Genomic DNA, 56279 nt, shown 5'->3' with positions numbered 1-56279 from the left:
AGTTTCGAACTCGTTCAGAATGCCGGAAGTGCCGACGAGGAAAAGGCGGCGGTGCTGATCCAGGCGCAGTTGGCGGAAGTCGGCATCACCGTCAACATTGCCAAGATCGATTCAACCCAGGCATGGACCCGCCTCGCCGATGGCGAGTACCAGGCGGAAATGAACTGGTGGTACAACGAGACGCGAGATCCCGACAACGCATTGCGCTGGTGCGTCTGGGGCGCGGGCGACAACAAGTCCTACTACACCCGCTACAACAACGAAACGATCAACAAGCTGATCGATGAAGCCTCGGGTGAGGCGGACAATGCCAAACGGGCCGAGCTCTATGCCCAGATCCAGAAGACCGTGGTGGACGAGGTGGCGCAGGTGGCGCTCTATCACCCGACGTGGCTCAACGCCTATGCTCCGAGCGTGAGAGGGTTGGTCCTGAACGTCGGCCTGCAATTCTCGTCCATCGGCGGGACCAGCCTGGATTGATCGGCACAGGATGCGAGACGGGGACGAGACCTTCGTCCCCGTCTCGCATCGATTTGACACCAGGATCCCGACCATGAATCGATTCTCCTTCGTGCTCAGGCGGCCGATACAGTTGATCCCCGTGCTGCTGGGTATCAGTGTGATCACCTTCCTGCTGCTGCAAATGACACCCGGCGATCCGGTTCGCCTCATGCTTGGCCCCAAGGCCAGTCAGGAGGCGATCGAATTCGTGCGGGCGCGATACGGTCTCGATCAGCCCATCCCCGTGCAGTATTTCTATTACGTGCTGAATTGCCTGCGCGGCGATTTCGGTCAGTCGATCGCCTTCCGGGGTCCCGTCAGCGGCGTCATCGCGGCACGGATCGCGCCAACGGTTTTCTTGATCCTCTATGGCCTCGTGATCTCGCTGCTGTTGACATTCGCGCTCGCGGTCACCGCAGCCCGGCAGCGCGGACGGTGGATCGATCACCTCATCCGTCTCGTCTGCGTCGCGGGCGTCGGCGTGCCGTCCTACTTTGTCGGCCTGCTGCTGATCATGGGCTTCTGCCTGCGGCTGAAGATCTTCCCCGTATCCGGTTACGGGCCGACCTTTTTCAACAATCTGTGGCATCTGTTCCTGCCGGCCCTGACGATCGGCATCGGGGTGACGCCGATCCTCGCGCGCAATCTGCGCGCGACCTTCATTCAGCAGATGGACAAGGATTACGCGATCGCCTGCCGCTCCAGGGGCCTGCCGGAAAGCTACATCTTTTCCCGGCATGTGTTCTGGAATTCCCTGTTGCCGACAGTCAATCTGCTGGGCGTCGTGGTCGCCTTCCTGATCGGCGGAACGGTCGTTGTCGAAAATGTCTTCAACATTCCAGGGCTCGGCAACCTGCTCATCCGCGGCGTTCTCACGCACGACCAGTTCGTCGTCCAGGCAGTGGCCCTGCTGCTTGCCGTAGGTGTCGTCATTTCGAATTTTGCCGTCGATGTCTTGACCGCCATTCTCGACCCAAGGGTGGAATTATGAGCGATGTGATGCAGGGCAGCGGCTCCTTGGCCATGGCGCGTATCCGGACGATGCCGGCAACCTTGATCATTGGCGGCGCCATCACCTTGGCCTGGATCGTCGTGGCCATTTTGGCGCCAGTGCTGACCAGTTTCGACCCGATCAAGGTCGATGTGATGCAGGCGTTGAAACCACCTGGCGCCGAGCATTGGTTTGGCACCGACGCCATCGGCCGCGATGTCCTGGCGCGAACACTGTTTGCCGCACGCTACGATCTCGCCATGGCCTTCTTCGGCGTCGTCGGTCCGATCATCCTGGGGACGATCATCGGCCTTATCGCCGGCTATCTGGGTGGCCGGATCGATGCGGCGCTGATGCGCATCCTCGAGGTCACCGTATCATTTCCCTATTTCGTCCTCGTGATCGCCATCGTGGCCGTGCTGGGGCCCGGCCTCAAGAGCTACTTCATCTCGCTCACCTTGGTGAACTGGGTCAGCTATGCGCGACTTGTGCGGAGCCAGGCGCTGGTGCTGCGCGGCGTCGATTTCGTGCTGGCGGCACGTGGCATGGGTTTTGGGCATTTGCGCATCATGCTGTTCCACATCCTGCCGAATGCCATCGTCCCATCGATCGTCTTCGTCATGACCGATGCCGTGCTGGCCATCGTGCTCGGATCATCATTGGGTTTTCTCGGCCTCGGCGTACAACCGCCAACGCCCGAATGGGGCGCCATGATCGCGGACGGGCAGACCTACCTGACGACCGCATGGTGGATTGCGATCTTCCCAGGCATCGCCATCTGCCTTCTGGCACTGGGCCTCTCGTTGACCGCTGATGGTCTCGCCCGCCTCCTGAACACGGAATCCTGAGATGAGCGACCTCGTCAGCGTCGAGAACCTCACCATCGACTTCGCCACCAATTTTGGCGACGTCCACGCCCTGCGCGGCGTCAGCTTTTCATTGAAGGCGGGAGAGGTCCTTGGGATCGTCGGTGAATCCGGATCGGGCAAGACGGTGGCCTGCAGAGCCATCCTCAAGCTGATTGCCGGCAACGCACTGGTGAAGTCGGGCCGGATCATGTTCGAGGGCAGCGATGTCCTCGCCATGAAGGATGCCGAACTGGGCCAGCTGCGTGGCGGGCAAGCGGCGATGATCTTCCAGAACCCGTCGACGCATCTTGATCCGATCATGACGGTCGGGCGTCAGGTGGGCGAAGCGATGGTGGTCCATCAGGGCATATCCTGGCGGCAGGCCAATGCGCGGGCGGTCGGACTGCTCGAAGACATGCACATCAAGGACGCGCCAAGGCGCGCGGGCGCCTATCCTCACGAGCTATCCGGTGGCATGCGTCAGCGGGTGATGATTGCGGCGGCCCTTGCCTGCGAACCGAAACTGCTGATTGCCGACGAACCCACGACGGCACTTGATGTGACGGTGCAAGCTCAGATACTCGACCTGCTCCGCGGCATCCGGCGTGAACGCAAGCTGTCGGTCATTCTGGTCTCTCACGACCTTGGCGTGATCGCGGAAATGTGCGACCGCGTCGTCGTCATGAAGGACGGCGCGGTGCTGGAAATCGGCTCGGTCGATCAGATCCTGCGTGACCCCGCCCATGAATACACGAAGCGCCTGATCGCTTCCCAACCCTCGCTGATGAAGCCGACCACGCATGCATGCCCCGTGGCGACGGAACCGCATCTCCTGGTGAAGAACCTGTGCGTGAACTTCTACCCAGGGCAGAGCCTTGCAGCCTGGGCGACACGCAAGCCGCCGCAGATCGTGCGCGCGGTCGACAATGTTTCGCTGGCATTGCGGCGCGGTGGGGCACTGGGGATCGTCGGCGAGTCCGGTTCCGGCAAGAGCACCATAGCCCGGGCCATTGCAGGCCTGGTGCAGCCGGAACAAGGAGAGATCGAGGTGGACGGCCAATCGCTCGATCGCGCGCTAAGGCAGCGCCGACCGGAGCAGGTTCGCAAACTGCAGATGGTGTTCCAGGACCCGTTCATGTCCCTCAACCCGGCGTTTACGGTTGCGCGAACTCTGGCCGAACCGCTGCGGCAACAGAACATCTGCCCGGAAAGAGACATCCCGGAGCGGATCCGCGAGCTGATGGAAAAAGTGGAATTGCCACGCCAGTTGCTGGACCGACGCACCACGCAGCTTTCCGGCGGCCAGCGGCAGCGCGTCGGCATCGCCAGAGCCCTGGCGCTGGAACCTGAGATATTGATCGCCGATGAAGTCACCTCCGCTCTGGACGTCACCATCCAGGCCCAGGTGCTCGGCCTCTTTGCGCGGCTGCGCCGCGAATTGTCGCTGACGCTGATCCTGATTTCCCATGATCTGGGCGTGGTGCGTTATCTCTGCGAGCACGTTGCGGTCATGCAGCACGGCAAGCTGGTTGAGTATGGCAATACGGAAGATGTCCTGGATCGTCCGCAGCAGGCCTATACTCAAGAGTTGATCGCCGCTATCCCGAAACTCTCGCGTCGAACGAGCAGCGGAATCCAACCAGGAGACACCCCGCTACTGGCCGCCGGAAGCAAATGCTGAGCCTTCGGGGCCGGGCTACTGTGCCGTCCAGCCGCCCTCCATCGGTAAGGTCGTGCCGGTGATCTGCCTGGCCGCGTCCGAACACAGGAACAGCGTCAACGCAGCAAGCTCATCGACGGTGACGAATTCCTTGGTCGGCTGGGCTGCGAGCAGCACATCGTGCTTGACCTGTTCCTCGGTCATGCCGCGCGCCTTCATGGTGTCGGGAATCTGCCTTTCGACCAGCGGGGTCCAGACATAGGGTGGGCGACGCCTATTTGGCGATCTCGAGCAGGGACGATACCAGAAGCTCTCGCTCGTCTTTCGACAGGACATCCGAATCGAAGAGGTTCATGCTGCGCAATCCCTCGATGGCGAGATAGCAGATCAACAGCGATTTGAGATCCGGCGTCTCGCCTTTCAGTCGCTCGAAAAGCTGCCGCTTGAAGGTCTTTATCGGCATCATGAAATCGGGATCCTCGGCGATGGCCGAGAAAATCCAGGACGCCGACGGCTGCTTTTCCTCGCAATCATTGGCTGACAGCCTGATGTAGACAGCCAGGGGATTTTCGTCCTTGTCATTTGTTCGGGCGGCTTCCAGCGCATGCTCGAACTCACGCAGATAGCCTTCGACCAAACCTTGCATCAATTTGGCCTTGGTCGGGAAATTGTAGAGGAGCCCTCCCTTCGACACGCCGGCACGGCTGGCGACGGCATCCAGCGACAGGCTGCCTGGTCCGGATTCCCGGGCAACATCAGCCGCCGCGGCGAGAATCTTCTCGCGCGAATTCGGTCTTTGGGCTCTCATGGCACCTCCCATCGCAAGCTTAGGCCCAATTGACAAGACCGTCCAGACGGTACAGTAAGACCGCCATTATTTGAAATCGGGACCCGCAGTCGATATGTGTCCCGATATCCGCGCTTTGCGCCGGATTTCGACTGAGGGGACTTCCTTGTTCAAGCGCATACTCCGTATCTTTATCATCGTTCTGGTTCTGGCCGTGCTCGTCGTCGTGGTCGGCGGCATCGTCGGCTTCAACTTCCTGCGCGACAACGGCATCAAGCAGTATTTCGCATCGATGAAGCCGCCGGCGGCAACCGTGTCGACCACCATCGCCAAGCCTTCGGCCTGGACGCCAGGCGTCGAGGCTATCGGTACGGTCAAGGCTGTGCGCGGTGTCGACCTGGCGGTCGAGACCACCGGTATCGTCAAGGACATCCTTTTCCATGCCAACCAGAAGGTGGCCGACAATGCGGTTCTGCTGCAACTTGATGACGCTGTCGAGCGCGCCGATCTCGACGCCCAGAAGGCGCAGGCCGCGCTCGATCAGGCATCGCTGGCCCGCGCCATCGAACTGACCAGGCGTGGCGTCGGCTCCGACTCGACGCTGGACACGGCGCGTGCGGCGGCCTCGGCCTCGGCGTCTCAGGTCACCAAGCTGCAGGCCGTGCTCGAGCAGAAGCAGTTGACGGCGCCTTTCGGCGGCACGGTGGGCATTCCGAAGATCGATATCGGCCAGTATCTGGCGCCCGGCACCGCCGTGGTGACGCTGCAGGATCTCGACACGATGCGGGTCGATTTCTCGGTTCCCGAACAGCAACTCGCCTTGCTGAAGATCGGCCAGACGATTCGATTGGGCTTCGGCGGTGAGGACAGGCCGTTTGCCGGCACCATTCGCGGCATCGACCCGAAGATCGACTCCTCCAGCCGGCTGGTGAATATCAGGGCGGAAGTCGCCAATCCCGACGGCAAGCTGACCCCCGGCCAGTTTGTACAGGTGCGTGTCGAACTGCCCGAAGAGCAGAACGTGCTGACGCTGCCGCAGACGGCGCTGACGACAAGCCTCTATGGCGACTACATCTTCGTGGTGCAGCCGGCCAAGCCAGCCGAGGCGGCGCCAACTGCCAAGCCGGAGGAAAAACCCGCCGCACCGGCAGCCGACAAATCGGCGGAAGCCAAGCCGGCTGACACCAAGCCGGCAGATGCCATGAAGCCGGCGGCTGATGCGGCCAAGCCTGCCGCCGATGCGGCAAAGCCCACTGACAAGGCTGCCGATCCGGCCAAGCCGGCGGCGGAAGGTGACAAGCCCGCGCTCGTGCTGTCGCAGGTGTTCGTCAAGCCCGGCCGCCGCAATCAAGGCATGGTCGAGATCGTCGAGGGGCTGAAGGCTGGGGACGAAGTCGTCACCGCCGGTCAGAACCGCCTCTTCAACGGCATGTCCGTCGTTGTGGACAACACCATCGACCCGACCAAATCGGCAAACAAGCAGGCCGACCAGCAATGAGCATTTCCGATCTCTTCATTCGCCGGCCTGTTCTTTCGACGGTCCTTGGCTGCATGATCCTGCTTCTGGGTTTCCAGGGCATCTTCAACCTGTCGATCCGGCAGTATCCGAAGGTCGACGAAACGGCGATCACCATCACCACGGCTTATCCGGGCGCCAGCGCCGATCTGATCCAGGGCTTCATTTCCGCCCCGATCGCGCGCGCCGTCGCCTCGACCGAAAACATCGACTACGTCACCTCGTCCAGCCGCCCGTCCTCCAGCACCGTGACGGTGCAGATGAAGCTCGGCTCGAACCCCGACGTCGCGCTGACTGAAGTTCTGTCCAAGGTCCAGGGCGTGCGCGGCACCTTGCCGGACGCATCGAAGGACCCTGTCATCGTCAAGGGCACCGGCCAGCAGTTCGCGATGATGTACATCTCGATGCAGAATCCGAACATGACGAAGGAGCAGCTGACGGAGTATATCGAGCGCGTCATCAGACCGCGCATGTCGACGGTCGAAGGCGTCGCCGACGTGCAGATCTTCGGCGCCCAGGAATACTCGATGCGCGTCTGGATCGATCCGGTCAAGCTTGCCGCGCGCGGCGTGACGGCCTCCGAACTGCTGACGGCGATCAACAATTCCAACTTCCTGTCGGCGCCCGGCAACACCCAGAACGAGTATGTCGTTTCCTCGATCACCGTGCGCTCGACATTGCAGACGCCGGAGGCCTTCGCCGAGCTGCCGCTGCGCTCGACTGACGGCAATGTGGTGCGGTTGCGCGACGTGGCCCGCGTCGAACTCGCCGCCGAGAACACCGACACCAGGGTCTCGTTCAACGGAAAGCCCGGCACCTTCCTCGCCATCTTCCCGACGCCGGCGGCCAATCCGCTGACCACGGCGGCTGCGCTCACCAAGCTGGTGCCACAGATTCAGGAGACACTGCCGAAGGGCATGACGATCGAGGTCGTCTACGATGCGACCGGGCAGATCAGCGCTTCGATCGAAGAGGTGTTCAAGACCATCGCCGAGGCGGTTGCCATCGTCATCGTCGTCATTCTTCTGTTCCTTGGCTCCTTCCGGTCGGTGATGATGCCGATCATCACCATCCCGTTGTCGCTGATCGGCGTCTGCTTCCTTTTGTTTGCGGTCGGCTACTCGATCAACCTGCTGTCGTTGCTGGCCATGGTTCTGGCGATCGGCCTGGTCGTCGACGACGCCATCGTGGTGGTGGAGAACATCCATCGCCATATGGAAGAAGACCACATGTCGCCGATGCAGGCCGCGTTCAGCGGTATGCGCGAAATATCGTCGGCCATCGTTGCCATGACCATGACGCTGGCCGCCGTGTTCGCGCCGCTGGCCTTCACCGGCGGCCTAACCGGCGCGTTGTTCCGTGAATTCGCGGTCACGCTCGCCGGCTCGGTGGTGCTGTCGGGTGTCATTGCCATCACCATCACCCCGATGATGTCGGCACGCCTCTTGAAGTCCGGCACGCCGGGCCGTTTCCAGCGCATTGTCGACGGCACCTTCGCGCGCGTCGAGCATGTCTATGAACGGGCCGTCACCGGATCACTGAACTATCGCCCATTGACGCTGATCATCGTGCTTGCGCTTGTCGGCGTCACCGGCTTCATGTTCACCAAGACCTCGAGCGAACTGGCGCCGGAAGAAGACCAGGGCTTTCTGCTCTCGATTGTGACGGGGCCGCGTTATGCGACCTCCGATTACACCGAGACATACGTCAACCAGATCCTCGGCCTGGTGAAGGATATTCCCGAAACACGGGCGCAGTTCTCGGCCGTCGCCTTCGGCGGCACGACAAACAGCGCCTTCGTCGGCTATGCCTTCAAGGACTGGGCGGAACGCAAGCGCAATTCGAAGGAACTGCAGGCCGACATTACGGCCCGTATCGCCAAAGTGGCCGGTGTCGAGGCCTTCGTCTTTGCACCGCCGACGTTGCCGGGCTCCGGCGGCGGCCTGCCCATTTCCATGGTGGTGCGATCGACGGGCGCTTCCTCGGAGGTGTACGAGGTGGCCGAGCAGATCAAGAACAAGGCGCAGGCCTCCGGCCGCTTCATCGTCGTGCAGAATTCGATGGCCTATGACGCGCCGGAGGTGACGGTGACCATCGACCGCGACCGCGCCGCGGCGCTGAACCTGCCGATCGCCGATATCGGCCGCACGCTGACCTTGCTGGTCGGCGGCGCCGAAGTGGCGCAGTTCGACCGCGACTCCAACAGCTACGACATCATCCCGCAGGTGCCGCAAGAGTTTCGCGACAACCCCGACAAGCTCGGCGAATACTTCGTGCGCAGCGTGACGGGCGAGATGGTGCCGCTATCGGCGGTGGTCAAGATTTCGACCAATGCGGCGCCGGCGGCAATCGAGCAGTTCAACCAGCTGAATTCGTCGACGATTTCGGCGCTCCCGCTGCCCGGCGTCACGACCGGCGACGGGCTGAAGGCGCTGGAGGACATTGCCAAGGAGAGCCTGCCCGACACCTTCTTCCTCGACTATTCCGGTCAATCGCGGCAGGAAAAGGAACAGGGCAACACCATCCTGATCGCTTTCGCGGCCGCCGTGGTCGTCATCTATCTGGTGCTGGCGGCGCAGTTTGAAAGCTTCCGCGACCCGCTGATCATCATGATGGCGGTGCCGCTGTCGATCTTCGGCGCGATCGTGCCGCTCAATCTGGGCCTCGGCACGCTCAACATCTACACGCAGGTCGGCCTGATCACACTGATCGGTCTGATAACCAAGCACGGCATCCTGCTGGTCGAGTTCGCCAACCAGCAGCGTGAAAAACATGGCATGCGGCGGCGCGACGCCATCATCGCCTCGGCCAAGGTGCGCCTGCGGCCGATCCTGATGACGACAGCGGCGATGGCGCTCGGCGTGGTGCCGCTGATCACGTCCAGCGGCGCTGGTGCCGCGGCCCGCTATTCGATGGGCCTGGTCATCTTCACCGGCATCCTGGTCGGAACCCTGTTCACGCTCTTCGTCGTGCCCATGTTCTACACCTTCATCGCCAGCAAGGATCTGCCTCATTTGGCGGAGAAGCCGGACCCCAAGCTGATGCCGGCACTGCCGAGCTAGGGCGGTCGAGGGAGTCCCGCCCGGAAATGTGCAGGACAAATCGATGGAGGCAAAAGAAAGAGGCCGGGAATTTCCCGGCCTCTTTCTTTTTGGCTGGACTCGATACCCCGGTTCGAGCTTTGCTCGATACCGCCGGTTTGCGCTGTACTCGATACCACAGCGTTTTCCGGCGGGAGCCTTGAACAAGGCGCGACAGCATGCTGACACGCCACCGTTTCCAGCCTGCTACTTGACGATGACGATGCTGGTGTTGGTCGCCCCGAAGGTTTCGACGAGCTGGTAGAAATCGGCGGCGTTGTCGGGGTGCAGCCGCACGCAGCCATGCGACGCCGGCTGGCCGAGGCGCTTGATCGCATAGGTCGCGTGCACCGCATAGCCGCCGCTGAAGAAGACCGAGTGCGGCATCGGGGCGTTGTCGTATTTCTTCGAGTACCACATTTCATGCATGCGGGTCGGCTTGAACGAGCCGGTCGGCGTCACATGGGCCCGGTCGCCGGTGGAGACTTTCCAGGCGAAGGTCGGCCGGCCGTCGACGGAGACTTCCATGATCTGCTGCGAAAGCGAAACGCGCGCCACGATCTTGTTGGCGGCGTGCGCCGCACCCGAGCCAGCGCCGAGCAGCAGTGCTGCACCAGTCAAGGCAGCGGCGGTGATGTTGATGAGCTTGGCGGAAATGGCGGTATGCATGATGAAGTCCCCTCTCTCTCTGCCGGTTAGGCCGGCTCCAATTCGATGGCCGCTTATCCCAACCTCATGTTTCGAGGAGATTTCGCAAAATGCTCACTTCTGTTTCGAATCTGTTTCCACTGGTTAACAAACGCCTCCTTCTAAGCCTGGCTAGAACAGGCTCGGCAGGCCCGCCCAGCCAAGACCAAGAGTCGGGAACATGAGTATCCGCCCCCAAACGAAAGTGCGAATCGGCGTCATGTGAAAGAACAGCCGTCGGCATCGAAACCAACTTGCAACAAAGCGCGGCTCCTAGCGGCATGATCCGGATACGGGCCGCGAGCAAAGTTGACGCAACGAAAACAGCCGGTAACGAACATGGGAACGAAATCGAACGCGCTGTCCTGGCTTCTCAGGATCAGCATCGCGGCAGCGGTCATCGGCGGCGTCGGCACGGTTGCCGGCACCCCGCTGACAAGCCTCGGCGCGATGACATCAGGCGAGATTTCGACGCTGCATGCCGCACTGTTTTTCGCCACGGTCTGGATTGTTTCCAGCCTGCGCATCGCCCGGCTCAAGGCCCTCTGGCGGGTCGGCCTTAGGCTGACGGGTTTGCGCGGCGCCTCCGGCAACTTGCTGCCGAGAGGACCGAAGGCCCGCGCCGCGACGGGGGGCTCCGTGGGCGGCGCGGGCACTTCGGGGGTATCCTGAAGCGACCCGCAACAGGTTCATTTCTAGGGAATTGGCATTTTTGGGGAACTGCGACGATGAAAACGAAATTCGCTGCTTCGGTGCTGTCCGCACTGCTTTACGCCCAAGGCCTGCTCGGCTTTGCCGGTCTTGCCACCATGCTTCTCAGGGACCGCGCCCATGCAAGCGAACTCACCATGGGCAGTGACATGCCGGTGGGGCCATCGCTTCTGCTGGTACGCTGAGTATCAGGAGCATCGGGCCCAGAGATGGAAAATCCGATGCCCGAAAAAAGGGATTGCGCCAGTACCCGGCAGTCAGTCGGCGAATTGCCGCGGCGGATCGAACCGATAGCCGGCTCCACGTATTGTGGTGATGGTGTCGGTGTCGAGCTTGCGGCGCAGCCGCACGATGCGCGAATCGATCGAACGATCGAAGGCGTCGGCGTTTTCGGCCGGTGCCGCGGCGATGATGTCGTCACGCGTCAGCACCTTGCGCGGACTGGCCAGGAACAACCTGAGCAGCGCCACCTGGCCGGGCGAAAGCTGTTCCTCGGAGCCGGAGCGATGCATGACCATGGCCGATCTCAGATCGACGGTCGCGTTCTCCAGCACGATCAGTTCCTGGGTGCCCCTGCCGCGACGCGAAAGCAGGCCGCCGACACGGGCGGCCAGTTCACGGACATTGAGCGGGCTCTCGACGACGTCGGCCGCACCAAGCTCCAGCGCCAGCACCTTGTCGACAAGATCGGCCGGCCGGCAGATGAGGATAAAATCCGGTCCGCCCTCGCCGCCTCCTCCTTGGCCGCCATAACGTCTGAGCAGGTCCCGCCCCTCCGCCTGGCTGAGGCTGTCGCCGACGACGACGACGTCGATGCCCTTTCCCGACAGCAGCGATTCGGCCTCCCAGGGCTGACGTGCCTGATGCACATCGTGGCCGCGCCGCTCGAGATGGTCGGCGAGTTCGGTCGCCACCACTTCGGCTACCGAAACGAGCGCAATAACGGATCGTGCGGCCATCTTTTCCAACCGTTCCCTGGCAACCCGGATATGAGTGCTGGACATGATGTTTATACCCAATCTACTTTCCACTGAAAGTGGGAGCGAAAGCATCGTGCGGGCAAGAATTGTCATCGTCGAGGACGAGCCCGACCTCAGGGACGCGGTCGCCGAATATCTTGGCGCATCCGGCTATGACGTGGCCACCGCTGAAAGTGCTGCCGCGGCGCGCAGCCTCGTTGAAACGCAATCGTTTCATCTCGCCATTCTCGACATCGCCATGCCCGGCGAGGACGGCCTCTCGCTCGGCCGCTGGCTGCGTTCGAAACTGCCGATCGGCATCATTTATGCCACCGCGGCCGGCACTGCGCTCGACCGCATCGTCGGGCTGGAACTCGGTGCCGACGACTACATCGTCAAGCCATACGAATTGCGCGAAGTGCTGGCCAGGGTGCGCAGCGTGTTGCGCCGGGTTCCCCAGCCGAAGGAGCTCCAGGACAACAAGGCCGGGACGGATCGCCGTTCCGTTACCTTCGGCCCCTTCCAGGCCGATCTCGACGGCAGGCTGGTCACCGGCGCCAATGGCGCGGTGATCGACATGGCCAAGAGCGAGTTCGACGTGCTGGAGATTTTCCTCACCCGCGCCAATCGGCTGCTGACCCGCGCCGCTATCTCCGAGGCGATCGGTTTCACCGAAGATCCGGAATCGTCACGCGCGGTCGACATTCGCATCATGCGGCTACGCAAGAAGATCGAGGCCGATCCCGCCAATCCGAAATTCCTGCGCACGGTGCGCGGCGAGGGCTATATCTTCTCGCTGCCGGCCGGCGACGGCAACTGAGCACCGGGCCAGAAGGATTCGGTTGCTCGCCAGCCGAAATTGGCACGACTCCGAATTGGCGCGACTCCGGAATGACGGCACAAGATGATCGCTGAAGCAGCAAGCACCGATATGCAAGGGTTCAGGCAGGGCGCGGCGATGGCGGCCGTGCGCGTCGTTCGCCGGCTTCGCGAGGCTGGCGACTGGCAGCGCGAGATGGACGGCATACTGGAAACGCTCTGCCGGGCCATGGATTGCCAGCGCGGCATCCTGTTTCGCTTGCGCGAACTGCCCGGCCAGGGCTTCGCCCAATCCGTCGCCGCCTATTGGATCGACCCTCTTTTCGGCGGCGAACTGGCGTCGCCGACCGTCATCATGCAATCGATCGTCAATTCCGACCCCCTGCTGGAGCGGCTTGCCGAGGACGAACGGCAAGGCAAGATCTTCGCCGGGCACACGCGCGACCTCGAAGGCTTCCTGAGGACCGATTTCGAGAAGCAGAACATCAAATCGTTCCTCTCGGTCTCGGTCTTCGCGCATGGCCATCTCTGGGGCACGCTGGCGGTCAATGACTGCGTCAACGAGCGTGCATGGACGGACGAGGAAGAGGCGACGCTGCACATCATCGCGCTGGCCATCGGCGACGCCATCGAGCGCTCGCCCTCGGACGCCCACGCCAGCGAGGTCATTCGCCGCACCATGCTGCAGGCCTCGCTCGACGCCATCGTCGTCATCGACGAGACCGGCTCGATCATCGAATTCAATCCGGCTGCCGAGAAGATGTTCGGCTTCCAGCGCAGCGACATCCTCGGAAAGGACCTGCTCGATACGATCGTGCCGATCTACTACCGCAAGGGCTATGCTTCGGGGGCCGAATACATGTCCGGCCGCGGTGCGCCGATGGTCGGCCAACGGCTCGAGACGGTGACCCAGAACGCCGCCGGCGAAGTGTTCCCGATCGAGCTGACGGCGACCGAGATGCGGGTTGCCGACCGCCGCCTGATCTTCGGCTCCATCCGCGACCTGCGCGACAAATTGCGCGCCGAGGAGGAGATCGGCCGGCAGCGCGAGAAGCTGCACCAGAACGAGAAGATGGCGGCGATGGGTTCGTTGCTGGCCGGCGTCTCGCACGAGCTCAACAACCCGCTGGCCGTGGTGGTGGCGCAATCGACGCTGCTGCACGAATTCGCTTCCGACCCGCAGACCAAGGTGCGCGCCGAGAAAGTCCGTGCGGCCGCCGAGCGCTGCGGCCGCATCGTCAAGAGCTTCCTGTCGATGGTCCGCCTCCATCCCGCGGCACAAGCCGAAACCGACCTCAACCAGGTGATCCGGTCGGCACTCGAAGTGACCGCCTATGGCGCGCGCTCAAGCGGCATCACCATCGACACCGATTTCGCCGCCGGCCCGCTGCTGGCCATGGCCGACGCCGACCATGTGACGCAGGTGGCGGCCAATTTCCTCATCAACAGCCAGCACGCCTTGGCCGGCATTGCCGGCGACCGGCTGATCAAGGTGCGGACGTTCCGCAGCGACCGCGGTCATCCCTGCTTCTCGGTCGAGGACAATGGGCCCGGCGTGCCGGAAACGATCCGCGGCCGCATCTTCGAATCCTATTTCACCACCAAGCCGGTCGGCGTCGGCACCGGCATCGGCCTGTCGATCTCGAAATCGATCATCGAGCGGCACAATGGCAATGTCTGGTTCGAGGAAGTGCTCCCGAGAGGCGCGCGCTTCGTCGTCCAGCTGCCGGCCATCGTGGCCGGCCTCGCCACCGCCGGCGACAACCAGCCGCGATCGAGCGGCCTGCGGCATGCCTTGATCATCGACGACGAGCCGGATGTCGCCGGCTCGCTCTCCGACATTCTCGAACTGATGGGCATCAAGTCACGGATCGTTCCTGTCTGGGAATCGGCCGCCGCCACTTTGAGCGGCCACATGCCGCCGGACATCGTCTTTTCGGACCTGCGCATGCCCGGCGTTAGCGGCATATCGATCTATCGCGAGTTGCTCGCCGAAAAGCCTGATCTGGCACGGCGTTTCGTGCTGGTCACAGGCGACCTGATCGGTGCGAAAGCCGAAATCGAGGCGCTGCCGGCACAGCAGCGGCCGCAGATCCTGGAAAAGCCGTTCAGCACGCTGGATGTGCGCAGTGTGCTGTCCGCCATTGCCGAACAGGCGGTCTTGAAAGGATAAGGAAGAGGCCCCCGGGGCCGAAGAAGAGCGCACTGGAGGGAGCGCTCGGGGAGTCCGGAGCATGATCCCAAAGCGGGAACGGTTTCGGATCATGCTTCGACAAAATCAGAAAATATTCGGCGTGTCGGCCAAGGGCGCGGCATAGGCGATCATGCGGATGGCGCGGTTCTTGTGTGTTCCGGACTGTTCGGCGATGGCGCGCAGGCAATCGATACTCTCGGCACCCCAGGCCTGGCCCTTGCAGGCGAAGTCGGTCACCGGCACCGGCAGACGCGCGGTCCTGGTCGTCGTCTGCGCGCCGTCGATGAGATTGGACGGCGGATTCAACGAAGCGAAGGCCGGCCCGATTGTCGGCGTGAACGCCATGCCGACGAAGGCGCAAGCAGCCAGCACCATGAACATCGCCATGGGGTGGTCGCTGGCCCGCTGGCGCAGCGCCAGTTTCGGACGGCGGTCATTGCGTTCTGGAGCCTGAAGGCGGCTCTCGCCGCGGATCGTCTGGATTTTCGCATGCATTGCCTTCCCCTTCGCTGAGTTTCTTTTGGCGGTGAAATGAACTTATCCGCACTTTGTAACGACGATGGGGTGGCGAAGGACTGGCACTGTAACGAGTTCGAAACAGCATTCGGGCGAAGTCGGGCAAAATCGGGCATAGCTTCGACGGCGCTCGGGCTCGAGGCGCAACCTGACCGATCTTGCCAAACAGTTTTTCGAAAAGACCAGGCTCAGGCCGGAGCTTGAAGCTCGGCAATGATCTTGTGCGCGGCGATACGCCCGGCAATGATAGCGCCCTCGACATACCCCGGAAACGACGGCGAGAGTTCTGAACAGGCGAGATACACCGGGGGTGCGCCGGCAAGGATCGTTCGCTCAGCATCTCTTGCTGTCACGTCGACAACAAGATCGCTGTACGCGCCGCCGCTCCAGCGATCTCCTACCCAGTCACGCAAACTGAAATCGATGACGTCGCCGGCACTCGGGCCAAGGGCTGCCTCCAACCGGCCGGTCACCTCCGCACGCAGTTCCGGCTCGCCGAGGTCGCGCCAGCGCAGCGCGAGCGGCCCGCCGACGAACACGACGAGCGCGGCATGCTCGACATCCTTGCCGGCGTCGCAGGCAAACAGTCCCGGCGGATCGAGCCACATCACCATGCCGTTCAAATCCCGCCCGCGCCAAAACGGTTTGGCATAGCGCACCAGGATCTTGATAGCCGCGCCGCTTTTCCAGGCGCCGAGCGCCCGCCCCAGTCCAGCCGGCAAGGCAGGGACAAAGGCGAGCTCCGTCACCGTCGCCGGGGGGACGGCAACCAGAACCGCGCGCGCCGCGATGGCACTCCCGGCCGAAACGACAAGAACACCTTGCGAACTGTGCTCGATGCGCGTGACGGGCTCGCTGAGCCGCAACCGATCGCCAAGGTCGCGGGCCAGATCGTCGGCCAGCGAATGCATGGTTTCGCGCACGAAATATTGCAGCTCCGGCACCTCGTTGGTGACGCGTCGGTCATTGTCGATCAGATACCAGAGAGGAATCTGATCCAGCGCCATGCACCAGAGACCTTCGATCATCGAACGGAAGACGGCCCTGGCATCGGCCGAATCGCGCTGGCGGGCAAGCCAGTCGGCAACGGTCAGCCCGGCAATCGAGACATCGTCCGGATCGATCCCGTTCATGCGCTCGCGGATTGCCATTGCCGCGTCATAGATCCGCTCTGCTCGTTGTACGGACATCGTCGGCTGGGTGATGAAATCGCCATCGACGTAGGTTTCAACCAGCGTCTTGCCGCGCGCCTCGATCAGCGCCATCAATTCCGGCATGTCCTCGCACAGGAACTGGCCGCCACTATCGATCCGTTCGCCAAGTCCGTTCAGTCGGGACTCGACGCGTCCGCCCACGCGGTCGCGTGCTTCGAGCAGGATGAAATCGATGTCGGCCTTCTGCATCTCGAGCGCCGCCGACAGGCCCGTGAAACCCGCACCGACGATGACGACATCGGTTCGCTCGAATTCCCCGCCCTCATCCGTGAAGGTCTTCAGCATCCACCCAATCGCATCCGGCTTCCACAGACGAAGTATGTCCTTGTCGACATATGCCGGCGGGCCGCACACGCCATGCCGCAGGCTTGTCTCTAACCTATCGTTTTCTCGAGCATATTGAGCCAGTTGCGATAGGCGATTTTTTCGATCAGTGCGCGGCCGAAACCGCGTGCCGCCAATGCATCGATCAGCTTCGGCAGGCCGGCGACATCGCCGATGACGGCCGGGATCATGGCGCCGTCGAAATCGGAGCCAAGACCAACGCCGTCCTCACCCAGCGCCTGCAGCAGCGAATCGATATGCCGCACCATGATGTCGAGACTTGTGTCGGCATTCATGCGACCGTCCTCGCGCAGGAAGCCGGTTGCGAAGTTCAGCCCGACCATGCCGCCGGTTTCGCGGATCGCGCCGAGTTGCCAGTCGGTCAAGTTGCGCGAATGGCCGCAGATCGCGTGCACGTTGGAATGGGTCGCGACCAGCGGCGCATCGCTGAGCGCCGCGACATCGCGAAAGCCCTTCTCGTTGAGATGCGAGAGATCGATCATGATCTTCAACTGGTTGCAGGCCTTGACCAGCGCCTTGCCGGCATCGGTCAGGCCGGGTCCGGTGTCGGGCGAGGACGGGAAGCGGAACGGCACGCCGTGGCCGAAGGCGTTCGGACGGCTCCAGACGATGCCGAGCGAGCGCAGGCCGGCTTCATGCAGCACGTCGAGCATGGTGAGCTCGGGATCGATCGCCTCGACCCCTTCGATGTGGAACACCGCTGCGATCGAACCTTGCGCCATGGCATTGCGCACATCGCCGGCGCTACGGCAGACGGTGAGCGCTCCGGCCCGTTCCAGCCTGAACAGGATCGAGGCCATGGCGATCGTCGAGGTCAGCGCCTCATTGCGCGGAACCTCGGGCGGCAGCGGTTCGGCGACGCTCGGCGCCAGGGGCACGGCGCCGCGCCCGGATTTCTCGACAGGCGGCGGAAAGATGGCGAACATGCCCCCGGCGAAGCCGCCGGCTTTCGCGCGTGGCAGGTCGATATGGCCGCCCGATTTCCCCTCGATGAACAGTTTTTCGACGTCCGTGTCTTTCGACTGATAGAGTCTGAGCAACGTATCGTTGTGGCCGTCGAAGACGGGAACGAGATCGGTTTCGGTCATTGGGGGATCATTCGGTTCGTTTGTCGGCGCGGCGGCTAGGATACATCCTAGGCAGGATGCGCCACCCGCGCAAATGCCAAAGCCGCCCCGGCAGGATGGCAGCCGCTTGCCGCGCCGTTTCCAAGCAACGAAATCCCTACCGCTTCAGCACGTCGGCCCATTCCTGATGGCGGTGGAACTGGGCGTTGGCGAACGGGCAGAGCGGGATGATCTTCTTACCCGCCGCACGCGCATCCTCGACGGCGCGGGTGACGAGCCGAAGCCCGGCACCCTGGCCGCGAAAGACGTCCGGCACTTCGGTGTGGTCGATGATGATCTGGTGCTCACCGATCTTGGTGAAGGTCATCTCGGCCTCGGCGCCATCGGGTCCACGCAGGACATAGCGGCCCTTGGAACCGCGATCCTCAAGTTCGATCTCAGGCAGTTGTTCAGGCATCGCTATGCTCCTTGGGCAGCATCGGCAAAGAACCGCCGTGCCGCCTCGATCTCGTTTGGCCGCACCTCGTGCCCGCCATCGTGCCATTCCACTGTGACATCGGCGCCGTCGGCACGCAAATAGGCCTCGAGCCGCGTGGTCAGGTTCGGCGGACAGATCGGGTCGCGCTTGCCGGCGGTCATCAGGATATGGCGGCCGGCGAGGCTGCCCTTGACCTGCGGCTCGAACGGGATCAGCGGATGCATCAGCACCGACGCGTCGAACAGCGCTGGAATCGCGAACACCACGGAGGCCAGGACATTGGCGCCGTTGGAATAGCCGAGACCCAGCACGGATGACGGCTTCGCTGCTTCGACATGGGCCTTGACGAAGCCCGCCATCTTATCCGTCGCCCGCGCCAGATCGTCCATATCGTAGACGCCCTCGCCGGTGCGGCGAAAGAAGCGCGCGGCACCCTGTTCCAACACATCACCGCGCGGCGAGATGATGGTTGCCTGGGGCGCGAGATCGCGCCCCAGCGACAGAAACTGGTTCTCATCGCCTCCAGTGCCATGGAAGACGAACAGCAATGGGCCGCCCGGCGAACCGGGCAGCAGCTTGTGGATGTAAGCGTCCTTACTCATGACCTCAGCCTTCCAGTCTCGGCAGATTCTGTTCAAGATAGGGCCGCAGGTGCTGGTGCTGTGTCGGCAGCTTCAGCGCTTCGCCCAGATGAGCGGTATCCTCGTCGCGATCGAAACCCGGCTCGTTGGTGGCGACTTCGAACAGCACGCCACCCGGTGTGCGGAAGTAGATCGCCCAGAAGTAGTCGCGATCGATCACCGGCGTCACCCCATAGCCGGTGTCCATCAACGCCTTGCGCACCTCGAGCTGCCTGGCGCGGTTCTCGACCGCGAAGGCGACGTGATGGACGGAGCCGGCACCGAGATCGGCGAAGGCCGTGCTCGGCAACGATTCGATGTCGATAATATCGGCGCCGTTGCCGTTCTTCACCGCCAGCCGCCTGAGATTGCCGGACTTGTCGACTTCCTCATAGCCCATGAACTTCAGCAGCTCCTCAGTGGCGCCGCCATCCTTCAGCCTGAGCGATACCGAATGGAAACCGCGGATCGCCTGGTCGACCGGAACACCGCCTTTCGCCCAGGGCGCTCTGCCGTCGCCCTTGCCCTCGACCAGCGCGAAGCCGTCACCATCCGGTCCGGCAAAAGCCAGGCGCTTCTCGCCGAAGGTCTCTTCGCGCGAGAGGCCGGTGACGCCCTCATCGGCAAAACGTTTTTCCCAATAGGCAAGCGTGCCTTCCGGCACCGAGTAGACGGTGGTTCCGACTTCGCCGACGCCATGCCGGCCCTTGCCGATGTCGGGGAAAGGGAAATAGGTCATCACCGAACCCGGCGTGCCGGTCTCATTGCCATAATAGAGATGATAGACGTCGGGCGCGTCGAAATTGACAGTCTTCTTGACCCGGCGCTGGCCGAGTTTCCTGGTGAAGAAATCGTTGTTCTGGCGGGCATCCCTGGCCATCGACGTGACGTGATGCAGGCCCTTGATCTGGTCGAGCATTGTCTTGCTCCTTCCCTTGGTACTTGTGCGGCCCTCGCCGCTGTCCATGCCAATATGAGGACCAGAGCAGTTTACGCAAAGGCGGCAAACACAGAATGGACTGTGTCGCAAAAGTGAACGATGGAACAGAGTTCGTTCACCATTTGGCTCGCAGAGTCGGGCTTGCGCCGTGGCCAGAATTCGTTTCCATGAACGGCATTCGACATTCCGGGACAAAGGTATCGTGAGTGACTGGAAAAGCCAGGCGGCCCAACATTCTCCTGATCACATGCGATCAGTGGCGTGGCGATTGTCTGTCCGCAGCCGGTCATCCGGTCGTGCAGACGCCGAATGCCGACGCTTTGGCCGCGGAGGGTGTGCTGTTCAAGCGGCACTATGGCGGCGCGGCGCCCTGCTCGCCCGCCCGCGCCTGCCTCTACACCGGTCTCTACCAGATGAACAACCGCGTCTGCCGCAACGGCACGCCGCTCGACGCCCGCCACGGCAACATCGCGCTCTCGGCTCGCGCTCTGGGCTATGATCCGACGCTGTTCGGCTACACCGACGTCTCGCTCGATCCGCGCCTGCTGGCCCCGGGCGATCCGCGGCTGCAAAGCTATGAAGGCGTGCTGCCCGGCTTTACGGTGCGCCAGTTGCTGCCGGAGCACCAGAAGCAATGGCTATCTTGGCTGGAGCTGCAAGGTGTCGACGCCAGCGCCGGGTCCCCCGACATCCACCGTCCGCTGGCCGACGGCGTGGCCGGGACCACCATCAGCAACGCGCCGCCCGTCTACTGCGGGCAACAAACCCCGGCGGCCTTCCTGACCGGCGAATTCACGCGTTGGCTTGGCGAACAGGAGCACGCCACGCCGTGGTTCGCGCATCTTTCCTTCATCAGCCCGCACCCGCCCTTCATTGTGCCGGAGCCCTACAATACAATGTACGATCCGGCTGACGGCGCGGCCTTCCGGCGCGCGGCAAGCTGGCAAGAAGAGGCGGGAAACCATCCCTACCTTGCCTATGATCTCGGCCGGCAGAAACAGATAAAATTCCGCCCAGACGCCAGAGGCAAGGTGCTCGACTGGAGCGAAGACGATTTTCGCCGCATCCGCGCGATCTATTACGGCATGATTTCCGAGGTCGACGCGCAGCTCGGTCGCGTCTGGCAAGCGGTTAAGGCCGCAGGCGCGTGGGACGACACCATCATCCTTCTGACCTCGGACCATGCCGAGATGATGGGCGACCATTTCATGCTGGGCAAGGGCGGCTATTTCGACGGCAGCTACCACATTCCGCTGATTGTCCGCGATCCGCGCCACGGCAAGGCTGCCGGCGGCCGTGTCGACAGCTTCACCGAAGCGGTCGACATTTTGCCGACGCTTCTCGACCTGCTCGGCGAAAAGCCCGCGCCGCATCTCGACGGCGCCTCGCTGAAGCCGTTCCTAAGCGGAGAAACCCCTGCGGCGTGGCGCGATGCCGCGCATTGGGAGTTTGACTTCCGCTCGATTGCCGCGGGCGAGGCCGAAAACCATTTCGGCATCGCCGCACGTCAATGCAACCTCGCCGTTATCCGCACGGAACATTTCAAGTATGTGCATTTCGGCGGCAACCTGCCGCCGCTGCTGTTCGATCTGGAAAACGATCCGGGCGAGCTGGACAATCTCGCGGCCGACCCCAGTCATCTCACCGTGCGCCTGGAATTCGCCGAACGGCTGCTCGCCTGGCGGGCCGAACATCTCGACCAGTCGTTGGCACTGGCCGAATTGACCGAGAACGGCCTAGTCGGCCATGCCGCTAGCCTGCCACCTGGCCACACATAAATGAAGCCCGCGCTGTTGCCAGCGCGGGCTTCATTTGGCTGAACAGAATTACCTTACGATCATGCGCTGCTGATCGCGCTGTTCGGCATAGCTGCCCTTGTCATAGGCGGTTTGAGCCTCGAGCTGTTCCTTGGTGAAGGTCGTGTACAGGTATTTGTTGCCGTCCTTGTCGGTCATGAATTTGAGATTATCCATGCCGACCGCGACTTCCTTCTCGCCAATGCCGAGGAAGCCGCCGACGTCGACGATCACCGCGTCGGCCTTCTTGTCGGGCGCAAGCACGACATCGCCGATCTCGCCGACCCTGGCGTCGTTGGCGCCGTAGACAGTCGTGCCCTTCAGGTCATCGGCACGAATCTCGCCGACCGGCATCTCGGTCAACGTCGACTTGTCGATGGCGGCAGTCTGTGTCTGGTCGGGAGCCGAGGCGTCAGGGGTGGTCGCTGCCGGAGCTTCGGCGGTCTTGTCTGCCGGAGCGACAGCAGGAGCCGTGGTGTCAGAGGGCATAGCTGCCGGAGCGGTGGCCGCAGGCTCATTGGAAGCCGTCGTTGCCGGCGCCGGATCATAGGCCTTGCGGTCGAAATCCGGCTGCGCCTGCAGCTCTTCCTTGGTGGTCTGGGCGACCAGCCAGCGGTCGCCATCCTTCTCGGCCCACTGCGCCTTGGAGAAGTCATAGGTGACGTTCTTGGCGCCGAGACCAAGGAAACCACCAACACCGATGACAAGGGACTCGGCCTTGCCTTCCCTGGTCAGCACGATGTCATTGACGTCACCGATATTCTGCGCGTCGTCGCCGGTGCCGTTATAGACGTTTTCACCGATGATGTTGGTGGCAAGGTTACCATCCGCGCGCTTCACCGGTTCCGCCGGTGCGGCGTTCATGTCGGCCGGCTTTTGTGCCGTATCCGTCGTAGCGGGTGCCGTCGGTGCGGCCGCGTCAGTCGATGCCGCAGGTGCAGGGGCCGGACTGTAGAACTGGCTGTCGAATTCCGCCTGAGCGGTCAACTCGTCCTTGGTCGTCTGGGCTACCAGCCAGCGGTCACCATTCTTTTCGGCCCACTGCAGCTTGCTGTAGTCGAAGGCAACGCTTTTGGCGCCGACGCCCAGAAAACCGCCGACGTCGATGACAACGGATTTCGCCTGCCCATCCTTGTCGAAGACGACGTCGCTGACATTGCCGATGTTCTCGGCATCATCGCCGGTGCCGTTGTAGACGGATTCACCGATGATGTTGGTGACGATGCTGCCCTCTGCGCGGACTGCTGCAGCGCCTGACTCCTGAACGGCGGGGCTCTGCGCCGGCGTCGGGGTCGTCGCACTCTGCGCATAAGCGCCGGTGGCGATCAGTGTTGCGAGTGCGGTCGTGGCTAAAAGATTGCGGATCATGATAGTCTCTCCTCGTGCCTGATCTCATGCGCCGCGTCTTCGCTGGGGAAATCGGACGCGGCATCTACAGGTTCACAACGTCGTGACCAGTCTGTTGTTCCGACAAACCGCTGCCGTCCGGGAAACGAAACCACAGAAATATCGGGCCGCCGGGCAGCCCACGCGTAGCTAGGGAACCTTTCCGTCGCCGCCGCGTTTCAGCCATCGGCTGGGTGTGTCCCGGCCACTTTTCGGCTGACATGGTGGAGCGGGGCATGAAATTCGCAGCGGTGCTGAACCGGGATGGCGGCACTTTGCGCACCACCGACCTCGCCGCATTCTCCGACCGGATGCATCAAACGCTGGAAGCGGCGGGTCACTCGCTCAGCATCGAAATTGTCGCCGGCAAGGACGTGGTGGAAACGCTCGACAGCGCAGCTTCGCGTCGCTCGGTCGACATCGTGCTGGCGGGTGGCGGCGACGGGACCATTTCCGCCGCGGCTGCCCGGCTGATGGGCACGAAGAAGGCGCTAGCCATATTGCCGGCCGGCACCATGAACCTGTTCGCACGCGGGCTGGGCATTCCGCAGTCGCTCGACGGCGCGCTGAAATCCTTCGCCGACGGCGAAATCATCGCAGTGGACGTGGCGACGGCCAATGGCCAACCTTTCGTGCACCAGTTCTCGATCGGCATGCATGCGAAGATGGTGCAACTGCGCCAGAAGATGGAGTTCGGTTCGCGGTTGGGAAAGATCCGCGCCTCGGCCAAGGCGGCTTGGGCGACGATCAACAATCCACCTGCGATGAATGTGACACTCAGCATCGGCGAGGCCGAAATGGCGGCCCGCATCACCGGCATTGGCGTCACCAACAATTTGTTCGGCGAAGGCCATTTGCCCTACACCGACAATCCGGCGGGCGGCGTGCTTGGTGTCTATGTCACGGTGGCGAAGCAGCGCGCCGAACTGGTCAAGTTCTTCTTCAACGTGGCGCGCGGCAAATGGCGCGACAACGAACATGTCGAAATCCACCAGACGAACAGAACGGTGCTGAGAATCCATTCGAGCAGCCGCAAGTTTCGCGCCGTCATGGACGGCGAACTGGTCAGGCTTGACCGTGAAACGGTAATCGAGATCCAGCCTGGCGCGCTGAATGTACTGGTGCCGGCGAGCGCGGCTCAATCGAGAGCCGCCTGATGCGGTGCGTTGCATCCAACAAACCGGCTTTAACCAGCAGGAGCCTCTTCGGTGGTGTTGGGCGGTGTGGGGACATGCTGTTCATCGCTGGTTGGCGTCTTGATCAACACTCCATAGATCTCGGCAATGCCCCACGCGGCAAACACCAGAAGCAATGCGGCGATCAGGATTCGAAATCCATGCCAGCCCCATCGCCCCTGCCGGGCCTTGTTTTCTGGAATGATCTTGGCCATGCTCGATCCCTGTCTCATTCTGCACCAACTGGCGCGCTCGGCAAATCATTGTCGGGTAACGGTTCCTCGCTAGGATGGTTCCGGAAAAGCGCGTTGGCCTTGCACCGTCGCAAGCATGCGGCGGCGATGACCGGGACGAGGCAATTGGGGTGACTGGCAAGACGCAAACAGTGCCCGAGCTGCCCGCCGAAGTTGCGCGCGCAGTCAGGGATGTTGACCGGCTCGCTGTGCTGCACGGGTTGGAGATGCTGGATACGGCGGCCGACCCGGATTTCGACCGCGTCAGCAGCCTTGCCGCGGCGGTGATGCAGGCGCCGATTGCTCTGGTCACACTCGTCGACCTGGAACGGCAGTGGTTCAAATCCTGCTTCGGCCTGGACGAGACCGAAACCACGACCGACGTCTCGTTCTGCGCCCATGCGATTGCCGCCGGCGACGAGCCGATGGTTGTCGTGGATGCAACGACGGACCCCCGTTTCAAGACAAACCCGCTGGTCACCGGAAAGCACCATGTCCGCTTCTATGCCGGCGCACCGATGATCGTGGCAGGTGCCCGCATCGGCACGCTGTGCGTGCTCGACCGCGAGCCGCATGGTTCTCCATCCCGCGCCGAGCTCGACCAGTTGAAGGCGCTCGCCGGCCTCGCCGCCAGCCTGTTCACCCTCAAGGACGCAACCCGCAGCGGCACGATCGCCGAGGCCGCACTGGTTCGCGAGGAAAAACGGCGCGCCATCGCACTCGATGCGGCATCGCTCGCCAGCTGGGCATGGGATATCCGTACCGATATCATCGAATGCGACACATTGATGTCGGAGCTGTTCAACCTGCCGCGCTCCAACCGGTTGCGCGCACGCGACATCCTCACCGCCATCGATCCGCGTGACGTCTACCAGACCGAAACCCGCTTTCGCGACGCCCTGACCGGCAGCGACGACTATTTCGGCGAATACCGGGTGAAGGGCTTTCACCCGCCGCGCTGGCTCGCCACGCGCGGCCGTGTGATCGAGCGTGACGGCGACGGCAAGCCGACATTGATCTTCGGCGTCAACTACGACATCTCCGAGCGCAAGCTCGGCGACGAACGGCAACGGCTGCTGCTGCGTGAGCTCAACCATCGCGTCAAGAACACTTTGGCGACCGTCCAGGCGCTGGCAACACAGACCGTGCGCCATGCCCGCCAGCCAAGCCAGTTCCTCGAGGCCTTCGGCGCCAGGCTTCAGGCCTTGGGCATCGCCCACAATCTGTTGTCGGACCGCGAGTGGCGTGGCATCGGCATCAGTGAACTCGTCCAAATCGAGGTCAAACCTTTCGAAACGGCCGAGCAGCCGCGCATGACGATCTCCGGCGACGACCTGCTGCTGTCGCCCGACCAGGCCATCGGGCTTGGCCTGATCCTGCATGAACTCGCCAGCAACGCGCTGAAATATGGCTCGCTGTCGGTGCCGTCAGGCAGGGTCGACCTCGGCTGGAGGACGCAAGGCAGGAGGGATGCCCGGCGTCTTGTGCTGACCTGGCGTGAAAGCGGCGGCCCGCAAGTCGCTCCGCCGGATCGGCACGGCTTCGGCTCGATCCTCATTCGCCGCAGCCTTGCCAAGGTCATTTCCAGCGAAGTGACCCATGAATTCCGGCCGGAAGGCGTATTTGCCGAAATATCGATGCCCCTGGAAGATCTGTCGAAGTGACCTCCCGACAGCTCTATCTCCGCTCGCTCTCGTCCGGATCGTCGGATTTCACATTCTCGCGGTAGATGGCGTAGGCCGCGAGGGCCACGGCCGGCCCCAGAATGACGCCGAGACCGCCTTTTCCCTTAAGCAGGCTCGGCAGCACGGCGAGTGCGGCGGTGATGCCGATCGCCTTCATGTCGGCATTGCGGCGCTGCGCCCGGCGCCGGGCACGCGAGCCTGCCGATATCCGGTAGACCAGCAGGACAAGCCCGGCAAGCACCAGAAAACCGACGCCGAACCCCAGTGCCGCGGCAAGCGGCCCATAGCGCATCGCCGCCCAGATATAGGCGGCCCCGACAAGAAAGCCGAGACCGCAAAGTGCGGCGGCCATGGCGATCACATAGACGATTGCCGCCGTGCGCGCCCGGTATATGGCGGCCACGGTCTCCCCCGAGGCGAGACCCGAGATCAGGGTTGCCAGCATTCCCATCCGAAGCGACTAGCGACGCGCGATGAGTGCGAAAAGGAAGCCGACGCCGGCGGCGATCGCCAGTGACGTCACCGGCTTTTCGCGTACACTTGCCATCATCTGCGCTTCGATGTCCTTGGCATTGCTGCGCAGGCTGTCAAAGGCTGCTTCGCCCTGCGCACGCAACTGCTCGACCCCTTCCGTGGCTGCGCGGCGCGCGGTGCCATAACCATGCTCGCCGGTCTTGGCCAGTTGTTTGGTGAGCTTGTCGATGTCGGCCTTCAACTGCCTGATGTCGGCTTCCAGGTCCGCATTTGCACGGGCGTCGTTTGCGGTCTTTCCTGCGGCAGTGGCCATGGCTTAACTCCTTGTGATTGCTTGGTTTCAAACGCGCTGCCCGCCTCAAGGTTCCGGCATTGGGACAAAGTAGCCGAAAACGCATCGGCGCGCACCGGTCCGTCGGCTCCGGCAAGAGACGCTTCCTCAGATTAATGGCCGGCGCGCTTCACCCAGCCCTTCCCAGCCGGCGAGCCGCTTGAGGCCTTCATTGTCGGAGACCACGCAGCCGCCGTCGCGCCAGACGATCAGCTTGCGATCCATCAGCTTGCGGATCGTCTTGTTGGTGTGAACCAGCGACAGGCCGAGCGTATCGGCAATGTGCTGCTGCGTGATCGGTATCTGGACAGTTTGGTTGCCATTCAGTCCAACGACCTTGGCGCGGCTGCCGATGAAGGCGATGAGATAGGCAGCGCGCTCGATCGCACTGCGGCGCCCGAGGCTGAGCAGGTTCTCGTCCAGCATCCGCTCTTCACGCGATGCGATCCAGGTGATGTCATAGGCCAGCCCGGGATGATTGCGGTACAGCTCATGCAGATATTCGCGCTCGAAAACACACAGCAGCATCGGCGACAGTGCCTCTACGGAATGCTGCATCTCGCCCATCACACTGCCTTGCAGGCCGATCAGATCGCCGGGCATGAGATAGTTGAGGATTTGGCGGCGGCCGTCCCGCAACAACTTGTAGCGAAACGCCCAGCCGGAGAGCACGGTGTAGAGATGGGCGCTATGGCTTCCCTCCACCAGCACCGTGCCACCCTTTTCGACTGCGAGTTCGCCCTTCTTGAATTTGCTGATGAAGGCCAGTTCCTGTTTTTCGAAATCGCGGAAAATCGGCAACGGCCGCAATGGGCAGTTCTCGCAAGGATATTGGCTATTGTTCTGGACTGACATTTCGACCCCCTTCGAAAGCCCGCTCTTGGAGGAGCGCGTTTCCCGTTGCAAGGATTGAGATTCCGCCCGCTTGCCACATGTCTTTTTTAAATGACAGCAAGCGAATTAGCGATCATGACTCCGGCGTTTCAAGGAGTCTTTGCCTGTGCCCACATTGCTTGACGGATTGCGGATTCTGGTCCTGGAGGACGAATTTCTGATCGCCATGGATGTCGAGCAGCTTTGCCGCGACCATGGCGCCGATGAGGTGGTGATCGCCCGTGACCTGACCGAGGTCGATGGCCGCGAGGTCGCCACGCGATTCGATGCAGCCATTGTCGACTTGATGCTGGGCGGTGTCTCGACGATCGATTTCGCCTCCGGCCTGCGCGCGGCAGGCATACCTTTCGTGTTTGCGTCGGGCTATTCGGATGCAGAGGAGATCAAGGCATCGTTTCCGGGCGTCAGGCTGATTGGCAAACCCTATTCGGGTGAAGACCTCGTGCAAGCGGTCGCCGCGGCCTGCGGACGCGCTTGAGACACGATCGCGGTCAGCTTGCCGGCGAGCTCGTTACCTGGGCCGAAATTGCGTCCGGACCATACTCGTCCTCGCCTGATATTTTCAGGATCTCCTGCAAGCGCGTACGGGCTCGGCTGACGCGGCTCTTGATCGTCCCCACCGCGCAACCGCAGATCTCGGCGGCCTCCTCGTAGGAGAAACCAGACGCGCCGATGAGGATGATGGCTTCGCGTTGGTCCTCCGGCAATTGTTCCAGCGCCCCACGAAAATCCTTCAGGTCAAGCTGGCCGTGCTGAGCCGGATGAACGGCAAGCCTGGCCGTCATGATACCGTCGCTGTCCTGCACTTCGCGCCCGCGCTTGCGCATCTGCGAATAGAACTCGTTGCGCAGGATGGTGAAAAGCCAGGCCTTGAGGTTGGTGCCGGGCTGGAAGCTCTCATGCTTGTCCCAAGCCTTGACGAGCGTTTCCTGGACGAGGTCGTCGGCTTTATCGGCATTTTGCGTCAGCGACACGGCGAACGCGCGCAGACTTGGGATTGCCCCAAGCAGATCGGTCTTGAAGCCTTGGGAGACCGCGGCCATGCCTCAGTCCTTCTTCTGTGCGGGTTCAGCCTGTTCCAGCTGGCTAAGCAACTGGGAAAAGCGATCCGGCACATCGTCGGAGACCAGCGCGTCGTAATATTGTTTGAGTTTGCGTCCGATTTCGGAGTTCGGCCCAAGGGCGTCACCAGAACCGTTCCGGCGCCTGCTCTCGGCGCCAGCCAGAATATCTTTCGTCATATCCTTCATTTTGCCCTTGTATTCCCAGCGCTCAAGCCGCTCTTATCATACTCAACACAACGCAAGCGGCGCCCTCGTCTGGTCGCCCATCCCGACCACAAACGCCACTCCCCGGCTTTTGTTCCGTCGAGGCGGAACTTTTTCAAAAAATCCGCGTTAACGTCAGGGCTTGCAGTCAGCTTGACCTATGCACCTATGCAATCACGTCATTCTGAGGGAGACGTCTTACCATGAGCTTATCCGCCACCATCGCACCACATCTGCCCTTCCTGCGCCGCTTCTCGCGGGCTGTTTCCGGGTCGCAAGAGAGTGGTGATGCGCTGGTAGCCGCGATGCTCGAGGCCATCATCGCCGATATCGAAATATTTCCCGAAGCATCGAGCGACCGCATCGCGCTGTACAAGGTGTTCGCCAAGCTGTTCACATCGGTCGCCATCCGCGTCCCACAGGAGCAGGCGCAATCGGCGTGGGAACAGCGCACCGCCGCCAATCTGAATGCGATCGCGCCGCGGCCTCGTCAGGCCTTTCTGCTCGTGGCTGTCGAAGGCTTCAGCGAGGACGAAGCGGCTGAGATCCTCGACGTCGGCGACCAGGAGTTTTCAGAGCTGCTTGCCCAAGCGAGCAACGAGATATCCCGTCAGGTGGCAACCGACGTCCTGATCATCGAGGATGAACCGCTGATCGCCATGGATATCGAAGAAATGGTAGAGAGCCTCGGGCACCGCGTCGTTGGAACGGCGCGCACCCATGCCGAGGCAGTGATGATGTTCGGCAAGACACGGCCGAAGATGGTGCTGGCCGACATCCAGCTTGCCGACGGCAGTTCCGGCATCGAGGCCGTGAACGAGATCCTGTCATCGACGTCGGTGCCGGTCATCTTCATCACCGCCTTCCCCGAGCGCCTCTTGACTGGCGAACGGCCGGAACCGGCCTTCCTGGTCACCAAGCCGTTCAATCCCGACATGGTCAAGGCGCTGATCAGCCAGGCACTGTTCTTTGACCGCCAGGCGAAAGCCGCCGCATAGTCGTGAATTGGGGAAGTGGTAATCGTGCCGCCTGATGCACGCGGGCGGCGACGGTGAAATTCCTGCGCGCTTCCTGCTTGAACGATTTGCAAGCTCGGTCTTTTTCGGCAAAGGGTGGGAACAAACCGCACCCACCCACGTTTTTATCGCAGCATTCGAAGGAGATGCATCATGCTTTACTGGGCGCTCGTATTTCTCGTCGTTGCGATCATCGCCGGCGCGCTTGGTTTCGGCGGCATCGCCGGTACATCTGCCGGCATAGCGCAGATATTGTTTTTCATCTTCCTCGCTTTCCTGGTCATTTCGCTTCTTGCGGGCCTGTTCAAACGGGCTTCGTAACGACCAACGGCCGAACACTGGAAGCCGCACCCCTCAAACGGTTTCCAGCCACCGCCGGGCGGTGTCCTAAAGGACGCCGTCCGGCGGACCGTTTTTGGCGGCGGGTTCGGGAAACCTGTTTGGAACCCATTTACCGGTGAGCCGTTCAGCCTGAATTGGGTGGACAGTTTGGCCGATGGGTTCCAGGACCGGAAACAGGAAGGACGACGTGCAAAGCGATGAAGTCATCGCCCTCCATCCTGCCGAAAGCGGCATGCAGCTCGGCCGCGCCCTTCTTCACGCGTTGCACAATGCCGGCATTTCCGTTCTCTACCAGGATCGCGAGATGAAAACCGTATGGGCGCGCAACATGCGTGCGCCCTGGGTTTCGGACACCACCGACAGCATCGGTATTCTGCCGGAGGCGCAGGCCGACCGCATCGGCGCGGCCAAGCGCGACGTCATTGCATCCGGCAACCCCCAACGTCTCGAGATCAGCGTTCCCGTCGAGGATGGCAGCCGCTGGTTTGAGGTCTGGATCGATGCCGACCACGGCGACGGCGGCACGGTGCAAGGCGTCGTCACCACAATGGTCGAGACGACCGAGCAAAAGCGCCGCGAGCAGACCCTGACGACGCTGTTGCGGGAGGTAAGCCATCGCTCCAAAAACCTGCTGGCGATCATCCAGAGCATAGCCACCCAGACCGGTCGCTACTCCGACAGCATCGGCGATTTCCTGACACGCTTTCGCGGCCGGCTGCAATCGCTGGCTTCGTCCCAAGATCTCGTGACCTCTTCCAACTGGCGGGGTGCAGCACTTCGCGAACTCGTATCGGGCCAGGTGGGCCGCTACGGCGGCGATCCGGTTCGCAGCCTGAGATTTCAGGGGGCAAACCCCTATCTCAATCCCAACGCTGCCCTGCATATCGGCCTTGCGATGCATGAACTCGCCGTCAATTCGGTGAGCTATGGCGCCCTGTCGCGGCCCGATGGATTCGTCGATGTTACAGCTAACCTGACCGCCGCCGACACGGGAACCTCCCTGTCCCTGACATGGGCCGAGGCAATCGGAGCCAGTGATGTTAGGCGTAGCGAGAAGCGCTTCGGCAGCGTCGCACTCGAACGGGTCGTGCCGACGTCGCTGAACGGAACGGCGACGCTCGAAATCGCGGCTGGCCGTCTCGAGTACCGCCTTGTCGTTCCGCACGGCAATTTCGAGACGGATTGAGCGACCCGAGCTTCCTTAACCAGCTGTTCACCATAAAAGCAGATGCTGTTTTTCCCAGATACCGCTGGAACTTGTTGCATCACCGAACATTTCCGCAGCAGGATTGCAGCATGGTGCGGGAGGAATGCCTTGACGGTTGCCGACATGAACAGACTGGAGCAGGCCGCCCGGATTTCCATGGGCGAGTTTGAGGACTCCGAGGCATCCGCGCCACCGCTGGCCCCTGTTCCCAATGGGGCCTTGCGCCTTGTCGCGCTGGGCCTGCTGGCCGTGATCGCGGTGGTCGCCCTGTACCAATTGGTCTGAGGCCAGCTCGTTTCGGCCGGTGACAGAATCGATTGTCGCCCTCTTACTTCCCTGCCCGGCCCAGCGAGCCAGGAACTTTGGCGAATGTAGACCGTTACTATGGCGAGAGGACTTCCCGCCATGGAACATATCGCTGCATTGCTGCTGGTCATCGGTTGCTCGAACACGATGGCCGACTGCCGTGAACTCCAGGTGCCCAGAAGCGTTTTCGCGAGCGCCGAGCAATGCGTGGCCGAACGCCCGTTCGCCTTGGGCGACGTGCAAGGGCAGGCTGACAACATCGTCGCCAAATGCCTTGCCGTCGATCCGGCGCTTGAAGACGACTATGATAAGATCGTCTGGAATGTGCGCGCCGATGGTACGCTTGACGCGTCTTTGGCAATTTCCAGCCTCGTAATGGCGTCGAACGCGGCACGCCCAGAAAAAGACTATCTTCACCAACAATAGATTGCAGCAGCAAAGGCCGTCATTTCATGCTAAATGGCAGCTGGAGCTTTACCAAGTGAGGACAAAAAGTGAGGAGTGACTCTATGCGGAAGATGATTATTGCACTGGTTGCGGTGGTTGCCGTCAGCGGCTGCACCTCGACCGAGCAGGACGTGGTTGGCGGCGGCTTGATCGGCGCCGGTGTCGGCGGCTTGGTCGGCGGCGGCAAGGGTGCGCTGATCGGCGCGGCCGTTGGTGCCGGTTCCGGCCTGCTGGTGCGCAATCTGCGCAACGGCTATTGCCAATATCGCGATCATCGCGGCCGGATCTACACGGCTCGCTGCAACTAATTCGGCGATCATCGAAACGTCGATCCGGAGGCCGGTCCGCTGGCCTTCGGATTTTTCATGTCTGGACGCTTGATCCTTTTCGGGTGAAGGTCGCGCTCAGTTGGCGAGTGGAATTTTGATTTCCACGTTCAGCCCATTGGCCTGGTAATCGCGTTTAATCGTACCGCGCAGTTCGCGCGTCACGTTGAGATCGATCAGCTTGGTGCCGAATCCGGTCTTGGCTGGCGCTTCGAGTTTCGTCTGCCCGTTTTCGCGCCAATTGAGAGCCAGCGTCCTGTCGCGCCCGCGCCCTTCGACCGACCAGTCCACTTTCAGCGCGCCGACGGAATTGCCGGCTTCGCCGTATTTCAGCGCATTCGTCGCCAGTTCGTGGAAGGTCAGGCCGAGCGCTTGCGTCGTGGTTTCGTCGAGCAGCACCTGTGGTCCCGACAACAGCTCATCGGGTAGCTCCTTGCCGAACACCTGACCCAGCTCGATGCGCAGGAGATCGCCAAGATCGGCCTTCTGCCAGCGCGAGCGCGTCAGCATATCCTGGGACGCCGCCATCGCCTGCAGCCTGGCCGAGAAGGATGCGGAAAACTCGTTGACGTCGGTAGCCCGCGACGCCGTCTGGCGCGCGATAGCCAGCACCCTGGTAATCGAATTCTTGATGCGATGCTTCATCTCCTGCAGCATCAGGTCTTTTTCGATCAGGCTCTTTTCCGTCGTTTCGTGCAATCGCGACGCTGCCTCATAGGCCCGCTCCTGATAGCGCGCCACCAGCGCGATGGCGCCCGCCAACAGCAGGCCGAACAGCCCCAGCATCACCGGAATGGCGCGCGACGACGGCTGCGAGAAGGCGCTTGTCGGCCGGAACAGGACAGTCCACGGCCGTCCGGCGACGATGATCTTTCGGGTGACCAGCAGCCTGTCGCCGAAAGTCGACGCCGGCGGCGTCTCCGACCGGAACAGCAGATTATCGCCGTTCACGGCACCATCGCCATCATAGATTTCGGTGTTGACCGGCAGCAACGGCGACCGGCTGAGCGCGGTCTGGAACAGATCGCGAGCCCGAAAGGCCGCATAGAGAAAACCGGCCGTCGAGGATCTCGAAGCATTGATGACGTCGGGAGCGGTTTCGACATTGAGCCGCACGAAAACGAAGAAGCCGGTGAACGTCTGCGCGGCGCCCGTGTCCTGGCCCAATTGCACCAGCCCGCTGGCGTGCTGCTGGTCGTCGGACATCGCCTTTTCGATCGCCACACGCCGCGCCGGTTCGCTGAACATGTCATAGCCGATGCCGGCTTGATTGGATGGATCCAGCGGTTCGAACAGCACGATAGGGGTGCGCCAGGGTTGAGTGGTATCCGGATAGATTGGATGACTGTCGCCATAATCGTGCAGCATATCGCGTTCGACCGTCGCCTCGTCGCCCGCCTTTGCCAGCCTGAGGAAGCCGATACCGCGCAAGCCGGCGAAATTCTTGTCGACATCGAGCGCGTTGAAGAACGCCTTGAACTCATTGCGAGAAATATCGCCATTGCGGGCGTCGAACAGGGCCTGCGTTGAGCGCAGCAGCGACAGATGCAGGTCGATGCGGCTCTCGATCCGGTTGAGCGCATCGTCGGCAGTCGCCTCGAACTTGATGCGCGCGGCTTCCTGCGTGGCGAAATAGGCAAAACCTGCCATCACCATGCTGATCAGCGCGACGGCGATAAAGGCGATGATCGGAAAAAGCTTCTTCAACGGATCGTGCGGTCCCTGAGCAATGTCGGACCTTTATGGGCAAGTCGCCGTGCCAACACAATGCCAAGGCCAAGCCATCCTTACGGCTGGCATATCACGTGTCCGGCAACCGCGATCTGGCTCGATCTCAGGCCGCTATCTTCAGCGCGCCCGGTCCGGGAATGGCGCCCGGCGGGCATTTGCCCAGAATGATCATCCCCAGCACCTCGTCCTGGGTGACATCGGTGGTGCGGGCGGTGCCGACGACCTGGCCGTTCTTCATGACGCAGACCCGGTCGGCAAGCTCGAACACATCGTGGATGTCGTGGCTGATCAGGAAGATGCCGATGCCGTCGGACTTGAGCTGCTTGACCAGTTCGCCGACCTGCGCCGTTTCCTGCGGACCAAGCGCCGCCGTCGGCTCGTCCATGATCAGGATGCGGGCGTTGAACAGGATCGCACGCGCGATCGCCACCGATTGCCGCTGGCCGCCCGACAGCTTGATCACCGGCTCCTTGAAGCGCTGGAACCGGGGATTGAGCCGACCCATCACCTTGCGCGCCTCGGCCTCCATGGCAACGTCGTCGAGCGTGCCCCAGGCGGTCATCAGCTCGCGGCCGAGGAACAGATTGGCGGCGGCATCGACATTGTCGGCCAACGCCAGCGTCTGGTAGATCGTCTCGATGCCATATTTCTTGGCGTCGCGTGGATTGGAGATCGATGCCTCCTCGCCGTTGACGAAGATCTGGCCCGAATCGCGCTTGTAGGCGCCGGACAGGATCTTGATCAATGTCGACTTGCCGGCGCCATTATGGCCGAGCAGCGCCACGACCTCGCCGGGGAAAAGATCGATCGAGGCGTCGTCGACGGCGCGGATGCCGCCAAACGCGATCGAGATGTTCCTCATGTCGATCAGCGCGGTGGCTGCAGGAGCAGTCTTGTCAATCATGGCATGCCCTCCTAGACGCGCTTGCGATAGACGGTGTCGAGCCACACGGCGATGACCAGTACGGCCCCGACGACGATGCTCTGCAGCGGCGAGTCGACGCCGAGCAGCACCATGCCGGACTGCAGCGACTGCATCAGCAGCGCGCCCAGCATGGCGCCGATGATCGTTCCCGATCCGCCGGCAAGCGACGTGCCGCCGATTACGGCGGCTGCAATGACCAGCAGTTCGTCGAGCGTTCCAAGCACGTTGGTGGCCGAATTCTGCCGGGCCGAGGAGATTGCCGCGGCGATCGTGGCCAGCACGCCCATGATCATGAACACCTTCATGGTGATCCAGCGCGTGTTGATGCCGGCGAGATTGGCCGCCTCGGGATTGCCGCCGATGGCAAAGACATAGCGGCCGAAGCGGGTGCGGTTGGTGATGAAGGTCATGACCAGCCCGACGGCGACCGCCATCAGCACCGGTATGGCGATACCGTGGGCGATGAACAGGCCGCCTTCGGGAAGGGTGATGTTGTTGGCGGCCGCATATCTGTTCACGATGCCGATCGGCCAGGGATAGGAATTGGCGAGCCAGACCGCGCCCATGATGGCGCCGCAGGTGACGACTCCGAGCAGCGTCTCGGCCCAGATCGGACGTAGCGGAAACCGGAAACGCTTGCGCTGCACCCGGCCGTTGAACAGCCCAAACACCACGGCGAGGCAGGCGACGATCCCGACGACCCAGCTCCAGGTCGCGCCGATCGATCCCGCCGGCCCGCCGCCCATCAGCTGAAAGGTGGCGTCGAGCGGCGCCACGGTCTGGCCTGACGTGACCCACCAGGCCGCACCGCGCCAGACCAGCAGGCCACCCAGCGTCACGATAAAGGCGGGCACTTCGAGATAGGCGATGACGAAGCCTTGAAAGGCGCCGATCAACAGGCCAAGCGCCAGGCCGATGACCAGCGCCAGGACCCAGATCCACGGATTGCCGAGTTCGAGCCCGACAAAGCGCACCAGGAAATGAACCTGAGCAAATCCCATTACCATGCCGATCAGGCCCTCGGCGGAACCGACCGACAGGTCGATGTTGCGCATGACGATGACCAGCACCATGCCGCAGGCCATGATGGCAACCGCGGATGTCTGCACCGACAGGTTCCACAGATTGCGCGGCGTGAGAAAGGTGCGGCTGTCGAAATCGAGCGGGTTGACGCCCAGGCGCAGGCTGGAAATGACATGCAGCCCAATCCAGATGACCAGCAGCGCACCGATCATGCCGAGCATGCGGGTGTCGATCTCGGTCGCCTTCAGGAACCGGGCGACGGCCCCGAGTTCCGACGCGCGCGCCGTATCGGCCTGTGGGTTGGACGTCGTATCGGTCATGATTTCCTCCCACCGACTGGCCGTCTGACGCGCATGCCGGAGCCCAGCCTAGAAGCTATCCGCATGATGCGGAAACACAAAAGTTTTTGAGAAAACGCCGCGGCTTTTGGGCCGCGGCGTTGAGAATGCAGGCACAAGCCAGCTTTTAGTTGCAGGCCGCGACGGTGCCGGCAGCGACGCCCGTGCAGACTTCTTCCTTCTTGATCCAGCCAGCGTCGATGACGAGGTTGAGATTGTCCTTGGTGATGGCAATCGGGGTCAGGAACAGCGACTTGACGGTGTTGCCACCCGGCGTCGTGAAGTCCTTGGCGCCGGCAATGTCGCCGGTCTTCTTGCCGTCTGCGAGCTGCGAAGCGATCTCGGCGGCGGTCTTGCCGAGCTCACGCGCGTCCTTCCATACCGAAACGGTCTGCGTGCCGAGCGCGATACGGTTCAGCGCGGCGTGGTCGCCGTCCTGACCCGAGACCGGCACTGTGCCGGCAAGGCCTTGCGCCGTCAGCGCCGCGACGACGCCACCGGCGGTGCCGTCATTGGCCGCGACCACCGCGTCGACCTTGTTGTCGTTGGCGGTCAGGAACTGTTCCATGTTCTTCTGGGCGTTGGCGGGCAGCCAGCCATCCGTGTAGGCTTCGCCGACATTCTTGATCTTGCCGCTGTCGATGGCTTCCTTGAGCACTTCCATCGAGCCCGAGAACAGGAAGTCGGCATTGGGATCGGCACCGGAGCCCTTGATGAAGACGTAGTTGCCTTCCGGCTTGACCTTGAACACTTCGCGGGCCTGCATGCGGCCGACTTCCTTGTTGTCGAAGGTCAGATAGAAGACGTCCTTGTTTTCGATCAACCGGTCATAGCCGACGACCGGAATGCCTTCGTCCAGCGCCTTCTGCACCGCAGGGCCGATGGCCGAGGCGTCCTGCGCCAGGATGATCAGCGAATTGGCGCCCTGCGAAATCAGGCTTTCGACATCGGTGAGCTGCTTGCCGGGATTGGACTGCGCATCGGCGGAGATGTACTTGTCGCCGGCGGCCTCGATCGCCGTCTTCATGGCGGCCTCGTCGGTCTTCCAACGCTCTTCCTGGAAATTGGACCACGAAACGCCGACGACCTTGTCCTTCGCCTGCGCGACAGACGCGAGCGTCAGCGACATGGCGGCACCCGCCAGGATGGCGGCTGTGAATCTTTTCATATTATCCTCCCTGCGCCGCGTATGGCGCGACCAAACTGACCCGAGGGCCGGCACAGAAGCCCTATTTTTTCGAGCCTCGAAAAAACACTGGGCCAACGTCCGAACGCTGTCAACATCGATTCTGATGGATTTTGATGTCATTTCGAGTTTTTTTCGAGTCTCGGAATAAATAAATGACAGGGCGTGCAGCTTCTGCCAGTATTTACCTGCGTCACCGACAGCGTTCCAGGGCAGGAAGAACCGCGGCGACCGGGAGGACGTGAAAGAACATGTCGGTCGGAATCCGCCACGACGATCTGCGTCGCCGCAACCGGGCGATGGTAATTGCGGCCGTGCGCCAGGCCGGACAACCGTCCCGCACCGAAATCGCCGCGACCACAAGCCTCAGCCATTCGACCATCTCGGCGATTTCCTCCGACTTGATCGTCGAAGGCATCCTGACCGAAAGCAAGCCGAGCGAGGCCGGCTCGCTCAAACGCGGCCGGCCGCAGGTCGGCCTCAGCCTCAATCCGGAAGCGGCCGCGGTAATGACCGTGGTGCTGTCGCTGAACTTCCTCTCCGTCGCCGTCATCGACTATGCCGGCCAGGTAGTATCCGAGGAACAGCGCCGGCTGGACACGCTGACGATGTCGCGCGAGTCGCTGATCGGTGAATGCACGGCAATCGTGCGGCGCCGCCTGGCAGATCCCGACCTGGACGTGCGCAGCATCGCCCGCATCGCGCTGGCGATCCAGGGCATTACCGACACCCGTGCCCGCGCCATGCTGTGGTCGCCGATCACGCCGCACACCGATATCGCCTTCGCTGACATATTCGAAGAGGCGTTCGGCATCCCCGCCATAATGGAGAACGACTGCAACATGATGGCGGTGGCGCTGCGGTGGCGCGACCCCGATCGTTACCGCGACGATTTCATCGCTATCCTTTTGTCGCACGGCATCGGCATGGGCCTGGTGCTGAAGGGCGAATTGTTCACCGGCACCCATTCCTCGGGCGGCGAATTCGGCCACATGATCCATCGGCCGAACGGCGCGCTCTGCCGCTGCGGACGGCGCGGCTGCGTCGAAGCCTATGCGGGCAATTACGCCATCTGGCGCAACGCCAGGCAGATGGGCGAGGATGCAGAACCCGTCGCCGATGTCAGCGACGCCGACATGCGCGCCCTGGCTGCCGCGGCCCGCGAAGGTGACGGACCCGAACGGGAAGCCTATCGCAAGGCTGGCGAAGCGCTCGGCTACGGCCTCGGCAGCCTGTTCGCGCTGATCGATCCGGCGCCCGTTGCCATGGTCGGCGTCAGCGCGGCCGCCTTCGACCTGATAGAGCCGGCACTGCGCGAGGCGATTGCCCAGACCGCCGGTGGCCAGCACTCAAAATCGATTTCCTTCGACACCGAGCCGAACGAACTGCCACTGATCCGCGAAGGCTGCGCCATGCGGGCACTGATCTTCGTCGATCAAGAGATTTTTGCGCCGGGCGTGCAGGCGAGAGGGAGCGCCGGAAAGAGCGTGGCGTGAGGACCAGGGTCAAAATTGCGCGGTCCGCAACATCTACCGCTCCTTGAAAGCGCGCGCGAAGGAATCGCGCATCGGCCGTACGAGATACTCGAAGAAAGTCCGTTCGCCGGTGCTGATGAACGCTTCTACCGGCATTCCAGGGTAAAGCTGCTCCGCTTTCACGCCGGGCGGCAAGTTGGCGGCAATCTTCAGCTTGGCGCGGAAATAGGGTTCATGCGTAGCCTGATCGATAAGCCGATCTGCGGAAACCTGTGTCACCATGGCTGAAATCTCAGGGGTGAGCCGCATGTTCAACGCTGATAGTCGCAGTCTTGCCGGCTGGCCGACACGAACCTGGTCAATGTCTTTCGGCGGCAGCCGTGCATCGACGATCAAGCCCGATGCCGTAGGCAGAATCTCCATGATCTTCTCGCCGGGGGCAATCACGCTGCCCTTGGAATTGTAGGTGGACGATACCACGATGCCCGCCGCCGGCGCCTTGATCGTCGTCCGCCGCAGCACTGCCTCGGATGCCCGCATCTGTTCGTCAATGTCAGCCAGCGAAGAACGTACCTCGTCGAGTTTCGTCAGGGCTTCCTCCACGCGTTGCGTGGTCAGGCGCTCTATCTGCTCCTGGGCTTCGACGATCTGGGTGTTGGCCGATGCAAGATTTGCCTCCAGCGCCCCTGCCTGCCCGACGAGATCGGCCTCGCTACGCAAAAGCTGTGAATATTCAGTGCGATTGGTGAGGCCCTTGTCCAAAAGGCTGGTCTTGATGCCGAGTTCTTTCTTCACGACTTCGGCCTGTTGCTCAATGGCCTGTTTCTGGGCCTGCAATCCGACAACAGACTGGCGATGCATGGCAACCCGTTGCCTGAGGATCGATTGTTCCGATCGAAATCGGGCGAGCCTGGCGTTGAATTCCTTCTGCTGTTCTTGAACCAGGACCTCGAAATTGTGTTGGAACGGTGCCGGCGCAGCCTCTGTGATTGGCGCAAGCCGATCCAACCCGTCGCGTTCCGCCTCCAGCCGCGAGGCGCTGGCCTTCAACGCGATCGACTGTCTCGTCAGCCGGTTGAGTTCGGCTTGCGCGGCTGTTCGATCCAGCAGGATCAGTTCCTGGGCCTGTTGCACCCGATCACCCTCATGGACGAGCAACTCTTGGATGATGCCGCCCTCGGGATGCTGGATGAGGATGTTCCCGCCTGTCGCCGAGATTGTGCCTTGCGTGATGACCGCGCCGGACAACGGTGCACTGACCGCCCAATAGCCAAAGCAACCCATCAATATCGCCATTGCCGCGTATCCGGCGAATGCCACCCGGCGAATGTCGGTGCGTGCTGTGCCTTCCCGGACGAGGCTCTGTGCTGTCATCTTCTACGATCCAAAGCGGACACTATGAGGGGTGCCGCGGTTCGTCGTTGCAAAAGACCCTGTCACCGCCATGCTGCGCTGTGGGGCAAGGCCGATGCCGGCGATTGGCTGCCGCATCACGTCGCCGCTTGGACCGAAGGCTTCGATCACTCCGCTGCGTAGAAGCATCACGCGGTCGCAGGCTGCGGCGACCGAAGGGCGGTGCGTTATCACGATTGTCGTAACGCCCGCCGCTTTCGCGGCGGCAAGCACTTCTTCGAGCGCGGCTTCGCCGCTGCCGTCGAGATGGGTACTGGGCTCATCCAGAACGAGAACATGCGGATTGCCGTAAAAAGCGCGCGCCAGCCCGATCCTTTGGCGTTCGCCGCCCGACAGTGTTCTGTCCGACGAACCTATTCTGGTCTGATAGCCGTCTCGCTGCTCCAGTATCAGCTCATGCGCCCGGGCATTCTTTGCTGCCTCGACGATAGAGGCGTCATTCGCATCGGGTTCAAAGCGGGCGACATTTTCCGCGATCGATCCGGGAAAGAGCTCCACCTCCTGAGCGAGATATCCGATATGCCGGCCAAGCTGCTTCTCGTCCCAGGTTCTGAGATCGGCGCCATCAATCCTGACGCAGCCGCTGGTTGCCTGAATCGCACCGACAAGTAATCTTGCCAGGGTGGACTTGCCGGCTCCGCTCGGACCTATTATCGCCACCGCTTCGCCTGCGCCGATGCGGAAGTTCAGTCTCTTGATGATGGGTTCGGTGCCGGGTGTGGCGTTCGGCGCGACAAAGATGAGGCCCTGCACGACAATTTCGCCGGACGGGTCCGGCAAGGTCAGTTTTTGCGCATGCGCCGGATGGGCGGAAAACGCCTTGTCCAAACGCTTCCACGATCGTCTGGCGTCGACGATCTGCCGCCATGACCCGATCAGTTGGTCGAGCGGCTGCAGCGCACGGGACGACACCAGGGAAGACGCGAAGATCATGCCGGCCGTCATCTTCCCTTGCAGCACGAGCCATGCTCCGACACCCAGTATTGCTAGCTGAAGCATCATGCGTACGGCTCGCGACGTTCCACTGAAAATCGCGTTGGCCATCGACGAACGGTCATGCAGGACTAGCGCCTCCGCCACGTGCCTTCCCCACACTCGCGCGGCGTTTTGGATCATGCCCATGGCGCGCAGCGTCTCTGCATTCCGGGCAAAGGCCTGCTCCGACAGGCTGGCAACAGCCGAGCGTTCCGCCGACAAGGCATCATTCTTGCCGATGGCAAACTGATTTGCCACGACCAGCGCAAGCAACAGACCAGATCCCGCCAGCGTAAGCCAGAACAGCAAAGGATGGATGAGGTACAGCAGGGCGAGGAAGAACGGAGCAAACGGCAGGTCGAACAAGACCGCCGCGCCACGTGACCTGATGAAGGCGCATACCGAGGCAAGGTCGCGCAGTGGAGGCAGGGCTGCTCCCCCGGCGTACTTAGCCTCCAGCGAGACGGCGAATGTCCTCGCGCCCAGTCTGTTGTCGACAATGGCTGCAACGCGCTGCGTGTAAACGGAGCGGACCGCATCGAGGAGACCGAGAAAGGCGAGTGCGAGAACCGCGATAGCAGAGAGGTAAAGAAGCGTCTCGACGCTGGAGGAAGGCAGGACGCGGTCATAGACCTGCAACAGATAAAGGGGGATCACCAATAGCAGGATGTTGATGAGGAACGAAAAAACACCGACATCGGCGATGGCGCGCCTCAAGACTGCCCGCAGATCAGACCGTGCAATCATTCCCGCGCTCCTAACGGCTCATGGCCCCAACATAAGGGCGTCGCTTAGACCGAATGGTCGCCGGCGATGTCCAAGGGGTGGTGCTGCAGGTCGTCCAGCGTATAGGCGCGGATGTAGTCGATCTTCATCTCCGCTGGCGTAGCCAGATGGTCAGGAGGCTGGCCGGCAATGCCGCCCACCGCGAGATTGGCCAGCATATACATGGGATCGTGCATGTCGGCCGGCGTCGCTGCTTGAGCGACCTTTACACCATCGTAGGTCCAGACAAGCTCATCCTTCGTCCAGAGCAGGCCATAGGTGTGGAAACCGTCGGTATCCGCAACGTTCACCGTTGACGAAACCTTCGTGTGCGCTCCCGTCTCATTGGAATGCGCCGTCATGTAGAGCGTGTTCGGGTCCTGGCCGCGCGTTTCGACAACGTCCAGCTCCGGCGGCCACGATCCGTCCTCCGGAAGCAGCCAGAACGCCGGCCAGGCTCCGGCTGTTTCAGGAAGATCCGCCCGCATTTCGAAATAGCCGTAGGTTTGCGAGAAGGTGTCGTGGGTCGTCAGGATCCCCGAGGTGTATTCGTAGTTGTTGATCAGAGGCTTGATGTCCTCCGGCGCCTGCGCGGCGGTGATGGTGAGGACGCCGTTCTCAACGCTGAACGGATGGACCGAACTCGTCGGGCCATAATTGGCGTCGATATACCACTGCAACTCACCATTGCTGCTCAACGTGCTGCCGTTCGGCGCTCCCCACCAGAAATTGGAATTCCAGGTGCCGTCCTGCCCGTCCCGAAGGCTCAGCGTGTTGAAATCGTCGGAGAAGGACAGCGTCATTGCGGACTTGTCTATCGGAAGTTCGAACTGGGTGGGCTGCAGCTTGTCGATGGTCGTATTCTTGAACACCAGGATTTCGTCGGATCCGAGGTTCAGCATCACGTTCGATTCCACTTGGACCATCTGTGAACGGACGGCATCGAACGAAGTGAAATCGTAGCCGTTAAGGCGGAGCGCATCGGTCGCACCGAAATCGAAGATAAGATCGCTTCCATTACCTTTGGAGATGGCGAAAGTATCGGCGCCATCGCCGCCGATCAGGACATCATTTCCCTTGCCGCCATCCAGCGTCTGGTGACCTGACCCGCCCTTGATGATGTTGTCCAACGCATTTCCGAACGCAAATCGGTTGGTGCCGGTAACGACGAGGTTCTCGAAATTGTCAGGGAGCTTGTAGCTCATCCATGTGTCGATCGTGTCGATCCCTGCCCCAGGATCCTCGACCACCTTGTTGTTGGTGGAATAGAGATGATAGTAGTCGTCGCCGGCGCCACCGTGGATCGTGACAGTGACGCCGGTGTCTCCCCAGAAGGAGTCGTTGCCGGAGGTGCCATGCAGTTCCGGTCCAGACCCGGTGGCCGAGAACCAATGAGTGGAAGCGCCGGTGTAGGCAAGAGGGATGCCTTTGGCGTTTAAGACCGTGCTCATCAGAAATCCTTCCTCATGGTGTCCGACCTGGTCAAAGGTCCGGCGACCGCTCCCAAAGCAACGCTGCAAGGAACGAGATCGTTCCACGGAATCGTCATTCGATCCGAGACCGCAATAATCGGAAGGCGGATAATGAATAAGGAGGTGATGGCTCAATGTAAATTGAAGCAATTTAGTAAAATCGTATATTTATGCAGAACACACGTCGTTTAACGAACGTATATCTAAGTTAACTCAAATTTATTCTTGCATGGCTTTCTGGTCGGAGTCTGCGGGCAAGATGGCGACGTACCGCCAAGAGCGGTCATCCTCATCAGGTTTCGAATGACCGCATTTGGGCCAAAGCGTCACGTGCTCGCTCCCCATCGATGAGACGAGTGCAACATTCCACTCTTCGCGGCTGTTGGCGACCACGTGCTAATCGAGTTTTCCCGGTCACGATCTATCGGGACGGAACAGCCACCTAGTCTTCCCTGATCGCGTAACCCGCCCCACGGATGGTGCGGATGACATCAGGCATGCGGCCGTTGTTGACCGCCTTGCGCAGCCGGCCGACGTGCACGTCGACAGTGCGTTCGTCGATGTAAATCGTCTCGCCCCAGACATTGTCGAGCAGCTGGCTGCGCGAGAACACGCGGCCGGGGTGGCGCATCATGAATTCGAGCAGGCGGAATTCGGTCGGCCCGAGCCGGATCTCGCTCTTCTTGCGATAGACCCGGTGCGACTCGCGATCGAGCACGATGTCGCCGACCTTTAGCACGCTGGACAGCACTTCCGGCTTGGCCCGGCGCAGCAGCGCCTTGACCCTGGCCATGAACTCCGGCGTCGAGAACGGCTTGACCAGATAGTCGTCGGCGCCGGTCGACAGGCCGCGCACGCGGTCGCTTTCCTCGCCTCGCGCGGTCAGCATGATGATCGGCAGCCGCTCGGTCTCTGGGCGCATTCGCAGGCGCCGGCAGAGTTCGATGCCGGAAACCGCCGGCACCATCCAGTCGAGCACGAGAAGGTCGGGAACGTTCTCCTGCAGCCGGATTTCGGCCTCGTCGCCGCGCGTCACCACCTCGACCTGGTAACCTTCGGATTCAAGATTGTAGCGGAGCAGCACGCCTAGCGGCTCCTCATCCTCCACCACCATGATGCGTGGTGCGATCATCGGCTGGTCACCCCTGTTATGCCGCTGGCGCGGACATTGCCGTCTCGTCCTGCTTCGGACGATTGGCTGGCAGCTGCGTGCCGGTCAAAACATAGTAGGCATTTTCGGCGATGTTGGTCACGTGGTCGCCGATCCGCTCGAGGTTCTTGGCGCAGAACAACAGGTGCGTGCACGCCGTGATGTTGCGGGGATCTTCCATCATGTAGGTCAGCAGCTCGCGGAACACCGAGGTGTATTTGACGTCGATGCGTTCGTCATTGTTTCTGAGCGTGGCAAGCGCTGCCGGGTCGGCGGCGGCGTACTCGTCGACGACCCCCTGCACCTGGATCAGCACCAGTTGCGCCATCGCGTCGATCGAATGCGAAAGGTCGTGCGGCGTGACACTCAGCCCGACAGTGCCGACGCGCTTGGCGATGTTCTTGGCAAGGTCGCCGATGCGCTCAAGGTCGCCGGCCATGCGGATCGAACCGACCACCGCACGCAGATCGTTGGCCATTGGCTGGCGCTTGGCGATCAGCGTGATGGCGCGATCGTCCAGCTCGCGCTGGCGTGCATCCATGATGGCATCATCGGAAACCACGCGCTGCGCCAGCGCATTGTCCGAATTGAGCAAGGCCCTGGTCGAGCCACTGACCATCGAGCGGGCGAGATCGCCCATGTCGCGGATCAGCTGGCTGATCTGCTCCAGATCCTCATCGAAAGATGCGACGGTATGTTCACCCATGATCTTCGTCCCTCGTATGCCTGAGCTCAGCCGAACCGGCCGGTGATGTAGTCCTGGGTGCGTTTGTCGTCGGGGGTGGTGAACATCTTGTCGGTGGCGCCCTCCTCGACCAGATAGCCTAGATGGAACATCGCGGTGCGCTGCGACACGCGCGCTGCCTGCTGCATCGAATGGGTGACGATGACGATGGTATAGTTCTGACGCAGTTCGTCGATCAGTTCCTCGACGCGAGCGGTGGCGATCGGGTCGAGCGCCGAACACGGTTCGTCCATCAGGATCACCTCGGGTGACACGGCGATGGCGCGTGCAATGCACAGACGCTGCTGCTGGCCACCGGAAAGACCCGTGCCAGGTTCTTGCAAACGGTCCTTGACCTCGTTCCAGATCGCCGCCTTCTTCAGGCTCGACTCTACGATCTGATCCATATCGGCCTTGCGCTTGGCCAATCCGTGGATGCGCGGACCATAGGCAACGTTCTCGTAGATCGATTTGGGGAACGGATTGGGTTTCTGGAACACCATGCCGACGCGCGCCCTGAGTTCGACGACATCGATGTTCTTGTCGTAGATGTCTTCTTCGTCGAGCGTTATCTTGCCGGTTACCCGTGCTGAATCGATGGTGTCGTTCATGCGGTTGAGGCAGCGCAGGAAGGTGGACTTGCCGCAGCCGGAGGGGCCGATCAGCGCCGTCACCTGATTCAGGCGCACGTCGAGATTGACATCGAACAGCGCCTGCTTCTCGCCATAGAACACGCCGACCTTGTCGCCGCGCATTTTGATCACTTCGTTCGACTTCATCTTGTCGCCCACTGCGTTTTCAAGGGACTGTTCGGTCATGATGTTCATACCAAGATGCCTTTTTTTCTACCAGCGCCGCTCGAACCGACGCCGAAGCACGATCGCGGTGATGTTCATGGCCATGAGGAAGACGAGCAGGATGATGATGGCGCCGGACATACGCTCGACGAAGGCGCGTTCGGCCTCGTTCGCCCACATATAGATCTGCACCGGCAGCGCGGTGGCCGGATCGAAAGGCGTCGTCGGTGGATCGGCGACGAAGGCGACCATGCCGATCAGCAGCAGAGGCGCGGTTTCGCCGAGCGCACGCGCCAGACCGATGATGGTGCCGGTGAGGATGCCGGGCGCGGCAAGCGGCAGGATGTGCTGGAACACCATCTGCATCTTGGAGGCGCCAAGACCGAGAGCTGCCGAGCGGATCGACGGCGGCACCGCTGCAAGTGCGGCTCGCGTCGCGATGATGATCGTCGGCAGCGTCATCAGCGTCAGCACCAGGCCGCCGACGAAGGCGGCAGAGCGCGGCATGCCCAGGAAATTGATGAACACCGCGAGGCCGAGCAAGCCGAAGACGATTGACGGCACTGCGGCCAGATTGTTGATGTTGACCTCGATAAGGTCGGTAAAACGGTTCTTCTTGGCGAACTCCTCCAGATAGATGGAGGCGGCGACGCCGATCGGCAGCGCCAGGAGCAACACGATCACCATCATATAAAACGAGCCGATGATCGCCACGCCCATGCCCGAGGTTTCCGGGCGGCTGGAGGCGCCGTAGGTGAACAGGCCGCTGTTGAAGTGCTCGGCCATCGCGCCCTCGGCCTTGAGCTTGTTCATCCAGGTGATCTGCTGGTCCGAGACCTTGCGTCGCGCTTCCTCGACGCTGAGGTCGATCTGACCCTTGAAAGCCGAGTCGAGATTGGCGGCGGCGAGGATGTTGACGTCGCGCGTCGTGCCGATCACGGACGGATCGGCGGCAACGATGTCGCGCAACTGGACGCGGGCGCCTTCCGACAGGAAGCCCTTGAGCTGCTTGATCGCCGGCTTGTCGTCGGGATTGATGCCGAGCTTGGCCACCAGCGCGTTTTCGGCGAGCTTGGGATAATTCGCCTTGATCAGAACGCTCGGATCGGTTGCGCGTTTGCCGGAAGGATCGATCACCTTCTCGTCGAACGAGATCGGCAGTGATACCGTCGTCTGCCAGAAGGCGGTGTAGCCTTTCGAGACGATGGTGATCAGCATGATTGCCAGGAACGCCAGGCCTACGGAAATCGCCACGACGCCATAGATGCGGAATCGGCGCTCGGCAGCGTAACGGGCCTTCAGGCCGATGTCGCGGCGCGGATGGGCCGCCGCCCTGACCATCGTATCCATGGAAATGTCGGTCATTCGTACTGCTCCCGATATTTGCGCACGATGTAGAGCGCGACGATGTTCATCACCAACGTCAGCGCGAACAGCGTCAGGCCGAGCGCGAAGGCGACCAGCGTCTGCGGCGAATTGAACTCGAGGTCGCCGGTGAGCTGGTTGACGATCTTGACGGTGATGGTCGTCATCGCCTCGAACGGGTTGATGGTGAGGTTGGCGGCGACGCCCGCCGCCAGCACGACAATCATCGTTTCGCCGATAGCGCGCGAGGCAGTCAGCAGGACGGCGCCGACGATGCCGGGCAGTGCAGCCGGCAGGATCACCCGCTTGATCGTCTCGGAGCGGGTCGCGCCGAGGCCGAGCGACCCGTCGCGCATGGCGCGCGGCACCGCGGTTATGATGTCGTCCGAAAGAGAGGACACGACCGGGATCAGCATGACGCCCATGACCAGGCCGGCGGTGAAGATGCTCTGGCCCTGGATGAAGGGCGAACCGCCGGTCAGTGCCGCGGACAGGTCGCGCAGGAATGGCCCAAGCGTGACGACGGCGAAGATGCCGTAGACGATGGTCGGTATGCCGGCCAGCAGTTCAAGCGCCGGCTTGACCACCGAGCGCACCCTGGGCGTTGCGTATTCGGCCATGTAGACAGCCGACATCAGCCCCACCGGCACCGCAACCAGCAGTGCGACGGCGGCGATGTAGAGCGTGCCCGCAAGAAGCGGGATCAGGCCGAACTGGCCCTGGCTGCCGCCCGAACCGGCAGCGGCAAAACGCGGATCCCAGACGGTGCCGAAGAAGAAACTCATCGGCGAGACGCTTTCGAAGAAGGTGATCGTCTGGAACAGCATCGAAAGCACGATGCCGATGGTGGTCAGGATGGCGATGGTGGAGGCGGCAAGCAGCCCCCACAGCATCAGCCTCTCGACATTGTTGCGTGCCCTGGCGCGCGGCTCGATCTGCCTGAGCGCATAGAAGGCGCCGGCGATCGAGGAAACGAGAATGACAATGGCGCCGAACAGGCCGAGCCGGTCCTGGACCTTGTTCGCCTCGACGGCGATCGGGATCATGTAATCCTGCGTGTCGCTCGCCAGTGCCACACCCTTGGCGGCGAGCAGCGGCTGCAACTCGGCAAAGCTGGCAGGCATTGCGGCCAGTGTGCCCGCATCGAGTTTGCGCAGGCCCCTGGCGAGGCTCTTTACCAGGCTGACGTCCAGTGCCTCACTGGCAACCTTGCTGTCGACGGTGCGCTCGGGCAAGGCAGCGTGAATGTGTCGGTCCAGATAGATGGAAGACCCGACGGTCCAGACGGCAAGCAGCAAAAGAGCAGGCAGAACGGCGAGCAGGAAGGCCCACCAGCCATGATAGTGGGCGCGCGAATGCGGCTTGACCTTGCCATTGTCCTGGGCCGCGGCACGTTGCCGGCCGATGAAAAAGGCAACCAGGCCGACGGCAACGACGATGGCCAGTACGAGCAAGGACATGGACCCACCCCAAGAGAAATTCTTACGCAGCCGCCGTTGCGGCCTGCGATGAAACCGGGGCGCGGGATTGGCCCGCACCCCGGTTCGGCAGCTGATTACATCGACTTTCCGGCGGCGAAAGCGTCACGCTGGGCCTGACGCTCGGCATCCGGAGCAGCAACGAGGCCGTATTCGGCGAGCGGGCTTTCCGGGCCAACCATCTGGTCGTCAAGGAAGAACTCGACATATTCCTTGAGGCCGGGAACGACGCCCAGATGCGCCTTCTTGACGTAGAAGAACAGCGGGCGCGAGACGGGATACTTGCCGCTGGCGATCGTCTCGGTCGAAGGCACGATGCCTTCCACGGTGGCGACCTTCAGCTTGTCGGCATTGTTCTCATAGAAGGCGAGGCCGAACACGCCGACGCCGGTCTTGTTGGAGTCGATGCGGGCGAGCGTCTCGGTATAGTCGCCATCGATGTCGACGGCCTTGCCGTCCTTGCGGATGGCGATGCAGGTTTTGCCGATTTCCTTGTCGTCGGCAATGCCGGCAGCCTTGAGAGCAGCCTTGTCGCAGCCGGCATCGAGAAGCTTGGTCTCGAATACTTCGCGCGTGCCGTGCTTTTCGCCCGGAATGTAGGCGGCGATGTCCCAGTCGGGCAGCTTCGGATTGACCTGGCTCCACTTGGTGTTCGGATTGTCCACCAGCTTGCCGTCGACGACCAGCTTGGCCGCGAGCGCCTTGTAGATGTCGGCGGGAACCAGCGCCCAATCCGGGCCCTTGATGTCGGTGGCGAAGACGATGCCGTCATAGCCGATCCGGACTTCCTGGACTTCTTTCACGCCGGCGTCGGCGCAGGACTTGAGTTCGTCCGCCTTGATCGGACGCGACGAGTTGGCGATGTCGATCGTGTCTTCGCCGACGCCCTTGCAGAATTCCTTGATGCCCGCGCCGCTGCCGCCGGATTCGACGACCGGGGTCTTGAAGTTGGTGAATGTTTCGCCGAACTGCTCGGCGACGATCTTGGCATAAGGTAACACGGTCGATGACCCGGCGACCTGGATCTGGTCGCGCGCGGCGGCGAAGCCGGACGTCGCGGCGATCGCAAGCGCAGCGGCCGACGCCGTATAGAGGAATTTCTTCATGTGGCCTGCTCCTGTTCGGAAGATGGTCTCTCGGCGCTCGTCAGTCGGCACCCGCTGAGGCCAATAGCCTTCGATTATAACAGTCGCATGACAGTTTGATGTCACCCCGGTAACGCGTCATCGGGATGAGCAGAATGCCGCCTGGCCGGCACTCCCGACGCAGCCCGGCTTTGTCACCGGAATCAGGGACTTGCTCGATTCGGTCGAGGCTGGCCGGCGATTTGGAGATCAGCCGGCCTTTATGAAGAAAAGCCGGACGGGAGCGCGTTGCTCTCAGCCAGACGGTGTCGTGGCCGGGCCATCGCCGAAAACAGGTCCGTTGGGGTAGGTTGACGCTGTCTCATGCCGGCGGTCGCTGCTCCCGCCCGTAACTGGGAAGAGCGGAATTCGAATGTAGCCATTGTCTCGGCTGGATGCCGCCTTTGATATGGTGCGATCGCGCCATAGTCTTGGCCGCTGACAGGGGCGCGAATCTTCGCCGCGTTCCCCGCACTCGGGCAGAGCCGGCTTACCCGGCGTTGCGCTGAGCCTGCCGGCTGGCGCCGACCCAGCGCTCGACCTTCTCGAGCAACGCCCGGGGACTGATCGGCTTGGGCAGATAGTCGTCCATGCCTGCCTCCAGGCAGCGCTCGCGGTCGCCCTTCAGCGCATGCGCGGTGACGCCGACGATCGGCACATGCGTGCCGGTTTCTTCCTCCAGCCGGCGAATGGCGGCGGTCGCTTCGAGACCGTTCATCTCCGGCATGGAGACATCCATCAGGATCATGCACGGGTTAAGCCGGCCGAAGGCGTCGAGCGCCTTGCGGCCGTTGCCGACGATCTCGAAACTATAACCGGTCTCGCCGAGGATCTGGGTGAACACCATCTGGTTCACCTCATTGTCCTCGGCCACCAGGATGTCCAGCCTGTCGCCACCGCCTGTCGCGGCGGGCCGGGGGCGAATCGAAGGCGGCTGCAGCAGCGCACGCTGTTCGGACGGTGCCGAGGGCTGCGGCCGTGCAACATTGCCTGGAGTGGTGTCGGCCGCGAGCGGCTGCGCATCGCTGCCGCCAGTGTTGTGGCGATGCCGCTGGATGGTCGCGACCAGCGTTTCCAGCAGCACAGATGAGCGCGCCGGCTTGATCAGCTGGGCATCGATGCCGAGATCGCGATAGCTGGTGTTGGCGAGCGACTGGTCGACCGAGGTCAGCATGATGATCGGCGTGCCGGCAAGACCGGCGGTGTTGCGCACGATCCGCGCCATTTCGGCGCCGCTCATTTCAGGCATCTGGTAGTCGAGCACGACGCAGTCGACCGGCACGCCATAGGCTGCGGCGGCGATCAGCACCTTGAGGCCTTCGGCGCCGCTTTCGGCCGCGCAGGAATCGAACGTCCACGATGTCATCTGTTCGGTCAGGATCGCCCGGTTGACGGCATTGTCGTCGACGATCAGCACACGCGCACCGGTCACGTCGATCGGCATGATGCGTTGCCCGTTCTGCTGTCCGGCCCTCGGCAGCGTCACCGAGAACCAGAAAGTCGAGCCCTTGCCTTCCGCACTTTCGACCCCGATATCGCCGCCCATCAGCTCGACGAGCCGCGAGGTGATGGCGAGGCCGAGACCGGTCCCCTCGTGTCGCCTCGTCGAAGAGGTGTCGACCTGGCTGAATTTCTCGAACACCAGTTTCAGTTTTTCCTCGGGGATACCGATGCCGGTATCGGTGACCGAGATCGTCAGCTTCGTTCCGGTTGGAACCCTCTCGCCGGTGACGTCGACCAGCACATGGCCTTCATCGGTGAATTTCACCGCGTTGCCGAGCAGGTTGGTGACGATCTGCCTGATACGGCCGACATCGCCGACGAACAGGCTCTCGAGCCGAGGCTCGACACGAACGATCAGCTCGAGGTCCTTTTCCTTGGCCCGTGTGGACACCAGCGTCGCTACATCCTCGATCGCCTCGGCCAGATTGAAGGGCGCCGGATCGAGCACCAGCTGACCGGCATCGATCTTGGAGAAGTCCAGGATGTCGTTGATGATGGTGAGCAGCGCATTGCCCGATTTCACGATGATGTCGGTAAACGTCTTCTGCTTCGGGTCGAGGTCCGATTTGGCCAGCAGTTCGGCCATGCCGAGCACGCCGTTCATCGGCGTGCGGATCTCATGGCTCATATTGGCGAGGAATTCCGACTTGGCGCGGTCGGCGAGCACGGCGCGCTGACGCGCCTCGCGCAGTTCGGCCTCTCGCATCTTCAGCTCGGTGATGTCGGTGGTCGAGCCGATCAAATAGAGCGAGCCGTCGGAGGCGATCATCGCGCCCTTGCGGGCGAATTGATGCCTGACGCTGCCGTCGGCCAACGTCACCGTCTCTTCGACCTCCTGGGTTTCGCCGGTGCGCAGCACGGCGAGGTCGCCATTGACGAAAGCCTCGCCATCCGGCCCGAAAATCTCGATGTCGGTCTTGCCGATAGCCTCTTCCTTGCGGAAGCCCGTGAGATCGCACCAGCCCTTGTTGACATAGAACTGCCGGAGATCGGAGCGCTTGGCGTAGATCGATACCGGCACGTTGTCGATCAGGCTGCGGAACACCTCGTTCTCGCGCATGCTTTCTTCCAGCGCACGCTCGCGCGCCTTGACGTCGGTGATGTCGGTGCTCGAACCGACCAGATGCACCGACCCGTCCAGCGTCACCAGGCGGCTCTTGCGCGTCATCAACTGCCGAACCGTACCGTCGCGATGGGTGACGGGTTCCTCGACCTCCTTGACGGCGCCCGTCACGACGACTTGCGTGTCGTCATGGCTGTAGCCATCGGCGTCCTGCGCACCGAACAACTGCCGGTCGGTGCGGCCGATGACATCCTCCTTGGCCAAGCCGGTGATCGCGCACCAGGCCTTGTTGACGAATTCGATGCTCAGGTCCTGCGCCTTGATGAAGGCGGCCACCGGCAACTCGTCCATCACGTGCCGGAACAGGTCGATCTGGCGCATCGAATCGCGCAATGCCGCCTCGCGGCTCTTGATCTCGGAGATGTCGACGCGAACACCAATGAAGGTGCCATCATCGGTCCGCATGTCGTAGACTTGGTACCAGCGGCCGTCGGGGTTATGACGCTCGTAGCAGGAATTGGGCAAGCGGTAGCGGGCGAGGATCGCATCCAGCCAGCGGTCATGGTCGCTGTCGTAGAGCTGGTCGACTTGTGGATCGCCGCTGTTGCGGAAATAGCCGTTCGCATGGCCCAGAACGAGTGCCTCGCGGAATGTGCAGCCGGGCTGCCATGCCGGCTTCAAGGCCGGCAGCGTATCCTGGATCTTGCGGTTGGCGAACACGAACCTGTCGTCGCTATCGTAGATGATCACGGCGGCCGGCAAGGATTCCAGAACGCTGGCGAGATGCTTGCGCGCATCCTGCGCCTCGGTCTCGCGGCGCTTCATGTCGGAAATGTCGAACAGGAAGCCGGCAACATAGTCGCGGCCGCTGGCCATGCCGACGCGGCTCTTCCTGACGATGCGCGATCGGCTGGCGCCATCGGCCTCGAAATTCTCTTCCACTTCGTACGGCCGCCCGGTCGCAAGGACGTCACGTTCGCTATGCTCGAAAAGCGCGGTGTCCTTTGTGGTAAGGAAATCGCCGCCGGGCTTGCCGAGCATGGCTTGCGGCGTCTGGCCAAACAGAGCGGCGAACGCCTCGTTGACGAAGACGAAACGCAGATGGTCGTCCTTGACGAAGATCGGATCCTTGACGGCGTTGATCACCGCCTCCGCCAGCCGCGCCTTCTCCAGCGCGTCGGCAAGTTCGGCCTCCCGGTCCTTCATGTCGGTGACGTCGACATAGGAGATCAGCCGCCTGCCGCCGGCCAGCGGCGCCATCGACGAGATCAGGGTGCGGCCGTCATTGCGCGGGAACTGCCGCGAGGCGGCGATCCCGGCCCTGATTTCCGCCTCGCGCTCTGCGACATGCCGCTGCCATGATGCATCGTCGGCACCAAACGGATCGATGTCGCGGCTGGCGTCCATCAGATCGCGGAAGCTGCAGCCGATCTCGGCGCGCCGGACGTCGATCTGCCAGAAATCATAGAAAGCACGGTTGATGATCTCGGCGCGCATATTGGCGTCGAGGACGAGGACACCGATCGGCATCTGGTCGACCATGGTGCGGAGACTGGCGAAGGTCTCTGCGATCTTGGCATTGGCGCTTTTGATCTCCGCATCGCGCTGCTTGATCTCGGTAACCTCATAATAGGTCAGCAGCCGCCTGCCCCCGGACAACGCCGTCACCGAGAACATCATCGTCCTGCCGTTGGCATGGACAAATTCGCGCGGCGCGACGGATCCGGCGCGAATCTCGTCGAGGCGGGTGGCGAGGTAGCGCTGCCATTGCTGTTCGTCGATGTCGCCATAGATGCCGCTGCGGCGGTTGAGCTCCATCAACAGGCTGAACGGAGCGCCGACGCTAACAGCGCCGTCCGGAATCCTCGAGAGGTCGCGATAGGCCTTGTTGATGATCAGCGTGTCGAGCCTGGCATCGAGAAGCACGACGCCCATATGCATGGCGTCCATGGTCCGCTCGAGGTCGGCCAGATGCTGGCCGGGCTCGCCGTAGGCCGATGGTCCCGGCCCCGGATCTTTGAAGGCGCCCGCCAGTGCCGTGACGTTGCGGCCGATGCCGCGATAACCGGCAAATCTTCCTTCGTCGTCGAACTTCGGAAAGCCTGACGTCAAGACCCAGCGACAGTCGGCGTTGCCACCCTTGAGTTCGTAGACGAAGTCGCGAAAAGGCCGGTGCGCCTGCAGATCCTCCAGATGCGCGGCGCCACTGCGATCGCCGTTAAGGACCTGGTTGAGGAAGTCGAAGCGGAACCGGCCGAGCACGTTTGCCGGATCGGTGCCAGTGGCTGCCTGGTAGTTTTGCGAAAGCCAGGAGAAGCGCAGTTCGGCGTCGGTCTCCCAGATCCAGTCGGAACCGGCTTCAACGAGTTGGCGAAGCGCATCGTTCGAATCCATGCAAGAGGCGGACGATGATGCATCATCGCCATGCGCAGTGGATCTGCGAGGCTCGCGCTTGCCGCGCGCGCCGATTGTTTCGTTCGCTTCCGCCATGCCGTCCCCACCCCGAAAACCAAGGCCGAACCCTCCTCCGCGGTTCGTCGGCGGAATGTGCCCGAGAAGCATTAAGGATCCGCTAACCTTAACGGTTGGTTAGACAGGATTGGGCGGCAGGGTCTGCTTCATCCGCCCGGTTGTCGGCAGGGTCGAACCCGCTATATAAGCAACGGCAGGGGTATTGCTGATGCTTGGACGGATTGTGCCTTTTTTCATGGGGCTGGCGCTGCTTTTCGGCGGCGGTTGCTCTCGCAGTTATGACGGCACGGTCGTCATCCCGAGACCGCTCGATGTCCGGCGCATCTGGGATCGGCCGCCACCGAATGTCGACTACGGCCAATCCGAGGTCGAAAACGGCGCTTTTCCGGTGGCGCCGCAGCCACCCCGGCGTTTTTCCGAGCGCAAGGTCAGCCATGCCGCACCGAGACGGCACCAGACGAGGTTGCCTGCGTCGGCGTCC

52 protein-coding genes and 1 pseudogene (2 of these 53 running past the window's edge) are annotated in these 56279 nt (G+C 62.2%); 22 read left to right on the top strand and 31 right to left on the bottom strand.

The window, feature by feature from the left end:
- The 4 genes from NKJ00_RS07260 to NKJ00_RS07245 all read left to right on the top strand — a co-directional run.
- Positions 1-480, top strand: partial view of an ABC transporter substrate-binding protein gene (locus NKJ00_RS07260; RefSeq protein WP_352629285.1) — the end only. It extends 1053 nt beyond the left edge of the window; the window shows 480 of its 1533 coding nt (coding positions 1054-1533); its start codon lies off the left edge, out of view; the stop codon is at positions 478-480.
- 73 nt (positions 481-553) lie between these two features.
- The gene (locus NKJ00_RS07255) at positions 554-1492 is read left to right on the top strand and encodes an ABC transporter permease (RefSeq protein WP_127267170.1); all 939 of its coding nucleotides are present in this window, start codon (positions 554-556) and stop codon (positions 1490-1492) included.
- On the top strand, positions 1489-2340 hold the full coding sequence (locus tag NKJ00_RS07250) for an ABC transporter permease (protein ID WP_236383514.1): 852 nt from the start codon (positions 1489-1491) through the stop codon (positions 2338-2340). The genes NKJ00_RS07255 and NKJ00_RS07250 overlap by 4 nt, the downstream gene beginning before the upstream one ends.
- A 1-nt stretch (position 2341) precedes the next feature.
- A complete protein-coding gene (locus NKJ00_RS07245; RefSeq protein ID WP_256745239.1) occupies positions 2342-4021 on the top strand; it encodes a dipeptide ABC transporter ATP-binding protein in 1680 nt (559 codons plus the stop codon).
- 15 nt (positions 4022-4036) lie between these two features.
- Here NKJ00_RS07245 and NKJ00_RS07240 read toward each other — a convergent pair.
- Positions 4037-4279, bottom strand: a pseudogene (locus NKJ00_RS07240) (SDR family oxidoreductase); the annotation flags it as partial.
- Positions 4275-4808, bottom strand: coding sequence for a TetR/AcrR family transcriptional regulator (locus NKJ00_RS07235; RefSeq protein ID WP_023811021.1), 534 nt, complete (start codon positions 4806-4808; stop codon positions 4275-4277). The gene NKJ00_RS07235 and the pseudogene NKJ00_RS07240, both read right to left, overlap by 5 nt.
- A 145-nt stretch (positions 4809-4953) precedes the next feature.
- Here NKJ00_RS07235 and NKJ00_RS07230 point away from each other — a divergent pair, with 145 nt between their 5' ends.
- Both NKJ00_RS07230 and NKJ00_RS07225 read left to right on the top strand, forming a co-directional pair.
- Entirely contained in the window at positions 4954-6285 is a 1332-nt protein-coding gene (locus NKJ00_RS07230) for an efflux RND transporter periplasmic adaptor subunit (RefSeq protein ID WP_352629283.1), read from the top strand.
- Positions 6282-9365: an efflux RND transporter permease subunit gene (locus NKJ00_RS07225; protein WP_023811019.1), complete on the top strand. Its 3084-nt coding sequence runs from the start codon at positions 6282-6284 to the stop codon at positions 9363-9365. The genes NKJ00_RS07230 and NKJ00_RS07225 overlap by 4 nt, the downstream gene beginning before the upstream one ends.
- A gap of 225 nt (positions 9366-9590) precedes the next feature.
- Here the strand turns inward: NKJ00_RS07225 and NKJ00_RS07220 are convergent, their stop codons facing one another.
- Positions 9591-10052, bottom strand: a complete 462-nt coding sequence (locus NKJ00_RS07220) for a L,D-transpeptidase (RefSeq protein WP_023811018.1) — start codon at positions 10050-10052, stop codon at positions 9591-9593.
- A 357-nt stretch (positions 10053-10409) separates the two neighbouring features.
- Between NKJ00_RS07220 and NKJ00_RS07215 the strand changes: the two genes are divergently transcribed.
- Together NKJ00_RS07215 and NKJ00_RS07210 are read left to right on the top strand one after the other, a co-directional pair.
- Complete coding sequence (locus tag NKJ00_RS07215; protein WP_023811017.1) at positions 10410-10742, top strand: hypothetical protein; 333 nt, start codon at positions 10410-10412, stop codon at positions 10740-10742.
- A gap of 56 nt (positions 10743-10798) precedes the next feature.
- Entirely contained in the window at positions 10799-10966 is a 168-nt protein-coding gene (locus NKJ00_RS07210; protein ID WP_023811016.1) for a hypothetical protein, read from the top strand.
- Between the two features lie 72 nt (positions 10967-11038).
- On the opposite strand, the gene NKJ00_RS07205 is transcribed toward NKJ00_RS07210, so the two are convergent.
- Positions 11039-11740: a response regulator transcription factor gene (locus tag NKJ00_RS07205; protein WP_127271440.1), complete on the bottom strand. Its 702-nt coding sequence runs from the start codon at positions 11738-11740 to the stop codon at positions 11039-11041.
- A gap of 46 nt (positions 11741-11786) precedes the next feature.
- Between NKJ00_RS07205 and NKJ00_RS07200 the strand changes: the two genes are divergently transcribed.
- Together NKJ00_RS07200 and NKJ00_RS07195 are read left to right on the top strand one after the other, a co-directional pair.
- Complete coding sequence (locus tag NKJ00_RS07200; protein WP_352611813.1) at positions 11787-12560, top strand: response regulator; 774 nt, start codon at positions 11787-11789, stop codon at positions 12558-12560.
- 84 nt (positions 12561-12644) lie between these two features.
- On the top strand, positions 12645-14732 hold the full coding sequence (locus NKJ00_RS07195) for an ATP-binding protein (RefSeq protein ID WP_352611800.1): 2088 nt from the start codon (positions 12645-12647) through the stop codon (positions 14730-14732).
- Between the two features lie 105 nt (positions 14733-14837).
- On the opposite strand, the gene NKJ00_RS07190 is transcribed toward NKJ00_RS07195, so the two are convergent.
- The 6 genes from NKJ00_RS07190 to NKJ00_RS07165 all read right to left on the bottom strand — a co-directional run bounded on the left by NKJ00_RS07190 (position 14838) and on the right by NKJ00_RS07165 (position 19912).
- On the bottom strand, positions 14838-15248 hold the full coding sequence (locus tag NKJ00_RS07190; RefSeq protein ID WP_023811012.1) for a hypothetical protein: 411 nt from the start codon (positions 15246-15248) through the stop codon (positions 14838-14840).
- A gap of 209 nt (positions 15249-15457) precedes the next feature.
- A complete protein-coding gene (locus NKJ00_RS07185; RefSeq protein WP_352629281.1) occupies positions 15458-16768 on the bottom strand; it encodes a flavin monoamine oxidase family protein in 1311 nt (436 codons plus the stop codon).
- Positions 16769-16857: 89 nt separating this feature from the next.
- Entirely contained in the window at positions 16858-17916 is a 1059-nt protein-coding gene (locus NKJ00_RS07180; RefSeq protein WP_352629279.1) for a dipeptidase, read from the bottom strand.
- Between the two features lie 136 nt (positions 17917-18052).
- On the bottom strand, positions 18053-18352 hold the full coding sequence (locus NKJ00_RS07175; protein ID WP_352629277.1) for a GNAT family N-acetyltransferase: 300 nt from the start codon (positions 18350-18352) through the stop codon (positions 18053-18055).
- A 2-nt stretch (positions 18353-18354) separates the two neighbouring features.
- Positions 18355-18975 (bottom strand): alpha/beta hydrolase, encoded by a 621-nt coding sequence (locus tag NKJ00_RS07170; protein ID WP_352629274.1) that lies wholly within the window; start codon positions 18973-18975, stop codon positions 18355-18357.
- A 4-nt stretch (positions 18976-18979) separates the two neighbouring features.
- A complete protein-coding gene (locus NKJ00_RS07165; protein ID WP_352629272.1) occupies positions 18980-19912 on the bottom strand; it encodes a VOC family protein in 933 nt (310 codons plus the stop codon).
- A gap of 227 nt (positions 19913-20139) precedes the next feature.
- Between NKJ00_RS07165 and NKJ00_RS07160 the strand changes: the two genes are divergently transcribed.
- Entirely contained in the window at positions 20140-21711 is a 1572-nt protein-coding gene (locus NKJ00_RS07160) for an alkaline phosphatase family protein (RefSeq protein WP_352629270.1), read from the top strand.
- A 48-nt stretch (positions 21712-21759) separates the two neighbouring features.
- Here NKJ00_RS07160 and NKJ00_RS07155 read toward each other — a convergent pair whose 3' ends face one another.
- Positions 21760-23097, bottom strand: a complete 1338-nt coding sequence (locus tag NKJ00_RS07155) for a PRC-barrel domain-containing protein (protein WP_352629268.1) — start codon at positions 23095-23097, stop codon at positions 21760-21762.
- Positions 23098-23351: 254 nt separating this feature from the next.
- Between NKJ00_RS07155 and NKJ00_RS07150 the strand changes: the two genes are divergently transcribed.
- The gene (locus tag NKJ00_RS07150; protein ID WP_023811005.1) at positions 23352-24272 is read left to right on the top strand and encodes a diacylglycerol/lipid kinase family protein; all 921 of its coding nucleotides are present in this window, start codon (positions 23352-23354) and stop codon (positions 24270-24272) included.
- Positions 24273-24301: 29 nt separating this feature from the next.
- Here NKJ00_RS07150 and NKJ00_RS07145 read toward each other — a convergent pair whose 3' ends face one another.
- Complete coding sequence (locus tag NKJ00_RS07145) at positions 24302-24505, bottom strand: hypothetical protein (protein ID WP_023811004.1); 204 nt, start codon at positions 24503-24505, stop codon at positions 24302-24304.
- A gap of 149 nt (positions 24506-24654) precedes the next feature.
- On the opposite strand from NKJ00_RS07145, the gene NKJ00_RS07140 reads away from it, so the two are divergent.
- Positions 24655-26187: a sensor histidine kinase gene (locus NKJ00_RS07140; RefSeq protein ID WP_023811003.1), complete on the top strand. Its 1533-nt coding sequence runs from the start codon at positions 24655-24657 to the stop codon at positions 26185-26187.
- A 13-nt stretch (positions 26188-26200) separates the two neighbouring features.
- Here NKJ00_RS07140 and NKJ00_RS07135 read toward each other — a convergent pair whose 3' ends face one another.
- The 3 genes from NKJ00_RS07135 to NKJ00_RS07125 all read right to left on the bottom strand — a co-directional run bounded on the left by NKJ00_RS07135 (position 26201) and on the right by NKJ00_RS07125 (position 27868).
- Positions 26201-26659: a hypothetical protein gene (locus NKJ00_RS07135; RefSeq protein ID WP_023811002.1), complete on the bottom strand. Its 459-nt coding sequence runs from the start codon at positions 26657-26659 to the stop codon at positions 26201-26203.
- 9 nt (positions 26660-26668) lie between these two features.
- Positions 26669-26995 (bottom strand): ElaB/YgaM/YqjD family protein, encoded by a 327-nt coding sequence (locus NKJ00_RS07130; RefSeq protein WP_023811001.1) that lies wholly within the window; start codon positions 26993-26995, stop codon positions 26669-26671.
- A gap of 126 nt (positions 26996-27121) precedes the next feature.
- Complete coding sequence (locus NKJ00_RS07125; protein ID WP_023811000.1) at positions 27122-27868, bottom strand: Crp/Fnr family transcriptional regulator; 747 nt, start codon at positions 27866-27868, stop codon at positions 27122-27124.
- A 205-nt stretch (positions 27869-28073) separates the two neighbouring features.
- Between NKJ00_RS07125 and NKJ00_RS07120 the strand changes: the two genes are divergently transcribed.
- Positions 28074-28385 (top strand): response regulator, encoded by a 312-nt coding sequence (locus NKJ00_RS07120; protein ID WP_050592687.1) that lies wholly within the window; start codon positions 28074-28076, stop codon positions 28383-28385.
- 13 nt (positions 28386-28398) lie between these two features.
- Here NKJ00_RS07120 and NKJ00_RS07115 read toward each other — a convergent pair whose 3' ends face one another.
- A complete protein-coding gene (locus NKJ00_RS07115; RefSeq protein WP_013529285.1) occupies positions 28399-28950 on the bottom strand; it encodes an RNA polymerase sigma factor in 552 nt (183 codons plus the stop codon).
- A gap of 3 nt (positions 28951-28953) precedes the next feature.
- The gene (locus NKJ00_RS07110; protein WP_023810998.1) at positions 28954-29157 is read right to left on the bottom strand and encodes a NepR family anti-sigma factor; all 204 of its coding nucleotides are present in this window, start codon (positions 29155-29157) and stop codon (positions 28954-28956) included.
- 221 nt (positions 29158-29378) lie between these two features.
- Here NKJ00_RS07110 and NKJ00_RS07105 point away from each other — a divergent pair, with 221 nt between their 5' ends.
- From NKJ00_RS07105 to NKJ00_RS07080, 6 genes are all read left to right on the top strand, one after another.
- Positions 29379-30173, top strand: a complete 795-nt coding sequence (locus NKJ00_RS07105) for a response regulator (RefSeq protein ID WP_023810997.1) — start codon at positions 29379-29381, stop codon at positions 30171-30173.
- Positions 30174-30344: 171 nt separating this feature from the next.
- The gene (locus tag NKJ00_RS07100) at positions 30345-30512 is read left to right on the top strand and encodes a DUF1328 domain-containing protein (RefSeq protein WP_013529282.1); all 168 of its coding nucleotides are present in this window, start codon (positions 30345-30347) and stop codon (positions 30510-30512) included.
- Between the two features lie 175 nt (positions 30513-30687).
- Complete coding sequence (locus NKJ00_RS07095) at positions 30688-31719, top strand: sensor histidine kinase (RefSeq protein WP_164893021.1); 1032 nt, start codon at positions 30688-30690, stop codon at positions 31717-31719.
- A 129-nt stretch (positions 31720-31848) separates the two neighbouring features.
- On the top strand, positions 31849-32025 hold the full coding sequence (locus NKJ00_RS07090) for a hypothetical protein (RefSeq protein ID WP_127295168.1): 177 nt from the start codon (positions 31849-31851) through the stop codon (positions 32023-32025).
- Positions 32026-32145: 120 nt separating this feature from the next.
- Complete coding sequence (locus tag NKJ00_RS07085; RefSeq protein ID WP_023810995.1) at positions 32146-32472, top strand: hypothetical protein; 327 nt, start codon at positions 32146-32148, stop codon at positions 32470-32472.
- A gap of 83 nt (positions 32473-32555) precedes the next feature.
- The gene (locus NKJ00_RS07080; RefSeq protein ID WP_023810994.1) at positions 32556-32801 is read left to right on the top strand and encodes a YMGG-like glycine zipper-containing protein; all 246 of its coding nucleotides are present in this window, start codon (positions 32556-32558) and stop codon (positions 32799-32801) included.
- A 96-nt stretch (positions 32802-32897) separates the two neighbouring features.
- Here the strand turns inward: NKJ00_RS07080 and NKJ00_RS07075 are convergent, their stop codons facing one another.
- The 4 genes from NKJ00_RS07075 to xylF form a co-directional block, all read right to left on the bottom strand.
- Positions 32898-34526: a CHASE domain-containing protein gene (locus NKJ00_RS07075; protein ID WP_128305027.1), complete on the bottom strand. Its 1629-nt coding sequence runs from the start codon at positions 34524-34526 to the stop codon at positions 32898-32900.
- A 127-nt stretch (positions 34527-34653) separates the two neighbouring features.
- Positions 34654-35454 (bottom strand): ATP-binding cassette domain-containing protein, encoded by an 801-nt coding sequence (locus NKJ00_RS07070; protein ID WP_023810992.1) that lies wholly within the window; start codon positions 35452-35454, stop codon positions 34654-34656.
- 11 nt (positions 35455-35465) lie between these two features.
- Entirely contained in the window at positions 35466-36818 is a 1353-nt protein-coding gene (locus tag NKJ00_RS07065; protein ID WP_023810991.1) for a sugar ABC transporter permease, read from the bottom strand.
- 145 nt (positions 36819-36963) lie between these two features.
- On the bottom strand, positions 36964-38004 hold the full coding sequence (xylF, locus tag NKJ00_RS07060) for a D-xylose ABC transporter substrate-binding protein (RefSeq protein ID WP_023810990.1): 1041 nt from the start codon (positions 38002-38004) through the stop codon (positions 36964-36966).
- Between the two features lie 269 nt (positions 38005-38273).
- On the opposite strand from xylF, the gene NKJ00_RS07055 reads away from it, so the two are divergent.
- The gene (locus tag NKJ00_RS07055) at positions 38274-39518 is read left to right on the top strand and encodes an ROK family protein (protein WP_352629264.1); all 1245 of its coding nucleotides are present in this window, start codon (positions 38274-38276) and stop codon (positions 39516-39518) included.
- 33 nt (positions 39519-39551) lie between these two features.
- Here the strand turns inward: NKJ00_RS07055 and NKJ00_RS07050 are convergent, their stop codons facing one another.
- The 10 genes from NKJ00_RS07050 to NKJ00_RS07005 all read right to left on the bottom strand — a co-directional run bounded on the left by NKJ00_RS07050 (position 39552) and on the right by NKJ00_RS07005 (position 55816).
- Complete coding sequence (locus tag NKJ00_RS07050; RefSeq protein ID WP_128305025.1) at positions 39552-40871, bottom strand: HlyD family type I secretion periplasmic adaptor subunit; 1320 nt, start codon at positions 40869-40871, stop codon at positions 39552-39554.
- 3 nt (positions 40872-40874) lie between these two features.
- Positions 40875-42632, bottom strand: coding sequence for a type I secretion system permease/ATPase (locus NKJ00_RS07045; RefSeq protein ID WP_352629262.1), 1758 nt, complete (start codon positions 42630-42632; stop codon positions 40875-40877).
- A gap of 44 nt (positions 42633-42676) precedes the next feature.
- Positions 42677-44101 carry an endo-1,3-1,4-beta-glycanase EglC gene (gene eglC / locus NKJ00_RS07040; protein ID WP_352442041.1) on the bottom strand — a complete coding sequence of 475 codons (1425 nt, stop codon included), beginning with the start codon at positions 44099-44101 and terminating at the stop codon, positions 42677-42679.
- A 463-nt stretch (positions 44102-44564) separates the two neighbouring features.
- Positions 44565-45254: a phosphate regulon transcriptional regulator PhoB gene (gene phoB, locus NKJ00_RS07035; RefSeq protein ID WP_010911896.1), complete on the bottom strand. Its 690-nt coding sequence runs from the start codon at positions 45252-45254 to the stop codon at positions 44565-44567.
- 16 nt (positions 45255-45270) lie between these two features.
- Positions 45271-45978 (bottom strand): phosphate signaling complex protein PhoU, encoded by a 708-nt coding sequence (phoU, locus tag NKJ00_RS07030; RefSeq protein WP_127413489.1) that lies wholly within the window; start codon positions 45976-45978, stop codon positions 45271-45273.
- Between the two features lie 26 nt (positions 45979-46004).
- Positions 46005-46823, bottom strand: a complete 819-nt coding sequence (pstB, locus tag NKJ00_RS07025) for a phosphate ABC transporter ATP-binding protein PstB (RefSeq protein ID WP_224698713.1) — start codon at positions 46821-46823, stop codon at positions 46005-46007.
- Between the two features lie 18 nt (positions 46824-46841).
- Positions 46842-48158: a phosphate ABC transporter permease PstA gene (gene pstA / locus NKJ00_RS07020; protein ID WP_023810984.1), complete on the bottom strand. Its 1317-nt coding sequence runs from the start codon at positions 48156-48158 to the stop codon at positions 46842-46844.
- On the bottom strand, positions 48155-49618 hold the full coding sequence (gene pstC / locus NKJ00_RS07015) for a phosphate ABC transporter permease subunit PstC (RefSeq protein WP_352629260.1): 1464 nt from the start codon (positions 49616-49618) through the stop codon (positions 48155-48157). The genes pstA and pstC overlap by 4 nt, the downstream gene beginning before the upstream one ends.
- 95 nt (positions 49619-49713) lie before the next feature.
- A complete protein-coding gene (locus NKJ00_RS07010; RefSeq protein ID WP_352554492.1) occupies positions 49714-50742 on the bottom strand; it encodes a PstS family phosphate ABC transporter substrate-binding protein in 1029 nt (342 codons plus the stop codon).
- 508 nt (positions 50743-51250) lie between these two features.
- Positions 51251-55816: a PAS domain-containing protein gene (locus NKJ00_RS07005; RefSeq protein ID WP_352629257.1), complete on the bottom strand. Its 4566-nt coding sequence runs from the start codon at positions 55814-55816 to the stop codon at positions 51251-51253.
- A 190-nt stretch (positions 55817-56006) separates the two neighbouring features.
- Between NKJ00_RS07005 and NKJ00_RS07000 the strand changes: the two genes are divergently transcribed.
- A protein-coding gene (locus NKJ00_RS07000) for a hypothetical protein (RefSeq protein WP_027037074.1) crosses the window boundary here: on the top strand, positions 56007-56279 show its 5' portion. 78 nt of this gene lie beyond the right edge of the window; 273 of the gene's 351 nt are visible here — the first part of the coding sequence; its start codon is at positions 56007-56009; its stop codon lies beyond the right edge, outside the window.

It is taken from the genome of Mesorhizobium sp. M0227, assembly GCF_040321855.1.
Classification (GTDB): domain Bacteria; phylum Pseudomonadota; class Alphaproteobacteria; order Rhizobiales; family Rhizobiaceae; genus Mesorhizobium.
Note: the sequence above shows the minus strand (reverse complement) of the source record. Positions and strands in the feature narration are given on the sequence as shown.

Excerpts from the sequence above, each read along its gene's own strand:
- NKJ00_RS07255 (WP_127267170.1), top strand. The coding sequence starts at position 554 with ATGAATCGATTCTCCTTCGTGCTCAGGCGGCCGATACAGTTGATCCCC.
- NKJ00_RS07250 (WP_236383514.1), top strand. The coding sequence starts at position 1,489 with ATGAGCGATGTGATGCAGGGCAGCGGCTCCTTGGCCATGGCGCGTATC.
- NKJ00_RS07245 (WP_256745239.1), top strand. The coding sequence starts at position 2,342 with ATGAGCGACCTCGTCAGCGTCGAGAACCTCACCATCGACTTCGCCACC.
- NKJ00_RS07235 (WP_023811021.1), bottom strand. The coding sequence starts at position 4,808 with ATGAGAGCCCAAAGACCGAATTCGCGCGAGAAGATTCTCGCCGCGGCG.
- NKJ00_RS07225 (WP_023811019.1), top strand. The coding sequence starts at position 6,282 with ATGAGCATTTCCGATCTCTTCATTCGCCGGCCTGTTCTTTCGACGGTC.
- NKJ00_RS07220 (WP_023811018.1), bottom strand. The coding sequence starts at position 10,052 with ATGCATACCGCCATTTCCGCCAAGCTCATCAACATCACCGCCGCTGCC.
- NKJ00_RS07215 (WP_023811017.1), top strand. The coding sequence starts at position 10,410 with ATGGGAACGAAATCGAACGCGCTGTCCTGGCTTCTCAGGATCAGCATC.
- NKJ00_RS07210 (WP_023811016.1), top strand. The coding sequence starts at position 10,799 with ATGAAAACGAAATTCGCTGCTTCGGTGCTGTCCGCACTGCTTTACGCC.
- NKJ00_RS07205 (WP_127271440.1), bottom strand. The coding sequence starts at position 11,740 with ATGGCCGCACGATCCGTTATTGCGCTCGTTTCGGTAGCCGAAGTGGTG.
- NKJ00_RS07200 (WP_352611813.1), top strand. The coding sequence starts at position 11,787 with ATGTTTATACCCAATCTACTTTCCACTGAAAGTGGGAGCGAAAGCATC.
- NKJ00_RS07195 (WP_352611800.1), top strand. The coding sequence starts at position 12,645 with ATGATCGCTGAAGCAGCAAGCACCGATATGCAAGGGTTCAGGCAGGGC.
- NKJ00_RS07190 (WP_023811012.1), bottom strand. The coding sequence starts at position 15,248 with ATGCATGCGAAAATCCAGACGATCCGCGGCGAGAGCCGCCTTCAGGCT.
- NKJ00_RS07185 (WP_352629281.1), bottom strand. The coding sequence starts at position 16,768 with ATGCTGAAGACCTTCACGGATGAGGGCGGGGAATTCGAGCGAACCGAT.
- NKJ00_RS07180 (WP_352629279.1), bottom strand. The coding sequence starts at position 17,916 with ATGACCGAAACCGATCTCGTTCCCGTCTTCGACGGCCACAACGATACG.
- NKJ00_RS07175 (WP_352629277.1), bottom strand. The coding sequence starts at position 18,352 with ATGCCTGAACAACTGCCTGAGATCGAACTTGAGGATCGCGGTTCCAAG.
- NKJ00_RS07170 (WP_352629274.1), bottom strand. The coding sequence starts at position 18,975 with ATGAGTAAGGACGCTTACATCCACAAGCTGCTGCCCGGTTCGCCGGGC.
- NKJ00_RS07165 (WP_352629272.1), bottom strand. The coding sequence starts at position 19,912 with ATGCTCGACCAGATCAAGGGCCTGCATCACGTCACGTCGATGGCCAGG.
- NKJ00_RS07155 (WP_352629268.1), bottom strand. The coding sequence starts at position 23,097 with ATGATCCGCAATCTTTTAGCCACGACCGCACTCGCAACACTGATCGCC.
- NKJ00_RS07150 (WP_023811005.1), top strand. The coding sequence starts at position 23,352 with ATGAAATTCGCAGCGGTGCTGAACCGGGATGGCGGCACTTTGCGCACC.
- NKJ00_RS07145 (WP_023811004.1), bottom strand. The coding sequence starts at position 24,505 with ATGGCCAAGATCATTCCAGAAAACAAGGCCCGGCAGGGGCGATGGGGC.
- NKJ00_RS07135 (WP_023811002.1), bottom strand. The coding sequence starts at position 26,659 with ATGGGAATGCTGGCAACCCTGATCTCGGGTCTCGCCTCGGGGGAGACC.
- NKJ00_RS07130 (WP_023811001.1), bottom strand. The coding sequence starts at position 26,995 with ATGGCCACTGCCGCAGGAAAGACCGCAAACGACGCCCGTGCAAATGCG.
- NKJ00_RS07125 (WP_023811000.1), bottom strand. The coding sequence starts at position 27,868 with ATGTCAGTCCAGAACAATAGCCAATATCCTTGCGAGAACTGCCCATTG.
- NKJ00_RS07120 (WP_050592687.1), top strand. The coding sequence starts at position 28,074 with ATGGATGTCGAGCAGCTTTGCCGCGACCATGGCGCCGATGAGGTGGTG.
- NKJ00_RS07115 (WP_013529285.1), bottom strand. The coding sequence starts at position 28,950 with ATGGCCGCGGTCTCCCAAGGCTTCAAGACCGATCTGCTTGGGGCAATC.
- NKJ00_RS07110 (WP_023810998.1), bottom strand. The coding sequence starts at position 29,157 with ATGAAGGATATGACGAAAGATATTCTGGCTGGCGCCGAGAGCAGGCGC.
- NKJ00_RS07105 (WP_023810997.1), top strand. The coding sequence starts at position 29,379 with ATGAGCTTATCCGCCACCATCGCACCACATCTGCCCTTCCTGCGCCGC.
- NKJ00_RS07100 (WP_013529282.1), top strand. The coding sequence starts at position 30,345 with ATGCTTTACTGGGCGCTCGTATTTCTCGTCGTTGCGATCATCGCCGGC.
- NKJ00_RS07095 (WP_164893021.1), top strand. The coding sequence starts at position 30,688 with ATGGGTTCCAGGACCGGAAACAGGAAGGACGACGTGCAAAGCGATGAA.
- NKJ00_RS07085 (WP_023810995.1), top strand. The coding sequence starts at position 32,146 with ATGGAACATATCGCTGCATTGCTGCTGGTCATCGGTTGCTCGAACACG.
- NKJ00_RS07080 (WP_023810994.1), top strand. The coding sequence starts at position 32,556 with ATGCGGAAGATGATTATTGCACTGGTTGCGGTGGTTGCCGTCAGCGGC.
- NKJ00_RS07070 (WP_023810992.1), bottom strand. The coding sequence starts at position 35,454 with ATGATTGACAAGACTGCTCCTGCAGCCACCGCGCTGATCGACATGAGG.
- NKJ00_RS07065 (WP_023810991.1), bottom strand. The coding sequence starts at position 36,818 with ATGACCGATACGACGTCCAACCCACAGGCCGATACGGCGCGCGCGTCG.
- xylF (WP_023810990.1), bottom strand. The coding sequence starts at position 38,004 with ATGAAAAGATTCACAGCCGCCATCCTGGCGGGTGCCGCCATGTCGCTG.
- NKJ00_RS07055 (WP_352629264.1), top strand. The coding sequence starts at position 38,274 with ATGTCGGTCGGAATCCGCCACGACGATCTGCGTCGCCGCAACCGGGCG.
- NKJ00_RS07050 (WP_128305025.1), bottom strand. The coding sequence starts at position 40,871 with ATGACAGCACAGAGCCTCGTCCGGGAAGGCACAGCACGCACCGACATT.
- NKJ00_RS07045 (WP_352629262.1), bottom strand. The coding sequence starts at position 42,632 with ATGATTGCACGGTCTGATCTGCGGGCAGTCTTGAGGCGCGCCATCGCC.
- eglC (WP_352442041.1), bottom strand. The coding sequence starts at position 44,101 with ATGAGCACGGTCTTAAACGCCAAAGGCATCCCTCTTGCCTACACCGGC.
- phoB (WP_010911896.1), bottom strand. The coding sequence starts at position 45,254 with ATGATCGCACCACGCATCATGGTGGTGGAGGATGAGGAGCCGCTAGGC.
- phoU (WP_127413489.1), bottom strand. The coding sequence starts at position 45,978 with ATGGGTGAACATACCGTCGCATCTTTCGATGAGGATCTGGAGCAGATC.
- pstB (WP_224698713.1), bottom strand. The coding sequence starts at position 46,823 with ATGAACATCATGACCGAACAGTCCCTTGAAAACGCAGTGGGCGACAAG.
- pstA (WP_023810984.1), bottom strand. The coding sequence starts at position 48,158 with ATGACCGACATTTCCATGGATACGATGGTCAGGGCGGCGGCCCATCCG.
- pstC (WP_352629260.1), bottom strand. The coding sequence starts at position 49,618 with ATGTCCTTGCTCGTACTGGCCATCGTCGTTGCCGTCGGCCTGGTTGCC.
- NKJ00_RS07010 (WP_352554492.1), bottom strand. The coding sequence starts at position 50,742 with ATGAAGAAATTCCTCTATACGGCGTCGGCCGCTGCGCTTGCGATCGCC.
- NKJ00_RS07005 (WP_352629257.1), bottom strand. The coding sequence starts at position 55,816 with ATGGCGGAAGCGAACGAAACAATCGGCGCGCGCGGCAAGCGCGAGCCT.